This window comes from Rhodococcus sp. A14 (assembly GCF_011603105.1).
GTDB classification, from domain to species: Bacteria; Actinomycetota; Actinomycetes; order Mycobacteriales; family Mycobacteriaceae; genus Rhodococcus_F; species Rhodococcus_F opacus.
Genome location: NZ_JAAOQS010000034.1, coordinates 1 through 55290, shown reverse-complemented (window position 1 = coordinate 55290; position 55290 = coordinate 1). Strand labels below are relative to the sequence as shown.

Here is a 55290-nt window from a genome sequence, read left to right as displayed (position 1 = left end):
CTGCAGTGCCGCCCGGGCCTCCGCGCGCTCGTCTGCGCTGCTCGATGGACGGCGGATGGTCTCTTTCAGCTCCGCGCGGCGCTCGGCCCAGCGTGCCACGACGATCTTGCGCTGCTCGTTCTTCGCGATCTTCGACTTCTTGGCCATGTGCGGTGTCTTCTACTTCTCTTCTCGGAAATCGACGTGCTTCCGCACGACCGGGTCGTACTTCTTCATCACCAGACGATCGGGGTCGTTGCGGCGGTTCTTGCGGGTCACGTACGTGTATCCGGTACCTGCCGTCGACTTCAGCTTCACGATCGGGCGGATCTCGTTGCGGGCGGCCATCAGATGTTGTCCCCGCGGGCGCGGATCCGGGCGACGACGGCCTCGATGCCGTCCCGGTCGATGGTCTTGATGCCCTTGGCGGAGAGCGTGAGGGTGACCCGTCTGCCCTCGCTGGGCAGGAGGTACGTCTTCTTCTGGATGTTCGGATCCCAGCGCCGGTTGGTGCGCTTGTGGGAGTGCGACACGGACTTGCCGAATCCTGGCTGGCGTCCGGTCACCTGGCAGTGCGCCGACATGGGCGTTCCTCTCTGTCCCCTCGCGGAACCGCCGCAAGGGTTATGACAATCATTTTCGACAACGACGAGATTCCAATGTAGCGTTCCGTCCACGTAATGACAATCGTTATCGAAAGGGTGCTCGTGAGTGAGATACTCGACGGCCGGACGCCGCTGATCCTGGTTTCCGGTTGGAACGGCCCCACCGAGGACGCGGCGCGGTCGCTGCTCCGCGAAGGCACCGTCGTCGTGCATCACGACCTCGACCTCGTGCACGAAGGCGTCGTGCGCCGCACCGTCACCACGCTGGAGTCGGGGGCGCCGCGCGAGCGCCTCGGCATCCTCGAACTGGCGCACGGCTGCATCTCCTGCACGCTGCGCGAGGACCTACTCCCGCTGCTCCGCCGCCTGCACACCCGCAGTTCGGTGCAGCGCATCGTGCTGCACCTCGACCGCCGGCTCGAACCCGAGGCGGTGTGCTGGGCGGTCGAGCACGTGGCGGTGTCCGGTGTGGTGGGCCAGATCGACGGCCCGGCATCGCGGGACGTGCGCGTCGACGGCGTCGTCACCTGCGTCGACGCGGGATCGTGGCTGGCCGACGCCACCGGCGACGAAGCACTCGACGACGACCGCACCGTCGCGCAGGTAGCGGTCGGGCAGGTGGACTTCGCCGACGCCCTGGTGGTGTCGGGCAGTGCCGGCGACGGCTGGCAGCAGGCCCGGCTCCACGCCGTCCTGGCCCGGCTTGCCCCCGGCGCGCCGATCATCTGGGACGGGGACGCGCCCGACGTCGAACGCCTGCTCCGCGACATCCCGGCCGCCGCGCGGCGCGGTGAGCCGTCCCACGCCCACTCACCGCTGCTGCGCGGGCAGCCGCCGCTGTCCCACGACTGCGGCGTCATGCTCGTCGAGTTCACCGCCACCCGGCCGTTCCATCCGGAACGACTGCACGAGGCCGTCGACGTCCTCCTCGACGGGGTCGTCACGTCTCGCGGACGCGTCTGGGTTGCGACGCAGCCGGACGAGGCACTGTGGCTCGAGTCGGCCGGTGGGGGACTGCGGGTGGCCAGTGCCGACCGCTGGCTGGCCGCGATGACCCCGGAGCAACAGGAACAGGTCGGGATCGCGCGCCGCGCGATGGCCGCGCTGTGCTGGGACGAGCGCTTCGGCGACCGGCACACCTCGATGGTGGTGCTGGTGCATGCGGCCGACCCCACCGAGATCGACCGCACGCTGCAGTGGGCGCTCGTCACCGACGACGAACTCGCGGACGAGGCGGCCTGGCAGTCGTGGCCCGACCCGTTCGGGCAGTTCCACGAAGACCCCTGCGAGAGCAGCGAATCACCCTACGTAGAACCCGAATCGAGAGAGGGACACGAATGAAGCCCCACATCCACCCCGACTACCACCCCGTGGTCTTCCAGGACGCGAGCACCGGAACCACGTTTCTCACGCGGTCGACGGTGACCAGCGACCGCACCGCCCTCTGGGCGGACGGCAACACCTATCCGCTGGTGGTCGTGGACGTGACCAGCGAGTCGCACCCGTTCTGGACCGGCGCGCAGCGCGTGATGGACACCGCGGGCCGCGTCGAGAAGTTCGAACGCCGCTACGGAGTGCGCAAGCGCCCGTGAGTACTTATTAACCGCGGGCGGTTAACAAGTACTCACGGGTCGACGACGAAGGAGGAGGCACACCATGGCAGTACCGAAACGCAGAATGTCGCGGTCCAATACACGCAGCCGGAGATCGCAGTGGAAGGCCCAGGCACCCGACCTCGTCGAGGTGACGGTGGGCGGCGCGACGCATCGCGTGCCCCGCCGGCTGGTGAAGGCCGTGAAGCTGGGATTGGTGGACCCGGCCGGAAAGTGACGCTCCCCGTGCGAACCTTGGCGGGTGCTGCTGTACATCCTGGAACTGGTGGGCATCGCGGTGTTCGCGGCCTCGGGCGCCCTGGTGGGGGTGACGAAGCGCCTCGACATCTTCGGTGTGTGCGTGGTCGGTGTCTTCACCGCTCTCGGTGGCGGCATCGTCCGCGACGTCCTGCTGGGCATCCAACCGCCGACGTCGCTGGGTAGCTGGCCGAACCTCGGCACGTCGTTCGGCATGTCGTTGCTGGTGTTCTTCCTGCACTCGACAGTCGGGCGACTCCGCCGGGAGATCCTGGTGCTCGACGCTCTGGGCATGGGCCTTTTCGCGAGCACGGGCGCGGTGATAGCGCTCGACCACGGGGCGAGCCCGCTCGCGTCGTGTCTGATCGGCGGGACGGCGGCGATCGGCGGCGGGATCCTGCGCGACGTGCTGGTGAACGAGGTCCCGTTGCTGCTGCAGCGGGACTTCTACGCGGTGCCGGCGCTGCTCGGTTCGGCGCTGGTGGTCGTGGTGAGCGAGTGGGGTTCGGGCACCGACGTGGCGCTGGTGGTGGGCACCGTGTTCGCGTCGGCGCTCCGGGTGCTGGCGCTGTGGCGGAACTGGGGTCTGCCGGGTCCGCGGGTCCTCGAGTGACCGCCGCCAGGGCACTTCGATGATCCCTTCTCAGACATATCTCAGTTGATCGGGCCAAACTGTCGGGTATGCGCATTTTGGTGGTCGACGACGATCGCGCCGTGAGGGAGTCCCTACGGCGGTCCCTCAGCTTCAACGGGTACTCGGTGGAACTGGCCGTCGACGGTATCGATGCTCTCGAGAAGGTGGCGAACGCGCGCCCCGACGCGCTCGTGCTCGATGTGATGATGCCGCGCCTGGACGGTCTCGAGGTGTGCCGACGGCTGCGGAGTACCGGCGACGACCTGCCGATTCTCGTCCTCACGGCGCGCGACTCCGTGTCGGAGCGGGTGTCGGGCCTGGACGCCGGAGCCGACGACTACCTGCCGAAACCCTTCGCCCTGGAGGAGTTACTGGCCCGGCTGCGCGCACTGCTGCGCCGCGCCGCGCCCGAGCCGGGCATCGACTCGGAGAAGATGACGTTCGAGGACCTCACGCTCGACCCGGTCACCCGCGAGGTGACGCGTGGCGAGCGGTCCATCAGCCTCACCCGCACCGAGTTCTCGCTCCTCGAGATGCTGATGGCCAACCCGCGCCGGGTGCTGACCCGCGGTCGCATCCTCGAGGAGGTGTGGGGTTACGACTTCCCGACGTCCGGCAACGCGCTGGAGGTCTACGTCGGGTATCTGCGCCGCAAGACGGAGGCGGACGGCGAGACCCGCCTGTTGCACACCGTCCGCGGAGTCGGCTACGTGCTGCGGGAGACTCCTCCGTGATGGCAGTTCCGTTCCACAAGACCGCCGACAAGTCGGGGTCGGCGAAGCACGACTCGCACCACATTTCCCGGCACCCCACAGGCCCGATCCCGTTACCGCCCGAGATGCGACCTCCGATGCCGTTGACGCGGTCGGTGTCGTTGCGGTGGCGGGTGACGCTGCTCGCCGCGTCCGTGGTGGCCATCGCGGTGGCAGTTATGGCGATCGCGGCGTACGCCGTGGTGTCGCGGGCTCTGTACGCGGATGTCGACAACCAGTTGCGCACCCGCGCGTCGGCGCTCATCGACAGCAATCTCGTGACGTTCGATCCGCGCTACATCGCGGGCGCGACGCTGTACACGACGGACATCAGTGTGGCGCTGATCTTCCCGGACCTCGACACGTACACGCCGCCGGGGTCGAGTGTCCCCATCGGTGAACCCGAACTGTCCGTGGCCCGCGGCGAGCGCGACACGTCGTTGCGTACGGCGGACAATCAGCGGGTGCTGGCCGAGCGCACCCAGGATGGCAGCACCCTGGTGATCGCGCAGCGCCTGGCGCCGACGGGCGCCGTCCTCGACCGGCTCGCCTGGGTGCTGTTCATCGTCGGCGGGTGCGGAGTGGTCCTCGCGGCCGCCGCCGGAACGACGGTGGGGCGCACCGGTCTGCGTCCGATCGCCCGGCTCACCGCCGCCACTGAACGGGTGGCCCGGACCGACGACCTGACGCCCATGCCGGTGACGGGCAACGACGAACTCGCCCGGCTCACCGAGAGTTTCAACACGATGCTGAGGGCGCTCGCGGAATCGCGGGAGCGGCAGAGCAGGCTCGTCGCCGACGCCGGACACGAACTGCGGACGCCGCTCACGTCGTTGCGTACCAACATGGAGTTGCTGATCGCGTCGAGTCGTCCTGGCGCACCGCATATTCCGGACGAGGACATGGCCGAATTGCGCACGGACGTGGTGGCGCAGATCGAGGAACTCTCGCAGCTGGTGGGCGACCTCGTGGATCTCGCCCGCGAGGACGCACCGGAAACCGTCTTCGAGAGAGTCGATCTCAGTGAAGTGGTGGATCGGAGCCTCGAGCGGGCACGCCGCCGGCGCAACGAGATCGACTTCACCGCCGTCACCGTTCCCTGGTTCGTCTACGGCGACCACGCGGGACTGTCGCGGGCGGTGCTCAACGTGCTCGACAACGCGGCAAAGTGGAGTCCCACCGGTGAGCAGGTGCGCGTGGCGATGAAGCCGGCAGGCGACGGACTTCTCGAGCTGACGGTCGACGACGCGGGCCCGGGCATTCCGGAGGAGGATCGGGAGCTGGTGTTCGACCGCTTCTACCGATCGACGGCGTCGCGCTCGATGCCCGGCTCCGGGCTGGGACTGGCGATCGTCAGGCAGGTGGTGGTCAAGCACGGCGGCACGATCGCCGTCGACGTCTCGGAACGGGGCGGTGCGCTCATCCGGATCGTCCTTCCGGGTGAACCCGGAGCGGAATAGTCTCAGGGTCACGGCTAACTCAAAGGCCGGTCTCAGGACCTTCTCAGTCCCACCGGGCACTCTCGTACACAGAGACGGTGCGACTGCCCCTGCGGGCGGTCGCGGGAGATGGAAGTGATGCGATGACCGACGATCGAAACAGTCACGACGGCAACAGCCGCGACATTGCGGGTGGCGACCAGGGCGCGCGCCCCGATCAGCCTGCCCACCCGCAGGCGGCGCCGGGTCACCACCCGACCGAACAGTTTCCGGCCACTCCGCAGAACCCCGCGGGCGGTCCGATGGGTCAGCAGGCCTACGGCGCCGGGTACCCCCAGAGCAATCCGTACGGTGTGCCGCACCAGCCCACACAGCAGTTCGGGCAGCCTCAGCACGGCGCTCCGGGGCACCCGGTCGGCCAGCACGCTGCCGGGCAGCACGGGGCGCCCCAGGGCCCGTTCCCAGGCCTTCAGGGCCCCGGACAGGCCGGCGAGGGATCGACGGCGACCGCGACCAAGCGTCCCGCCCGCACCGCCATCGTGGTGGGCGCTGTGGCGCTCGCTCTCGTGAGCGGCGGCATCGGTGGCGTTGTGGGCTCCCTGGCAACCGAACGGAACGGCAGCGGCGCCGCGGTGACCAACTCCCTCGACGCCCCCAAGAACAACACCGCGACCCCGGCCGCGAACGCACCGGCAGGTTCGGTGCAGGCGGTCGCGAACAAGGTGGTCCCGAGTGTCGTCCAGATCGAGGTGGCGACGGCCGGCGGTTCCGGTGGAGAAGGATCCGGCATCGTCATTTCGTCCGACGGCATGATCCTCACCAACAATCATGTGGCTGGCGCGGCCGCCAAGGGCGGCAAGCTGACCGTCGCCTTCTCGGACGGCAGCACGGCGGACGCCAAGCTGGTCGGCGCCGACCCGGTGTCCGATCTCGCGGTCATCAAGGTGGACGGCAAGACCGACCTCACTCCGATCGAGCTGGGAACGTCCGGCAACGTCCAGGTCGGGCAGCAGGTCGTCGCGATCGGGTCGCCCCTCGGCCTGGCCGGGACCGTCACCGAGGGCATCATCTCGGCGCTCGATCGCCCGGTGTCCACCAGCGGTGAGTCCGGCAACCAGAACACCGTCATCGACGCCCTCCAGACGGACGCGGCGATCAACCCGGGCAACTCGGGCGGCGCCCTCGTCAACATGGACGGCCAGCTGATCGGCATCAATACCGCCATCGCGAGCATCGGCGGTTCGGGTGCGGGCGAGCAGAGCGGATCCATCGGACTCGGCTTCGCGATCCCGGTCGACCAGGCCCGGCGCATCGCGGACGAGCTGGTCAAGACAGGCAAGGCCACTCAGGCCGTCATCGGGATCCAGGTCCCGTCGCAGGACGCCGCCAACGGTGCCACCGTCGTCGAGGTCACGTCGGGCAGCCCGGCGGAGAAGGCGGGAATTCCGAAGGGGTCGGTGATCACCAAGGTCGACGACCGCGTCATCACCAGTGGCGACGCGCTCATCGCCGCCATCCGTTCACACGCACCGGGAGACAATGTGTCCATCACCTACACCGACGGGAACGGATCCAATTCCAAGACCGTCGACGTCACGCTCGGAACCGCCGAACAGGGTGGCCGCTGATGAACGCCGGGATTCTCGGGCAGGTCGAGTCCGTTCTGAACGGGGCCACTACGGTGGGGACCATGGACATCGAAGCCTCGCTGGCCGGCCGCGCGCTGGTGGTAATCGTCGACGACCGCACCGCTCACGGTGACGGCAAGGACTCCATCGGGCCTCTGGTGACAGAACTGCTGAACGAGGCCGGCTTCATCGTCGACGCCATCGTGGCGGTGGCGGCCGACGAGGTGGAGATCCGCAACGCGCTCAACACCGCCGTCATCGGGGGCGTCGACCTCGTCGTCTCCGTCGGCGGCACCGGCGTGTCGCCGCGCGACGTCGCCCCCGACGTCACGGCCGAGGTCCTCGACCGCGAGATTCCGGGAATCTCGGAGGCCCTCCGGTCTTCGGGTCTCGCTGCCGGTTCGCTGGATGCGGGCCTCTCCCGCGGGCTCGCCGGAGTGTCCGGCAGCACACTCGTGGTAAACCTCGCCTCCTCCCGCGCCGCGGTCCGGGACGGCATGGCTACGCTGACGCCGCTCGCGGCGCACGTGATTTCCGAATTGTCCGGTCTGGAAGGCTGAGACGATTTCTCGTTCCGACGAGCCGGACTCGCCCAGCGAGACCGACGAGCAGGCAGTTCCGAGCCGGGCCCCGATCGACAGGGCCCGGCTCGAACGCATCTTCGGGGACGTATTCCCCGACACCACCGCGGACGAACGCGGACAGGACGAGGCGTCTCAGTATGTGGACAAACGCAACGAGTCCGAGGAGTGGATTCGGCGTCAGGTTCCCCCTCATCACGGGTAGACGCGTGATTGAAATCTGGATGAATCTAAGTGTTGTCGAAAGTAACGGAAAAAATCGCGCCCGGAAAACCACTGGTACGGCCGCTTTCGTTCACGCGACCCAAAAGCGGGGCTACCCGTAGGTAACGTTTCGTTTTCAACTTTGTGAGGCACATCACAATTGCGTCACGAGCTGATCACGTTGCCCAGGTTCTTAGCTCGGGTTAATGTCCCTGACGAGTCAGTACGAAGATGGAGGGCGGGGCGTGGTGCCACGTCGTCGCCCAGACGAGCCTCCTTGTGAGGTTTGTCTCTAGTGTCGAAATTCCGGCAACTGGTCGTCCGCAGTTAACGCTGCGGACACCTTTGCTGCGAATACTGCGCTGGGCCCGAAATGGACCACTCCTCAGCTTCGATCGTCGGGGCTGGGAACCTGCATGAATCCTGATGAGGGGAACGAATGAGCGAGAACCGCAAGTCCGGCCTGCGCCGTGGCGCCCGTATTGCAGGCCTGGGTGCTGCTGCGGCTGTTGCACTCGGTTTGATGTCCACTGGTGCGGCGAGCGCGGATACTTTCATCCCGCTGCCTGATGGTTCGAAGGCCGGTCCGAATGCGACGTTGACGCGTACTGCGGAGAGTGCTCTGTCGTCGCCGTCGTTGGCTGCCAATGGCGCCGGTCGTGTGGCGTGGGTGTCGGGAACTGTGACTGCTGATGTCAAGGGCATCAAGGAGGTCACCGAGGTTCCGGAGGCGAACAGCACGACGAACAATGCGGGTACTTACAACGGTACGAATGCGTCGACGACGCATGGTGTTTCGCGGGTGTCGACCGGGTACATCGTGGGTTGCCAGGTGGACATCACCGGTCTGTCGGCGAGCCCGTCGTTCTCCGCGGATCTGTCTTCGATGACGCCGAGCCTCGGGTTGTCGGTTCCGCTGAACTCGGGTGAGATCAAGTACGTCCCGATTGCTTCGAAGGACATCAAGAAGGACGGCGTGTACGCGCTGCAGTACCAGGACGCGGAGCTGCAGGTTCAGAAGTGCGGTGGATTCGCGCAGGCTCGGTCGTACTCGGTCGTGGAGATCGTGGGTAACGACTACTCGAAGACCGTCCTGTACGGTGCGCCGTTCAGCATCGGCTGATTTCGGTCTCTTTCGCAGTTCTTCCCACCCACTTTCTCGCGTGTGCGAGGTTTCTATCCCTGAGAGGGAACAATGATCATCAACCGTAAGAACGGTGTGCGTCTGGCCGCGGTCGGTGCCGCTGCTGCCGCGACCATGGGCTTCTTCTCCGTCGGTGCGGCGAACGCCGATACGTTCGTTCCGCTGCCCGGTGGTTCGATCACGCAGACGCTGGCCGACGGCACCGTGGTGACGGTGAACCTGACGGACGAGAGTGCGAACATTTCGCCGTCGATGGGTTCGACTCCGTTGCACCGCAACGTCTGGGTCAACGGCAAGGCTGCGGTCACGCTCGACGGCGCTGGAGCCAAGGGAGCCACCATCACCCCCGGTTACATCCTCGCCTGCCAGGTCGACTTCGGCGCCAAGGGCGACGCCGGCGCCAGCACCAAGATGACCATCGATGAGGAAAGCGGCAACCTGGTGTCCGGCCCGCTGGCCGGCAAGAGCAGTGGCGCCATCACCCTCGGCCCCGGCCAGGCCAAGAACGTCTCCATCCTCGACCTCGAGAAGGCCGACGCCTACGGCGGCGAATCGCACACCGGCGGCAACAAGTTCACCGGCAAGACCGGTTCGGTCACCTGGGCCGACTCCACCCTGGGCGTCAGCGGGTGCGCCGGCTACGCGCAGGCGCGTAGCTACGTCAAGGTTGCCGTCAGCACCGACAACGTGAGCAGCAATGTCACCCTGTGGGGACAGCCCTTCAGCATCGGCTGATTGCTCTTTCCATAAGTAAGTAGAAATACCCCGGAATCGGGGCGTGGGAATACCCCGCGCCCCGATTTTTGGCGTTCGAAATTGACTATTACGCGCAAATAACGCGCCTTTATGGCGGGTAACGCTTACGTAAATGTGCCTTTCCGGATATTACGTTTCAGACTCGAATGCTCTAACTTTGGACCTCGCTAGGTGGTAGGGCTGTCTCCGAAGGTCGGAGCAACCACGCCTGATGAGGGGAACGAATGAGCGAGAACCGCAAGTCCGGCCTGCGCCGTGGCGCCCGTATTGCAGGCCTGGGTGCTGCTGCGGCTGTTGCACTCGGTTTGATGTCCACTGGTGCGGCGAGCGCGGATACTTTCATCCCGCTGCCTGATGGTTCGAAGGCCGGTCCGAATGCGACGTTGACGCGTACTGCGGAGAGTGCTCTGTCGTCGCCGTCGTTGGCTGCCAATGGCGCCGGTCGTGTGGCGTGGGTGTCGGGAACTGTGACTGCTGATGTCAAGGGCATCAAGGAGGTCACCGAGGTTCCGGAGGCGAACAGCACGACGAACAATGCGGGTACTTACAACGGTACGAATGCGTCGACGACGCATGGTGTTTCGCGGGTGTCGACCGGGTACATCGTGGGTTGCCAGGTGGACATCACCGGTCTGTCGGCGAGCCCGTCGTTCTCCGCGGATCTGTCTTCGATGACGCCGAGCCTCGGGTTGTCGGTTCCGCTGAACTCGGGTGAGATCAAGTACGTCCCGATTGCTTCGAAGGACATCAAGAAGGACGGCGTGTACGCGCTGCAGTACCAGGACGCGGAGCTGCAGGTTCAGAAGTGCGGTGGATTCGCGCAGGCTCGGTCGTACTCGGTCGTGGAGATCGTGGGTAACGACTACTCGAAGACCGTCCTGTACGGTGCGCCGTTCAGCATCGGCTGATTTCGGTCTCTTTCGCAGTTCTTCCCACCCACTTTCTCGCGTGTGCGAGGTTTCTATCCCTGAGAGGGAACAATGATCATCAACCGTAAGAACGGTGTGCGTCTGGCCGCGGTCGGTGCCGCTGCTGCCGCGACCATGGGCTTCTTCTCCGTCGGTGCGGCGAACGCCGATACGTTCGTTCCGCTGCCCGGTGGTTCGATCACGCAGACGCTGGCCGACGGCACCGTGGTGACGGTGAACCTGACGGACGAGAGTGCGAACATTTCGCCGTCGATGGGTTCGACTCCGTTGCACCGCAACGTCTGGGTCAACGGCAAGGCTGCAGTTCATCTGGAAGGCGCCGGAGCGACCGGCGCGGACATTCAGCCCGGCTACGTGCTTGCGTGCCAGGTCGACTTCGGTGCAGAAGCCGGCGCGGGCGTCGAATCGGGGAACCTCGTTGATCTCGTGACCGGGGCCGCCACTTCCGTTCCCGTTACGCCCAGCGGCAGTGGTGCCGTAACCCTCGGCCCCGGCGAGGCTGTCAGCGTCGACATCCTCGACCTCGAGTCGGCCGACGCCTACGGCGGAGAGTCACACTCGGCATACAACAGCTTCGAGGGCACCGACGGTTCGGTCACCTGGGCCGACTCCACCCTGGGCGTCAGCGGGTGCGCCGGCTACGCGCAGGCGCGGTCGTACGTGAACGTGTCTGTCGAGACGGACAACGTGAGCAGCACCGTCACCCTGTGGGGACAGCCCTTCAGTCTCGGCTGATAATTCGTTCCACCCATGACTCCGGGCCCGTGCACGCAGCTGCTGCACGGGCCCGGAGTCGTCGGAAGCTATTCGCGGGTCTGCTCGAGGTTCGCGGCTTTGTCCGCGGTCATCGCGTGCGCTCCGTCGGGACTCGCTGTCGCGCCGTTGGTTTCGAGGCTCGATTCGAGGATGTCCCGGATCTGGATCAGTAGGTCGGCCTCGCTGGCCTTCTTGTCTGCGGGCTCGGTGATGAACCGCTTCTTCGCGGCGTTGGCCGGGACGATGAGAATGAAGTACACGACTGCGGCGATGATCACGAAGTTGATCACGGCCGTGATGACGGCGCCGATGTTGATGAAGGTGGCCGGGTTGTCGGAGAGGATCTGGTAACCCCAGCCCAGATCGTTGGCACCGCCCGCAACGGCGATCAACGGATTGATCACGTTGTTGGTAAACGCTGTGACGATGGCGGTGAACGCGGCTCCGACTACGACCGCGACGGCGAGGTCGAGGACGTTCCCCCGGAGCAGGAAGTCCTTGAATCCCTTGAGCATGTCGACGTCTCCTCGAGTGGGTGGCAGGTCATCCAGCACTATTCGCAGAAAAGCCTAGATCAGCGTGGCTCCGCGTGACGGGTCACTGGAAGGTCACGGTGATCGCGCTCGTGAGGGATGCCGCGGCCACCGTCGTGGCCTCGGATGCCGGAAGAGCGAGCATCACCACGCGTTCGCGCTGGTCGCGCCCGTTCTCGGACGGTGTCACCAACACCACGACGGCGCGGGACGCCAGCACGGTGGCGCCGGACCGCCGCTCCGGATTGGCTGGTGTGCCGGGATCGACCGTGAGCACGTCGACGCGATCGCCCTCACGCAGAAGTTCCGTGACAGCGGGGTCGGCGAGCCGGACGGGGACGATCCGGGCGTCGTCCATGCCCGCTGCTGCCGCGGCGAGACGGGGTCCCAGTACTCGGACGTCGGTGAGGGCTTCTCCGGCGCGGGTCGGTCCGGAGAGGGTGCGCCCGGCGACGTCCGCCAGTGCGGTGACGGCCCCGTCGGGGAGGGTCCCGGCCTCGAGTTCCACCAGTTCCACGTCGGCGTCCGTGAGAACGACGCCCGGTTGGAGATCCCGGGCGGCCACCACGACTGCGGAGCGGGCAGAGTCGGGGTCTCCGCGGGCGAGGAGGGCCAGTGCGAGGCAGACCAGCGCGGCGGCCAGGACGCGTCTGGCGACGAGGGTGCGGGCCCATCCGGGATGGGCGAGATCCGACAGCCGGTCGGCCCACGACGGGCTCAGGCTTCGGTGTGCTCGGTTCGACCGGCGGCGACTGGTCTGGACAGGGTCGAACGACATGGTTCGACGCTAGGAGACCGGCGGGCCCGTGGGTACGCCGAGAGGGCCCGCCTGTGGATGGACGAGAAGTTGTGGATAACTCGCGGAGACGCGAGAACTAGCTGGCAGCAGCCTTGGCAGGTGCGGCGGTCGCGGTGCTCGACGAGCTGGACGAGGCCGTCGACGAACTTTCCGACTTCGCGGCGGGAGCAGAATCGGTCTTGGCGGGCTCGCTTGCTGCGCCGGAGGTGCCGCGGCTGTCGGTGCGGTAGAAACCACTGCCCTTGAAGACGATGCCGACGGAGTTGAACAGTTTGCGAAGCTTGCCCGAGCACGCGGGGCAGACGGTCAGGGAGTCATCACTGAACGACTGGACGATGTCGAAACGGTTGTCGCATGCCGTGCACGCGTATGAATAAGTGGGCACCGGGGTTCCTCCGCACTGTGTAGTCAAACCGCAGGTGTTAGCACTCTACAGTCGACAGTGCCAACAACGCTAATCAGAGAACTATTCCGGGGTGGGAAACGTCCTCAGCGGTCGCCGAGCGGGACGAGGCCCGAGCCGGGGGTGAGTGCCCATCCCATACGTACGTCATGGAGATCCTCGGGCAGCTCGGACACCAGTTCCTCGTCGCGGACCACCGTGATCAGCCGCGCGTCGGAGGCGGCGAGGCCGAGAGTCCGGTCGTAGAAGCCCGCGCCGCGGCCGAGTCGCACCCCCCGCCGGTCGACGGCCAGGGCGGGAACGAAAATGGTCCCGGCCGAACGGATCTCGTCGGGTTCCCACACCGGCCCGGTCGGCTCGCGGAGGCCGTAACTCGCGTCGGCGAGACCGTCCGCACCCGTGAACTCGGACCAGTGGAGCGGGCCCGGATCGCGGGTGACGGGCACGAGGACGCGTCCGGCGACTCGTTGGAGGGCGTCGAGAAAGTCCAGCGACCCGGGCTCGAGCGCAGTGGGAACGTAGGCACAGACGGTTGATCCACCGGCGATTCCCTGTGTGGCGAGCGCGACAAGCGCCCGGTCCTCGGCGGTGCGGAGTTCGGGGGTCAGCGCGCGCCGCCCGGAGAGCACCAGTTGCCGCCACTCGTCCTTCGTTCGTGCGTGCATGCCCCAACCTTAGAGCCGGCCGGTGAGCGTCCCCGACGGGTTCCGGGAGGTTACTGACAGGAACTTGGTGACTGTCGAGTAGGTCCGCACAGTTATGGTGTGGTCATGACAGACGCCGCACCGCACACCGCCAGCGCCTTTCGCACGGCTGTAGTGCCCGCAGCGGGAATGGGTACGCGATTCCTCCCCGCGACCAAGACCGTGCCGAAAGAGCTGCTCCCGGTCGTGGATACCCCGGGTATCGAACTGGTGGCCGGAGAGGCCGCGGATTCGGGCGCCGGCCGGCTCGTGATCGTGACATCGCCGGGTAAGGACGGAGTGGTCGCCCACTTCGTCGAGGATCTCGTGCTCGAGAGCAAGCTCGAGGCCAGCGGCAAGTATCACCTGCTCGAGAAGGTGCGCAAGGCTCCCGGCCTGCTCGAGGTGGAATCCGTAATCCAGGACGAGCCTCTCGGCCTGGGCCACGCGGTCGGCTGCGCGGAATCGGTCCTCGACGACGACGAGGACGCTATCGCCGTGCTCCTCCCGGACGACCTGGTGATGCCGCGCGGAGTGCTCGAGACGATGTCGCGGGTCCGCCGCAAGCGTGGTGGCACCGTCCTCTGCGCCATCGACGTACCCAAGGACCAGGTGAGCGCGTACGGCGTCTTCGAGGTCGAGACGGTTCCCGACGCCACCAACCCGGACGTCCTCAAGGTCATCGGCATGGTCGAGAAACCGGCCATCGAGGATGCGCCGTCCACGTTCGCCGCCGCAGGTCGCTACCTCCTCGACCGGGCGATCTTCGATGCGCTGCGGCGAATCGAACCCGGCGCCGGCGGCGAGCTCCAGCTCACCGACGCCATCGCCCTCCTCATCAAGGAAGGCCATCCCGTTCACGTCGTCGTGCACCGAGGCACGAGACACGATCTCGGAAATCCCGGCGGCTACCTCCGTGCTGCGGTTGACTTTGCGTTGGACATGGAGGAGTACGGCCCATCGTTGCGCGAATGGCTGATCGACCGATTGAAGCGGACGGATTCCTAGAGAAGCTCGGGAGGCAAGAACTTGCGGTCGGTCGAGGAGCAACAGACGATCGTGACCGCGGCCGCGGTGGCGCCGCGGCCGGTCCGTGTGGCGATCTCCGAAGCCCAGGGGCTGCTGTGTGCCGAAGAGGTGGTCACCGAGCGTCCGCTTCCCGGTTTCGACCAGGCCGCGATCGACGGCTACGCCGTCCGTAGCGTCGACGTCCAGGCCGCCGGAACCGACATCCGGGACGACGACGGTGCGCCCGTCGAACTGTCGCTCCCCGTGGTCGGTGAGGTCACGGCAGGTTCGAGGCAGCCGATCCGGCTGCAACCGCGTCAGGCCGTCAAGGTCGATACGGGCGCTCCGCTCCCGACGCTCGCCGACGCCGTCCTTCCGCTCGACCGCACGGATGGCGGCCGGGCCCGCGTCAAGATCTACAAACCCGTCCGCTCCGGCGACTACGTGCGCCGGGCCGGCGACGACGTGCAGCCCGGAGACGTCGCGGTCCGGGCAGGCACCATCATCGGGGCCGCGCAGGTCGGGTTGCTGGCGGCGGTGGGCCGAGACAAGGTGCTCGTGCATCCGCGGCCGCGGCTGTCCGTCATCTCGGTCGGTGGCGAACTCGTCGACGTCGACCGGACCCCCGGTCCCGGCCAGGTCTACGACGTCAACTCCTACGCGCTGGCCGCCGCCGCCCGCGACGCCGGCGCCGACGTCAACCGGGTCGGTATCGCGAACGCCGATGCCCGTCGGCTGCGCGAGGTGGTGGAAGGTCAGCTGATCCGGTCCGAGATCGTCGTCATCGCGGGTGCGGTCGGCGGCGGCGCCTCCGAGGACGTGCGGGACGCACTCGCCGATCTCGGCAACCTCGAGGTCGACCGCGTCGCAATGCATCCGGGATCGGTCCAGGGTTTCGGCCAGCTGGGCCGGGACGAGGTCCCGACGTTCCTGCTCCCGTCCAATCCGGTGAGCGCCCTCGTCGTGTTCGAGGTGATGGTGCGCCCGTTGATCCGCATCGCGCTGGGGCGTAGGCAGCCGATGCGACGCGTCGTCACCGCCCGCACCGTCGCACCCATCACGTCCATCGAGCACCGCAAGGGTTTTCTCCGAGGTCAGCTCATGCGCGACGAGGCCACGGGGGAGTACCTCGTCCAAGCTCTCGGCGGGGCGCCGGGCGCGTCCTCACACCTGCTCGCCACGCTGGCCGAGGCCAACTGCCTCGTCCTCATCGACCCCGAGATCACCGAGGTCCGGACCGGTGATCAGGTGGACGTGGCTTTTCTGGCGCAGCGGGGCTGATGGCACCGCGACAGTGTGAGACGGGATGACACAGCATCCGGGTTGGCCGCCGCATCTCGGGCCCTTGCGGGTGAAGGGTGGCGTCGTCACCGTGCGCGCCATCAGGTTGCGTGACGCGTCGGCGTGGAGTCGTCTGCGCACCCGCGACCGCGCGCACCTCGAACCGTGGGAACCGACCGGGGAGGCACCCTGGGAAGCGCGCCACCATATTTCGGGATGGCCCGGACTGTGCAGCAGTTTGCGTTCGGAAGCCCGGAAGGGTCGCATGCTGCCGATGGCCATCGAACTCGACGGCCATTTCTGCGGCCAGATCACGATCGGCAACGTGGTGCGGGGTGCACTGCGCTCCGCCTGGATCGGTTACTGGGTGGCCAGCGACGTCAACGGGCTCGGGGTGGCCACGGGCGCACTCGCGCTGGGGCTCGATCATGCCTTCGGGCCCGTGGGGTTGCATCGCGTGGAGGCCACCGTGCGTCCGGAGAACCTGGCGAGCCAGGCGGTGCTCCGCAACGTCGGCTTCCGCGAGGAGGGTCTCCTCAAGCGCTACCTGGACGTCGACGGGCAGTGGCGCGACCACATTCTGGTCGGCATGACCGTCGAGGACGTGCCCGGCACGGTGGCGGATTCGCTCGTGCGGAGTGGCAAAGCCACCTGGGCGTGACCGCCGCAGCGGACATGGACAAGCGTCCAGCTACGCGGCAGTTATCTCACGGTATCAAAGCTTCCTGACCGGGGCTCCGCTTTCGGCGAGTCTTTGCCGGATCGTTCCCTCTGCCGTCTCGGGGCATGTCGAGCACCACATTTTCGCGTTACGCATGTGACACCTGAGTATGGTGAGATCGGCGCGTCTGCGAAGATGTGCGTGTTCATGCGGTTAGCCTGGGTGGGTCAACAGCGGTATCCATGCTGGTAGACGATTGGGAGGAGGTCGCCGTATGCCGAACTCGTTTCTCTGGATCGGGCTCGTCGTCGTGTGGCTCTTCGTCCTGGTTCCGATGCTGGTGAACAACCGCCCCCGGATTCGGCAAACCAGTGACGCAGCACTCGCGACGCGTGTGCTGCACCGCGGTGACGAACGTCCCGTGCAGCGTGGACCCGCGGCTGGACACCGCAGCGACCCGTACTGGCAACCGGAACCGGACCACTACGGCTACGACGCGGAGGACCTTGTGGACACTCACGCAGAGGAAGACGAGTTCGACGGCGAGCGGGCACCGGTGGGTGAGTACGTACCGGCGCGCCGGGGGCGTGGCGGCTTCGATCCCGAGGCCGACGCGATCGCGCGCGAGGCCCGGTACGCGTTCCGGCAGCGGTCGGTTCTCGGGCTGGTGTTCGCGACAATCATGTCGGCGGCGCTCGGGCTGATCATCTCGCCGCTGATGTGGTGGGTGTTCGCGGCCGGTGTGGTCGGTCTCTTCGGCTACTTGGCGTATCTGCGCCGGCAGGTTCAGATCGAGCAGGAGATCCGTCGTCGGCGGACCGCGCGTCTCAACCGTTCGCGGTTGGGTGTCGAGTCCCGCAGCGACGAGGAGCTCCGCCTCATCCCGGCCCGGTTGCGGCGTCCGGGCGCCGTCGTCCTCGAAGTGGACGACGAGGACCCCGAATTCGATCATCTCGAGCACTTCGACGACGCCCCGATGCAGCAGGCCACGATGCGCCGAGCTGCCGGTGAGTAGCCGGGCGAATCGGGCCGAAAGCCACGTCGGTGTAGGCGATTCGCTCCCGCCGCGGGTGGCCTGCTAGAGTTTGCCGAGCGGATCGCAGGATCCGCGCGGGGCTGTGGCGCAGTTGGTAGCGCGCTTCGTTCGCATCGAAGAGGTCAGGGGTTCGATTCCCCTCAGCTCCACCACAGAAAAGGCACTCACTCCACCCGGAGTGAGTGCCTTTTCTGCATTCCGGCGCATCTTCTGTCTTCCGGCCCAGGTGAGCGCCATCGTCGGGGTGTGTAGAGCGAGGCCGCCGCGGGAATGCCCGACCCTCCGATTTGCCAAAAGGTAACTGAATGCTGTGTACTGTCCGTAGGTCATCAAGGGGTCGATCGCACGGGGTGGAAATACATGCAGGCAATGGGCAAGATCTCGAAGTTCTTGGAGCCGGCGACGGTGGTCGCGACCATCACCGCGACGATGTTGCTGGTGAACGTCCTGTGAACTCCGGCCGACCACTCGAAATCGCGAGGGCCGCGTCGGAGACGCCGACCTTCCGCTGACCGATCAGCACCTCCAGGCGATACCGCCGAACCCGCAGGGGTTCTCGGAAGCTGCTCGAGTCCCACCTGGCTCGGGCACCGCTGGTGGTGCCGGTTCCCCGACACCGGCACCACCAGCACCTCCGCTCGGTTCGCTCGATACCATGACAGCGGCGACGTCGCCGTAGACGTGGTGTCGTGAATACGAGGGGGTGCACAGTGAGCGCGCGTCGTGTTGTTCGAAGGCTGACCATGGTCGGACTGGCGCTGGCCTTCTTGTCCGGGCTCGGCTGGGTCACCGTGTCGGTGTTCCCCTCCGACGCCTCCGCCGACCCCCAGTACCACGACTGCGCCAACAGTCGATGCGACGACGGTTCCTCGGAGTCTTCCGGCGGCGGCAAGCCCCGGCATCCTCATCCGCCGTGCGAGAGTCGCCGCGGCTGCGGTGGCGGAGAGCCCAGCGAGACACGGGAACCCAGCGAGACACGGGAGCCCAGCGAGACCGCGAAGCCAAGTGATACGGCCGAGCCCAGCGAGACGGCCGAGCCGTCCGAGACCACGGAACCGTCCGCCACCGCCGAACCCACGGAGACGTCGACTCCTTCGACGTCACGGGTCGTGGTCGTTCCGCCCCGTCCGATCAAGTTGCCGCCCGTGGCCGAACCGGATATCGGGCGCCCGGACACGTCCGGGGACGACGGTTCCGGAAACGACGCGGGTCCCGATGCTGCCGCCACGGGATCCGAGGGTCCTGCCGAAGCTCCGGCGTCCGGGGGAGCGCCGGCCGGAGGTTCCGGGTCCGGTTCCGGAGCCGCCGCGGCAGCCCCGGGTGCGGGTGGTCCCGCGGATTCCGCACCCCAGGATCGCCCTGCCGGCGAGACCCCGAGCAGCGACGGAGGGTCGCCCGCTGCGGGGACACCGGCCCAGGACGATCCGGCCGCTGCGCCGCCCGGAATGGTTCCGGTGGTCCACAGTGAGCCGTTGCCTGCGATCACCGTTCTCGGTGGGGTCGGCGTGCTGCTGTGCTGCGCCGGCGGGGCGGGTGCGCTGACCTTCAAGGGTGCTCGCGCACAGCAGGCGCGCATCGCGGCCGCGCGGGCGGAATTCTTCCCGTCCGCTTCGAGTGGAGGGATGTAGTCGTGGGGGCGAACAGATCTCATCGTCGGGTCGCGGCGGCCGTGGACGCGGTGTGTGACGCGGCGGCCCGGGCCGAAGCGGTGTCACTCCGGCACGTGGTGGACGCGGTGGCCCGCGAACGGCAGCGTCCCATCGAACTCGATTTCACGAAGCCGATGGCGCCCGGTGTGTGCGGCCAGAGGCGCGCGTACCCGGACCGGGACGTGATCGTGCTGGCGCCGGGCCTGCCGGACCTCGACCGCACGCTTGCGCATGAGCTGGGTCACATCGTGTTTCGGCACGAAGGAGCCGAGATCGTTGCCGCGACGCTCGAAGCCGGGGACGATCTGATCGCCTACATGCTCAGCCAGCGGTCGCGACGGCGGGAAGACGAGCAGCCGTCCGACAAGGTGGCCGAGTGGGAGGCCGAGACGTTCGCGTCGATGCTGCTCATCCGGTTGAACACGATGCAGGGGCGCGGAACTCCCGTGTCCGTGCTCCGCTACGACGAGGCGATCGGCTGATGGGCTGGCTGGTTGCGCTCGTGGTCTGGACGGCCGCGGGTGCCCGGATCGGCCGGGTCGCCGCGCGTCAGCCGACGCCGCTGCGCGTGGCGATGGTGGTGGCGGTGTCCAGCGCGGCCCTTGCGTCCACGTTGGCCGTTCCGGACGTCGCCGGGCGCCTCGACACCGTGGCCTCGGATGTCGGGCTGTCGGAGATCATCCTCGAACTGGCGTGGACGTTGTTCGCCGCCGCGAGCGCGGTCGGCGCGATCTCCGTGTGGCCGATACTCCCGCGTCCTGCGCTGCGTGCCGTCGCCGTGATCGTCTACACCGTGGCTATCGTGCTCGGAATCGGGCTTGCCGGTGGATATCCCGTTCCTGCGCTGGTGTTCATCGTGATCGCGCTGACCGCGGTGGTCGTGACCGGAGTCCGGCACGTCGCGTGGACACCGCTCGGCCGCGGAATCTCACTGATCGTGGTCGGATCGGCGATCGTCCTGGCTGCGGCGGTCGTCGGACTGGTGCGTGAGGTGTCGGGCGAGACGTGGGCCGTCGGCTCCTCGCCGGCGTACACCGTCGCGGCCGTGATCGTCTCGGTCGGCACCGTCTGGGTGCTCGTCGAAACCTGGTTCCGCGCACGCCAGGACCTGCGCCGCATGAACACACTGCATTCGGTGCTCGTTTCACGGTTCCCCGAAGTGGTCGAGGGCGACGGCAAGGGGAGCACGACCGTCCTCCGCGCCTCCGACGCTGTCGCACACGTCATGGATGCGCTGTACCTGCAGGCGGGCGCGGGCATGCTCGACACGGACGAACAGGACCTTCCGGAATCGACCGCCGAACGCGCCCGGATTCTCGCCGGCTGGATCGACGACCCGGTCGCCTCCGACGTCCTCGACACCGAGTGGATCGCGCCGCCCCAGGGCATGTCGCCGCGCCGATGGGTGCTCGATCTCGCGGACGCGTACGCCGACTTCCGGAAGTCGGCCCCGGTTCCTGTGAAGGCGGACACCGCCGAATCGTCTGCGGAATAGCCTTCAGCCGCCGGTCAGTCCGGTGAACCGGTGACGAGCCACCCGCAGGGCGAGGCGAGATCTTCGGCCTCCGGCGGTCCCATGGATCCCGCAGGGTACGGCTTGGCCGGGGGAGGGTCACGCAGCAGCGCGTCGGCGACGGTCCAGACGTGCGCCAAGCCGTCGGGGCGGGTGAACAGTGACCGGTCGCCGTGCAGGACGTCGAGGATGAGCCGCGAGTACGGTGCGAGGGCGTGGGCGAGCGGTACCGCGTCGAGCGGCAGGCCCAGGTGGCCCACCGACAGTGTGTCGTCGGGTCCGGGTTCCTTGACGACCATGGAGATGTCGATCTCGCCGTCCCCGGACAGATCGAACGTCAGGACGGCGCCGTCCGGCGGAATGTCCGAGAGCGGTCCTCGAGGACTGCGGAAGACGAGGCTGACCCGTTGTCGGCTGACGCCCAGCATCTTTCCGGTCCGGAGGAGGAACGGCACCCCACGCCAGCGGTCCGTGTCGACCCACAACCGTGCGGCGACGAACGTCTCCGTCGTCGAATCGTCTGCGACACCGTCGACGTCGCGGTACCCCTCGTACTGGCCGAGCACCACGTCGGCCGTGTCGAGCGGACGGAACGCCCCGATCACGGTTTCGCGGGCGGATTGGAGATCGTCGGCGCCCAACGTCTCCGGCGGCTCCATCGCGATCTCGGCGGCGACCTGGAACAGGTGCGTCACCAGCATGTCCAGGACGGCACCGGTGGCGTCGTAGAACCGGGCGCGGTCGTCGATGTCGAGTGTCTCGGGCACGTCGATCTGTACCTGCTCGACGTGTTCCCGGTTCCAGACGCCCTCGATCAGCCCGTTCGCGAAGCGCAGGATGTGCAGATTCTGGGTGCTCTCCTTGCCGAGGAAATGATCGATTCGATAGATCTGCTTCTCGTCGAGGACGTGGTGCACGGCTTCGTCGAGTTCGGTGAACGCCTCGTGCGACGTCCCGAACGGTTTCTCGTACACGACGCGTGCGCCACGGGCCAGGTCGTGAGCGCCGAGCGCGCGGGTGGTCTCGGCGAACGTGCTGGGTGGCAGGGCCAGGTAGTGAACCAACTGCGCATCTGCCGCGTCGAGGTCGTCCCGCGCCTGCCGAACGGCTGCGGGGAGCGTTCCCGGGTTGTCCGGGGTGAAACCGCCGCCCGCGAATCTCAGCCGCCGGGCGAACGTCTCCCAGTCTGTGTCGTCGTGCGGCACTCCGAATTGGTTCACGACGTCGCGCACGTGGTCGCGGAACTGATCGTCGGAGACGTTGCCCCGGCCGGTGCCGATCAGCATCCACTCGGAGTTCAGGAGCCCTGACCGAGCGAGCTGGAAGAACGCGGGGAGGACCATGCGTTTGGACAGGTCCCCGGTGGCACCGAAGAGCACGAAGATCGTGGGACCGAGCTGCGGTCTGTCAACCATTGCTCCATCATGCGCCACGTGGGCACACCGGGCAGGGCATTCCGGCGGTGTCGTCGGGTGCGTTAGGTGACTTCTACCCGGACGTCGGGAGGGACCTGCGGCGAACTCGTTGCTGCCCAACGACTCCGGTGATCAGCGGGACGCGTCCGGTGGGACCTCCGGCAACCCCTCGCTGGCGCGGAGTTTCTCGGCCATCGTGGTGAGCAGGTTCTGCGACTCTTCGGAGAGGTCGAACGCGCGGCTGGAGAGCTTGCGAAGTCCGTATCCCTGGAGTTGAGAGAGAAGCTCGAGATCGTGATCGATCTTCGCGGCGTAGATGTCGTTGAAGAAGTAGTCGGGCTTCACCTTGAAGAAGCGGGCGAACGCCGCGACCGTCTCGTCGGAGGGGTTGGTGCGTTGTCCCGACCGGAGCTGGGAGATGTAGGGCTTCGAGATCTGGTGTCCGTCTGCGATGAGTGCCGCCGCGACCTCGGCGTTGGTATGCGGTTTACGTCCCGGAGGGTGGACCGTGTCGAAGAGCTTGTTCAACCGCGCAGCAAAATCTGCCATTGTGAGCCGCCGGGTCCTCTCTCGTGCGGGCGTCAGTCGTGTGAACGACACCGTACCACGATGATAACCGATTGATAACTCACGGACATAGAGGCAAAACGTCGTCCGCCGACTCCGTGCTTATCTCATATATGTTTCAACGATCGCCTGTTCGTCGCTCGCGGATCGCCGACATTTCGGGAGCCCTCTGTGCTCGTCACGCACGCGCTACCGTTGAAAGTTCAAGAGAGGCGCGGAGGTGGGGTGACTGGAGCCCGCTGGGCCGGTTGTGGTTGCCGGGCCGATTGTGTGGTTGCTCTTTCAATCACTGAGAGTTAGCTGGCAACGTCGCAGGGGTGTGCGCCGTGAGGCTGCCCGGTTAATATCCCCAGTTCAGGGGCACCGTGTTGCGTTGCGCATCGCAACGTGGAGAGGTCGCTCGCGGCCCGCGGGGCCTCGTGAACACTACTGTGAAGTTGTGGCATCCGCGCGGGCGCCAGGCCGCGCGCCCCCGATCCGCGTCACGGCCGCCGCGTGCTCTTCGCGGGTTCGCGCCGCCTGGTTGGACGAGTGTCCAGCTCAGCCGGGGTTTTGCCGCTCCGGTGCGCCCCCGAGTCTGGTCAAATCTGAAGCCGTCGGGGATGATTGTGATATGGAACACAGAATGAGTGACGCCGAGCTTCGGAAGGCGATTCGAGTTCTGCGCGAGCGCGCCGACGACGCCCGGCACCGAGGAAACGACGACGACGCCAACGGAATCGAGAGGACGATTCGTACCTATCAGGAAGAAATGACCCAGCGGTTGTGAACCGTCACGAACCGGCCCGGAGAGGGCCGGTTCGCGTTTTCCTCGGGAAAGGCACCGCTGCGGTTGCGTGCGCGCAATCAGATTGCGTGCGTAGACTTCCAGCCGACACGGATCGGTGACGACGGGGGCGCGCACGGCTATGGCGATCAAAACGCTGGACGGCAAGAAGTGCCTGATCACGGGTGCAGGTAGCGGGATCGGACAGGCGACCGCCCTGGCGGCCGCGGCGGAGGGCGCCGAACTCTTCCTCACCGACATCAACGAGGTCGGCCTGGCGCAGACGGTCGAACAGGTCGGCAGCCGCGGGGGCACCGTCAGTTTCTCGCGTGCCCTCGACGTGTCCGACTACGATGCCGTCGCCGCATTCGCCGCCGATGTCCACGATCAGTTCGGCAGCCTCGACGTCGTCATGAACGTCGCCGGTATCTCCGCGTGGGGGACCGTCGAGAATCTCGAACACCGCCACTGGAAGTCCATGGTGGACGTCAACCTGATGGGTCCGATCCACATCATCGAGAGCTTCCTGCCCCCGATGGTGCGGGCGGGACGCGGCGGTCACCTGGTCAACGTCTCTTCTGCCGCCGGCTTGCTGGCGCTGCCGTGGCATGCCGCCTACAGCGCAAGCAAATTCGGGCTCCGCGGAGTGTCCGAGGTTCTGCGGTTCGATCTCAAACGGCACGGCATCGGTGTGAGCCTCGTTGTTCCCGGCGCGGTCAAGACGCCGCTGGTGGGCACGGTCGAGATCGCCGGGGTCGATCGCGACGACCCGCGCATCCAGAAGGCGATCCATCGCTTCGAGAAGCGGGCCGTCACGCCCGAGAAGGTCGCGTCCTGCATCATCGCCGGCATCAAGAAGGACCGGTACCTGGTGTACACGTCGCCGGACATCCGGTTCGGCTACTGGTGGGCGCGCAAGTTCTCGCCGCCGTACGACTTCGTGATGCAGCGGGCGAACGACCAGTTCAGCAAGTTCCTGTAGGAGCTAGAACTCTCCGCCTGGGACCGGGGCGCTCGGGGCCAGTACCGTCCCGTCGGTGAATCGGACGCCGTCGGTGCACCGGCACTCGACCTGTCCGCCACCGAACTGCTCGGCGTGCAGTCGCGCGTACAACCCTTGTCGTGCAAGGAGTTCGGTGTGCGTGCCGCGCTCGATGAGCGTTCCCTCGTCGATCACGAAGATCACGTCGGCGTGCTGAATGGTCGACAGCCGGTGGGCGATCGCAAGGGTGGTGCGTCCGCGCATCACCTCGCCGAGAGCGCGCTGGACGAGGCGCTCGGAGACCGTGTCGAGCGCGGACGTCGCCTCGTCGAGGATCAGTACGCGGGGGTTCTTCAGCAGCACCCGCGCGATGGCCAATCGCTGCTTCTCGCCACCGGACAGGCGAAATCCTCTTTCGCCCACCAGGGTGTCGTATCCGTCGTCGAATCCGAGGATGCGGTCGTGAATGTTGGCGGCCGCGGCGGCGGCCTCCAGTTCGGCATCGGTCGCGTCCGGTTTGGCATATCGAAGGTTGTCGGCGATCGAGGCGTGGAACAGATACGGGTCCTGGGTGACCATTCCGACCGCCTCGGAGAGCGAGCTCATGGTCAGGTCGCGCACGTCGTAGCCGTCGACCCGGACGGCGCCACTGTCGACCTCGTACAGGCGCGGCACGAGGTAGCAGAGCGTGGTCTTGCCTGCGCCGGACGGACCGACGAAGGCGGCGAGCTGACCCGGCTCGATCTCCAGGGACGTGCCCGCGACCGCCCAGCGCCGGCTGCGACGTTCCGCCGGTTCGGTTTCGGGCGCCGCGGCCGGGAACCGCGGCGCGACGGTCGCGACGCCGCGCATGCCGCCCCCGCCGCCGCGACCCAGACTGCGCAGCGCCACCGGGTCGGGATCTGCGGTGGCCAGCCGGACGGGCGCGGGATACGCGAAGTACACGTCGTCCAACTCCACCCGGCCGGGGGAGTCCGCAGGCAACTCGACGGCGTCCGGGCGGTTCACGATCGCGGGCTGCAGGTCGAGGTACTCGAAGATGCGGCGGAACAACGCCATCGACGTCTGGACGTCGAGGGTCACCCGCATGAGCGAGACCAACGGTTGCAGCAATCTGGCCTGCAGGGTCGAGAACGCGACGAGTGTGCCCGCCGAGAGAGCCGCGGAACCGCCGCTGACGAGATACCCCGCCAGCAGGTAGACGAGAGCGGGCGTGATCGCCATGAACGAAGAGACGACGGCGAAGAAGCCCTGACCCGTCATGGCCTGCCGCACCTGAAGCTCGGTCTGCCGCGCGTTCTCGGTCCGATACCGGTCGAGTTCGGTGTCGGCCTGGTTGAACACCTTCGTCAGCAGCACACCCGAGACGCTCAGCGCTTCCTCGGTAATGGCGGTCATGTCCGACAACGACTCCTGCGTCTTGCGCGCCAGAACGCGTCGCCGGGCGCCGACCCGCCGCTGCAGGTAGACGAAGCCGGGAAGCAGTGCGACGGCGAGAAGCGTCAGCTGCCACGACAGCAGCAGCATCGCGATGAGGGACGCCGTGACGGTGACGACGTTCGACAGGATGCTCGACGCCGTGGACGTGAGAACCGACCGCACCCCACCGACGTCGTTGGCCAGCCGCGATTGGATCGAGCCCGTTTTGGTGGACGTGAAGAACGCCAGTTCCATCGTCTCGAGGTGGGCGAACAGACGCTCCCGGAGATCCGCCATCGACAGGTTGCCGACCTTGGTGGTGAGGTAACTCTGGCCGACGCCGATCAACGAACCCGCGAGCGTCACCGCGATCATGGTCACGACCAGCCACAGCAGCAGTGTCAGATGGACACCGCTGTCGTCGGTGGGGAACAGTGCGCGGTCGAACACCGCCTTCGTGAGGAAGGGATTCACGATGCCGAGCAGTGATGAGACGACGATGGCGGCCGCGACGAGCACCAGCCACCCGCGGTACGGACGCAGGAGCACCCAGATGCGGGGGAGCAGCGAAGGCTCGGCGGGTGCCTCCGAAGCCTGCTGTGTGGATGTGGGATCGGTCGCGGGCATCTCCCCATCGTGCCCATCCCCCGCAGTCCTGGCGAGCCGATTCGACGCGGCCCGTCCTGATGCTCCGGTCCGGTGGTTACGGTAGGTCCCCCTGCTCGGGGATGCAGAGTTCGTCTCGCACCGCGGAGAGGAAGTCGTCCTGGGCGCTCATCCCGGCCTGGAAGTGGTCGGCGAACTGTTGTTGGCGGGTGGACAGGGTGTCCGCCGAAACGACGTCATCCGTCGCGAAGTCGGTGCTCAGCCAGCCGATGGTCTCGGATCCAGCCAGATACTCGACCACCATTCGCCGTGCCGATTCCACGACCGGTTCGGATCCGATCAACTCCACCGCCGTGAACTTCGAGACGAGGACGATGTTCTGTTGCGGTAGCGGACGGAGGACATCGGCGATCATGGTCAGGAGATCGGTTCCGTCGAAATGGTCGAAGGCCACCGAGACGGAACCCGAGGTGATACGCACCTCGTTGGCGGCGGTCAGGAGTTCCGAGTAGATCTGCTGCCGCTGCGTTCGCAGGAACTCGTTCGACGATTGGTTCACCGTCGCCTCCACCTGATTCGACGTGTTCAGCAAGGTGAACACGCCTCCGCACACGGAACCGATCAGGGTGCCGACGACGGCCATCGAGGCCACGAGCATGCTGATCCGAAACTCGTTGCGCCGCCCGTCCATTCGATCGACGGGTTTCACGCCCTCACGCTCGTTCATCGTCCTGCTCCTTCGGCCCACCACGGGTTTCCTCCGACTTTCCCGTACGGTCGGCGTCTCGTCGCGCGTAGTCGACTACTCAGGTTGTGACACCCCGTCGAGGAGCAGGGTGTCGTCGCTGTCGGGCACGTCCGTCGACGGCGGTTCCTGCCGGGCAGCCACCTCTTCCTGCCTGCGGCGGGCGATCTCACTGCGGATCTGATCGGTCATCTTGCGAGTGGCGGTCTGGATCAGCCGGCCCCGCGGATTGTCCGGCAACCCCTCCCGCGGCCAGTGCCGGGCCGCCGCGAGCAGCGCCTCCTGCACCGCGTCCTCGGATCCCTCGAAATCACCGGACCTCCGCACGAGCGCACCGAGGACCTGCGGCGCGAGTTCGCGCAGCAGGCCCTCGATTTCGGCGTCGGTTCTCACAGATCGGTGTCGGGTGCGCCCATCACCTGACGCACCTCGATCGGATGCTGGATCGGCACCCCGTCCGGACCCGGTGCCGCCGACGTCTGAGCGGCGATCTCCAGCGCCCGCTCCTCCGATTCGACGTCGACCATGCGGTACCCGGCGAGCAGTTCCTTCGATTCGGGGAACGGTCCGTCGGTCACCACCGGAGCGCCCTTGCCGTCGAACGTGACACGTTTCGCGACGTCCGGTCCGGCGATCCCCTGAGCGTCGACGAGTTCCCCCCTGGCGACGAGCTCCGCGTTGAGATCCTGCTGGAACCGGATGTGCGCCTGCGCGTCCTCGGGGTCTCGACATACTTCGGGAACCTTTCGAGGAAATCTCTCTCAGCGGTGCCCGGCGTGCAGACAGTCCTCGAACAAAGTGCGCACCTCGTCGACGTGCCGGTCGAGATCCGCCAGGTCCCAGCCGACGGTCGGCACGGGTGCGAGGACGTCGACGTCGACCGTGCCGGGGTGCGCGACCAGCGAGTTCCGCCACATCCGTTCGCCCGCGTTGTGGATGACGATCGGCACGATCGGCACGCCCGCCTGCATCGCCAGGTGGAATCCGCCCTTCTTGAACCTGCCGAGGCGCGGAGTCGGCGAGCGGGTGCCCTCGGGGGCGATCGCGATGGAGATGCCGGACTGCAGTTTCTCCACCGCCGGGCGGAGGGCCGCCCTCGCCTTCGTGCTGTCCGCCCTGTCGATGTACGCGACGTCGAGCAGAGCCCCCACGGGAATGAACCGGGGATCCCGCGCGGCCTCCTTCTTCGCGACGCCGGTGACATCGCGCCGGATGACGCTGCCGATCACCAGCATGTCGAGCGAACTCTGGTGATTGAACATGAAGACCGCGGGCCTGGCCGACCACGCGTTCTCCTTGCCCTTGATGCGCACGTTGATCCCACAGATAGCGAGCGCGAGATCCGGGCCGAAGCTGCCGACCAGGTTGGCGCCCGTCTGCCGGTTCTGGGTGAGCAGGCCGGCGGAGACACCGAACGCGGCCGCCCCCATCAGAGCGCCGATCGCGGTGGTGGTGCGGGCGATGGACATCGGGTCGGCGCCGCTCTCCGGAGGTCGCAGATTCACCGACGGCCACCCGTTCTGCCGCGCGGTCGCTGCCAGCTTGCGGTCGGGATTCAGTGCCACGGGATGTCCCACCGACTTCAGCATCGGAACATCTTCTGCGCCGTTGGAGTACGCGAAGCTGTCACCCAGATCCGCTCCGTGCTGGTCGGCGTACTCGCGCAGTGCCTCGGCCTTGGCGGGACCCCACAGCGGCGGCGATTCGAGCTTCCCGGTGAGCATTCCGTCCAGAACCGCGGGCCGGGTACACAGCACGTCCTCGGCGTCGATGTCGAGGTCCGCGGCCACCGACAGTGCCTGATAGGGGGTGGCGGAGGTGGCCATCACCACCCGGTGACCGGCGTGCCGGTGCGCGGCGAGCAGTCCGCGGACCTCCGAGAAGATCATCCTCGCGATCTCCTGGCGGAACAGCCGCTGCCCCCACTCCTGCATCTCGTCCTCCATGCGCCCGGCCAGGCTCTGCACACCGATGCGCATCAGGTTGCCGACATCGGCACCCCGGAAGCGGGTCTCCACCGCGGCGCCCGTGGTACGCAGAAGCTCGGCCACGCTGATGTCGAAGCGACGCAGGCGATCCCGATAGACGACGCTCGCGGAGTACCCGCTGATCAAGGTGCCGTCCAGATCGAACGCGGCGAGGGTGCCCGGGCCGGGAACGGCGGCCGCGATGTCGTCGTGGAGACTGCGGAGATCGCTCATCTACTCACCTACCACCCATCTGGTCGAGATTCTCGTGCGCGATGGCCCGGATGCGCAGCACCCGATCGATCAGGGTCTGGAGTTCGGCCTCGAACTCGACCCGCCGGGCCGCCATGTTCTCGGCATTCGGTTCGACCAGGCCCCGGTTTCGTGCCAGCTTGAGCGCGGTCGTGAAGAGCTCGGCCGAAATCGACTCGCTGCTCCCGATCTGCTGCCGGAGACGTCGCTGCTCGGCGAGCGCGAGGCACGACGTCATGAAGGCCTTCTCGTCGAACTTCCGATCCACCGGAGTCCGGAGCAACTGGCCCGCGACCACGGCGTACGCCTCCAGGAACGGCTGCAGAACCCGATGTGCCAGATGAATACGCATCCCGGACAACAGGTTCGCGGCGTGCTGCGGGTCACCCAGATTCGACTCCCACGCCGGGTCGATGAGATCCAGTTCGGCCCGCAGTTCCTTCCGGAAGCTGTCTTTCTCGCTGAAGAAGAATTCGAACTTGAGGAGATCGCGAATGCGCAGTGCCGCATCCCATCCGTCGTTCAGCGGATCGGTGAACTGCTGATCGGCGGCCGCTCGCAGCACCATCTCCGCGATCGCCCGCATCACCAGGAAGTGAATCGTGTTGTTGCGGTAGAATGCTGCCACGAGATGCTGATCCCGGCCGAGGTAGAACACCCGCTCGCTGCCCTGATCGAAACTCCGCAGCACCCCGGAATCGAGGTGGGTCCGCACCGCCTTGCGGATCACCTCGGGGTGGGTCAGGTCCACATCGCCCGCGGTCGGCAACGAGCGCGCGGTGATGTAGTCGACGAGCGGCCCGAGGATCCCGCCGACCTCGGCGACGGTGAGCGCGCGGTCCTCGATGCCGAGAAACGCGAGCATCACGAGCGACGACGCGGTGACGGGTGTGACCTCGTTGATGCGGTGACACACCTCGAACGCCGTCTTCTGCACCGCCAGCCGCAGGTCGTCCTCCTGGCCGAGGTAGTCCGCCAGCGACATCGGCCTGCCGACGTTGACGTGCGCGACACCGTGCCGTTGACCCTGCGCCCGAACGTATCCGAAGAGCCAGCGCAGGCTCTCCTTGCTCTTCGCCTGGCCGTGCGCCTCCGCCGCCATCGCTCCGACTTCGTACAGCTGGTCGTAGGTCAATGACACAGGCACCAGGTACACGTCCGACATCCCGCTGTCCTGGAAGGCCTTCGCGAGGTAGTTGAGCAGACCGAACCGCGGCGGCCGCAACTTCCCGGTGCGGCTGCGCCCGCCCTCGATGTACCACTCGAGGTTGAACCGCTTGGTGAGCAGGTAACGCATGTACTCGCGGAGCGTCCACTTGTAGATCTCGTCGCCGTCGAACTTCCGGCGAATGAACACGGTGCCGCTGCGCTTGCCGATCGGTCCGATCGGCCAGAAATTGATGTTCAGACCGCCCATCACATGGTTGAGCGGAAGGTCGTTCGCGAGCAGCGCCGGGCGCAACACCAGCGGGTCGAGGTACGAGCGGTGGCTGGGCAGGAACACCAGGGAATGTTCCTTGTTCAGCTCCCGCAGCTCGTCGAGCCGGGTGGTGTCGACGTCGAGGCGGTAGGCGCGGGAGAAGTAGCGGCCCAACTGGTCCCACAGCGCGATGGCGCGCCTGCTCTGCGCGGCGACCATCTCGTCCAGTGCCCCACGGGCCCGGCGATCCACCTCGGCGACGGGGACGTTCAACTTCGCGGACAGCTCCCGGGTGCCGTCGTGGTATCGGCTGGCGTCGGTGATCTCGTCGACGACGAACCTCGACACCTTGTACTGCGTACCCAGCAGGGTGCGCTCGGCCCGCTCGAGGGTCAGCGCGGCCTGGCGGCGGATGAAATCCGGAAGCGACCCACCGCCGTTCTCGGCGAGCCGCCGTTCGAGGTCGCTGAGCGGAGCCGGATCGCCTTCCAGAACCTGGCACCGGGCCGGGTCGTCGCGCATCACCCGGCGCTGCATGTTCTGGCCGGGGTGCAGCGGATCACGCAGCGACAACGTCTCCCGGAATCGTTGCGCGCCGTCCGGATGGGTCTCCTTCGGCAGCCACACCACCCGGAGCGGGGTGAGCAGCGGATCATCCTTCCGGCGCACGAGATCGGCGAGGGCCTGGTCGGTGACGCGGACGGTCGGAGGCGGCTGACCGGAGTCGTTCGCCTGTCGCTCCAGCCACGTGCGCAGAACGTCGTCCTCCATGTCGCTCATCGTCTCGATGAGGTAGACCCGCGGCCGTGTCCTCTGCTCGTCCATCACGCCAGCCTTTCCTTTCACCCGCGGCCCAGTTCGACGATCTCGTCGAGACTCTCCTGCAGGCACGACATGAACCGCGCCGGCTCGGTGACGGCGGCGGTGTCGAGATTGACGCCGATGCAACACGTGCCGACGTGGGAGACGAGGGTGGCCATGACCGCGCAGCCGGGGGCCGGGCCGAACGGGAACATCCGCTCGATCCGGGCACCCGCGAGGTACACGGGCACGGGGACACCGGCGACGTTGCTGGCCTGTAGATCGAGTCCCGTCGACTGCGAGAGGTACCAGTTCGCCAGCACCACCGTCGGAAGCCGGACCAGGAGCGGGGCGGCCGAATCCAGCAGTCCGAGTGCGGGTTCCTGGCGCAGCCCCAGGATGATCGCGCGCACCTTCTCGATCCGCGCGACGGGGTCGCGCTCACCGACCGGTCCGGCGAATCGGGCCGCGGCGAACCGGTTGCCACCCGTGGGATCCGACGCCGAACGCATGCTCACCGGCATGCCCACCGGAATCGTCTCGAGGTCGTGGCCGAACGATTCGTGGTAGCGGCGGAACCCGCCCAACAGGGCCGCCACGTACGCGTCGTTCAACGACCCGCCGGCGACGTGAGCGGCGGAACGCAGTTCGTCGACACTCACCTCGAGCACCCCGAACCAGCGTCCCAGTCCGCGGTCGCGGAGCAGGTCCGAACCCGTGGTCGGGGGAGGGGTCACCACCCTGCGGATGGAGTTCGCGTAACCGGCAACCTCCGTGACACTGCCCACCGGATCGCCGACGACGGTCATCGCCGTCCGCACCGCGCCCCGGATCAGGCCGCCGAGACGACCGGGGGCGCTGCGCACGTTGTCGAGTGCCTGCTCGAACAGGGCGCCGCCGCCCGACATCTGCTCCGGTAACGGCGCAGGGCGATCCGGTTTGTCCGGCGACGGTTCGGGGCGCCTGCTGTGCAGCAGCGTCATCAACTGGATGCCGCCGAGACCGTCCGTGATGCTGTGGTGCGTCTTCACCACGTAGACGGCGCGGCCGTCGTCGAGTCCCTCGATGAGCATCGCGCTCCACGGCGGCCGGGCGCGGTCGAACGGCTCGGTCGCCATGTGCCTGCACATCCGCAGCGCGTGGTCGAACGTCGCCGGCTCCGGCAGGCGCACCCGCGACAGGTGATAGTCGAGATCGAACTCGGGGTCGACCGACCACATCGGGTTGCCCAGCCGCAACGTCGGCTCCACCACCCGCATCCGAATGCGCGGCACCATGTGCGACGCCCATTCGTGGGCGCGCACCAGCCGGTCCCAGTCCGGCGGCTTGTCGAGCACGTCGACCGCGACGATCGGTGAGCGCAGCTTCGGCTGCACCTCCTCCATCCGCCACATCCCGGTCTCGAAGTCGGACATCGTGCGGTCCGCTCCCCAGGCGACGTCGGAGAAATCCACGTCGACGGCACTCGGCGGTATCAGAGGTTCGCCGTCGGCCATGCCCACCCTCATTCGGTTGCTCGAGTTGCCCTCAGCTGCTGCTTTTCCAGTGTGGACCCGCCCCGCAGATCGCGTCCCTGGTTCCGGCGGATTACGCACCGGACTTTCTGTCCAAGGTGAGGACGTGCCGACTCTCCACCACGCGACGCTCGACAGGATCGACCCGGCCACGCTCTACCGGATCATGGTGCTGCGGACCGACGTGTTCGTCTTCGAACAGGGCATCGTGTCGGAACCCGAACTCGACGGACGCGACCTCGAACCGACACTGCATCTCGGACGGGTCGCCACCGCCGCCCCCGCCCCCGCCCGGGGGCGGGGGCTCGCGGGACAACTGCTCGAAGCCGTGTTCGAGGCGTTCCCGGCACCCATCGAGATCTCCGCCCAGGCCTACCTCGAAAACTGGTACGGCCGTTACGGTTTTCGCAGAACCGGTGAGAACTACCTCGAGGCGGGTATCGACCACCTGCCGATGAGGCGCTCCGCGCCCGTGCGTGGTTGACGAGTCTCCGGACTCCTTCATCACTCACGGAGTTGTCGTAGGCTGCCGACATGGCGAAAAGCTTCGAATACTCCGAACAGATCGCGTACCCCCTCGACCGGGTGCACGCGACGGTGACGGATCGGGCGTTCTGGCAGCATCGGTTCGAAGAGGCGCCGGGGAAACTCACCCTCGACGACAGCCGCGGCCCCGGCACCCTGACGGCGACGATGCGCGACACCATCGGCGCGTCGTCCCTCCCCGGGCTGGTCCGCAAAGTCGTCTCGGGTGAACTGAGGGTCGAGCGTGCCGACGAATGGGGTGCACTCGACGGTGACCGCGCCGACGGCCGGATCAGTGGCAGCTCCACCGGGATCCCGGTGAAGATCGAGTGCACGTCGGTGCTCCGCGCGTCGGTCGACGTCACCGTCCTGGATGTCGCCGGATCGGTGCATGTCAAGATTCCGCTCGTCGGCGGACAGATCGAGTCCCTCGTCAGGAAGCTGGTCGGCGACATGGTCGGGCAGGACCGCGACGCGATCGAGAAGTGGCTCGGCGACAGCTGACGCTCACACCCCGGACGCCGGGTCGTCGAGTTCGACGTCCAGCGTGCGGGCACCCGGTCCCGCCGTGCCCAGCCGGTCGTGGGTGTTGACGATCGCGCAACTCCCGAGCGACAGGCACCCGCAGCCGATGCAGCCGGTCAGGTTGTCGCGGAGCCGGATCAACTGCTCGATCCGCTGATCCAGATCCGCGTGCCACCGCGTCGAGAGCTTCTCCCAGTCCTTCCGGTTCGGCGTGCGGCCCTCGGGAAGGGTCCCGAGGGCGTCCCGGATCTCGGCCAGCGGAATCCCGACCCGCTGGGCGATGCGGATGAACGCGACCCGCCGCAGCGTGTCCCTGCGATAGCGACGCTGATTGCCGGACGTCCGCCTGCTGGTGATCAGCCCCTCGCGCTCGTAGAAGTGCAACGCCGACACCGCCACGCCACTGCGCTCCGACAGCTGTCCCGGCGTCAGTTCCTTGGCTCTCCACTCGGGCATCTCCACGACAGGCAACCTTTCACGCGGTTACCTGAACAATACTCGAGGTCAGTCGCGGCGGAGATGTCCGTGCAGGTGGTGCGTGAGCGGAGTCAGGTCGTGCGCCATCCACAGGTCGTACGTGAGGTCGCCGCCGCGCACCGACAACTGTCGCCGGATGCTGTGCACCGGTTTCGCGTCCGGCGACGCGCTCAGCGCCACCATCGACAACTCGATGGTCCCCTCCCGGATCTGACCACGGTGGATCTCGGTGAATCCGGTCGGCTGGGCCACGAGCAGTTCCGCCTCGTCCTCGGCGACGAGCCGCAGGAACCCGGACTCCGAGTGCAGCGGCCGCCCGCTGCCCGCCTCCCGTGTCCGAGACCGGTACGCCAGGAACGGTTTACCGGTGGGGGCGAATTCGATCTCCTCGGTGTACGCGAAGTTGTCGATCGTCGGGTACGCGCCCTCGCCCTCGCCGCGCCACAGACCGGCGAACGGTGCCAGGGCGGAGGGAACGGACGGAAGTGGGGGCGTGTTCGCAGACGAACTCGCCGCCGCATCCGAGTGCGCCGGCGAGAGAGTCGAGTTCTCGTCCATGAGATACCTCCGCCGTTTCACGGTACTCGCCTGCGGCGCCGAGGGACACGGTCGGCCGCGAAGTGTTTGAGCGTGCCTGCCGGGCCCGCCGGCATTACCGTCTAGACATGAACGCGTCCGGTTCTGCACCGCTGGGGGCCAACTCCGAAGTCGGGCAGCTGCGTGCCGTCCTCCTGCACCGGCCCGGGGACGAACTGAAGCGGCTCACGCCCCGCAACAACGACCAACTGCTCTTCGACGGACTGCCCTGGGTGGACCGCGCGCAGGAAGAGCACGACGCGTTCGCAGACCTCCTGCGCTGCCGCGGCGTCGAGGTCCTGCTGCTGTCCGACCTGCTCACCGAGACACTCGGCGCCAGCGGCGCCGCCCGCATACAGGGCATCGGCGCAGCCGTCGACCCGCGCAAACTCGGGCACACCCTGGCGCAGGAACTGGCCGCGCACCTCCGCGGTGTCCCGGCCCCCGAACTCTCCACCATCCTCACCGCGGGGATGACCTTCGACGAACTGCCCGTCGCGGCCAACACGGCGTCGCTGGTCCGGCGCATGCACCACGGCGGCGACTTCGTCATCGACCCGCTGCCCAACCTGCTGTTCACCCGGGACTCGTCGTTCTGGATCGGACCCCGCGTGGCGATCACGTCCCTCGCCCTGCCCGCCCGCGTCCGCGAGACGTCCCTCACCGACATCATCTACGCCCATCACCCGCGTTTCCGTGGCGCCCGGCGCGCCTACGAATCCCACACGGCTCCCGTCGAAGGCGGCGACGTCCTGCTCCTCGCACCGGGAGTCGTCGCCGTCGGAGTGGGGGAGCGCACCACGCCGGCAGGCGCCGAGGCGTTGGCGCGCAGCGTCTTCGAGGACGAACTGGCACACACCGTGCTGGTGGTCCCCATCGCGCAGGCCAGGGCGTCGATGCACCTCGACACCGTCTGCACGATGGTCGACCACGACGCCGTCGTGATGTACCCGATCATTCAGGACACGCTGTCGGCGTTCACCATTCACCGCGAGGACAAGGGCGTGTCGATCCGCGGAGCGGACCCGTTCCTGGCCGCCGCCGCCGAGGCCATGGGCATCGGCAAACTGCGCGTCATCGACACCGGACTCGACAACGTCACCGCCGAACGCGAGCAATGGGACGACGGAAACAACACGCTCGCACTCGCACCCGGCGTCGTCGTCGCGTACGAACGGAACGTCGAGACCAACGCCCGGCTCGAGGCGTCGGGAATCGAGGTACTGCGGATCGCCGGTTCCGAACTCGGGTCGGGCCGCGGCGGACCCCGCTGCATGTCCTGTCCGGTGGCCCGCGACCCGCTGTAGGCGGCTCCGCCGCCCGTGCGCCTTTCTGGTAGTCGGAGCAACCAGAAAGGCGCACGGGCGCGCAGCGCCTAGAGGACCTCGCGGACCTTCTCGGCCGGGCGGGCGAGGACGGTGCCCTTGTCCGTCACGACGATCGGTCGCTCGATGAGGATGGGGTTGTCCACCATCGCTTCCAGCAGTTCGTCCTCGGACGCCTCGGCGAGCGCGAGCTCCTTGAAGACGGCCTCCTTCTTACGGATCGCCTCGCTCGGCTTCAGCCCGGCGTCGTCGAGAAGTTTGCGCAGCCCGTCCCGCGAGGGCGGGGTCTCGAGGTACTTCACGACGGTCGGCTCGATGCCCGCGTCCCGGATCAGTCCGAGGACGGTGCGGGACGTGTTGCATCGCTGGTTGTGGTAGATGGTCGCGGTGTTCGCCATACCCGACATTCTGCACCGGGGAACAAACCCGCCCGCAGGGAGCGCTGAAGGAGAGGAGTAACTAGTGAATAGTCGACGAAAGAGGGAGATCGATCATGGCCGAGCACAGGGACGCGACTCCGCGGCGCATCGTCATTGCGGGTGGACACGGGAAAATCGCCCGTCACCTCATCAAGATTCTCACCGCGCGCGGTGACCGAGCGGTCGCGCTGATCCGCAACCCCGATCACGAGCACGAGGTGGCGGCGCTCGGCGCCGAACCGGTGGTGATCGATCTGGAGACGGCGAGCGCGGACGACGTGGCGAAGACGCTCGTCGGTGCGGACGCCGCTGTCTTCGCCGCAGGCGCAGGCCCGGGCAGCGGTATCGCCCGCAAGGACACCGTCGATCGCGGGGCCGCGGTTCTCCTCGCGGACGCCGCCGAGAAGGCGGGAACGCGGCGATTCGTCCAGATCAGTTCGTTCGGGGCGGGGGAGCCGATCCCCGAGGGCACCGACGACGTGTTCGCGGCCTACCTCGTCGCGAAGACGGCCGCCGAGGAAGACCTGCGCGCCCGGACCCACCTCGATTGGACGATTCTCCGCCCGGGCGGTCTGCTCGACGACGACCCGACGGGTCACGTCACGCTCACTGCGCCGCCCCTCGAGCGTGGCACCGTCCCGCGCGCCGACGTCGCCGCAGTGATCGCGGCGCTTCTGGATCACCCGGAGACTGCGAAGAAGACGCTCATGCTGACGTCCGGTCCGACGCCGATCGAGGAGGCCGTCGCCGCGGTGTGAGCATTGCGGCGCCGCAACCGCGCAACTACGGTCTGATACAACGTGTGGAACAACGGAGGTGGCGCCGGCCGTGGACATCGACATCGATCCGGATTCGTCGACCGCCCCGTTCGACCAGTTGCGATTGCAGATCATCGAGCAGGTGCGCAGTGGGCAGCTGATCGCGGGAACGAAGATCCCCACAGTCCGCGCGCTCGCCGTCGAGGTGGGTCTCGCACCGAACACGGTCGCCAAGGCGTACCGGGAACTCGGCGAGCAGGGTGTCATCGAAACCCGGGGCAAGCAGGGCACGTTCATCGCGAGCGGCGGTGACCCCATTCGCGCCCGGGCCGAGAAGGCCGCAACAGGGTATGTGCAGGAACTGCGGAAGCTGGGGGTGTCCGACGAGGAGATCCTCGGCTTCGTGCAGTCCGCTCTCCGCGGCGCCGAATGAGGTCGGTGCCGTCTCCAGAAGGTGTGACCCCAGAAAGGTAGACGCTCGGTATGGCTTCCGCACTCTTCCGCGACCTCGCACTACTGATTGCCCGGATCGGACTCGGCGTCGTCTTCGTCGCGCACGGCTGGCAGAAGTTCTTCGACTACGGAGTGAAGGCCACACAGGCGTCGTTCGCCGACATGGGCGTCCCACTGCCCGACATTTCGGCTGTTGCGGCCGCCACTATTGAACTCGCGGGTGGATTTGCTCTCATCGTGGGAGTGGCCACGCCGATCGCCGGAATCCTGCTGTTTCTCGACATGCTCGGAGCGCTGATTCTGGTGCACGCGGACAAGGGTGTCTTCGTCGCGAACGGCGGGTACGAACTCGTCGTCGCACTCGGCGTCGGGTCGCTACTTCTCGCCGTGATCGGTGCCGGACGCCTCAGCATCGACGGGCTTCTCGGAAGAGGCTCGGGATGGGGAAAAACCGCAGCGTAACGATGCCGTAGGCTGGGTCTCGATTCGGTGTGAAGCGATGGGCTAGCTTGCTTTTACCATCGAAAATGACCAACGTAGTTGTTCATGGCAATGAATACGGATCTGCCTGATCAAGGTTCCGAGACCGCCGACGCGAGCGTCGGCGGAGGGCTTAAACGGGTCGGTGTTCGCACCGACCGCGTCGTGTTCTCCGCCGCTGCCGCCGCGGTCTCGGCAATCGTCGTCTGGGGGCTCGTGGCCCCCGACAATCTCGACTCCACGACCGGCAAGGCACTCGACTGGCTGGTCACCGACATGGGCTGGTTGTTCGTCCTGTCGGCGAGCGGGTTCGTCCTCTTCTCACTGTGGCTCGCGTTCAGCAAGTTCGGTCACATCCCGCTCGGAAAGGACGGCGAGCAGCCCGAGTTCCGGACGGTCAGCTGGATCGCGATGATGTTCAGCGCCGGCATGGGCATCGGACTGATGTTCTTCGGTGTCGCCGAACCGCTCGCGCACTACGTGACACCCCCTCCGGGTTCCAACGGTGGCATCGGAACTGCGATGGCCACCACCATGTTCCACTGGAGCCTGCACCCCTGGGCGATGTACGCGGTTGTCGGACTGTCGATCGCGTACGGCTCGTACCGCAAGGGTCGCAAGCAGCTGTTCAGCTCCGCCTTCATCCCGCTGCTCGGCCGTCGCGCCGAGGGGCCGATCGGCAAGTTCATCGACGTTCTCGCGATCTTCGCGACGCTGTTCGGCACCGCCGCTTCGCTGGGCCTCGGCGCACTACAGATCGGGTCCGGTTTCCAGGTTGTCGGGTGGATGTCGGAGGTCAGCACGTTTCTGCTGGTCGCGATCGTCGCCCTGCTGACCCTCGCGTTCGTGGCATCCGCTGTGTCGGGTGTCGCGAAGGGAATTCAGTGGCTCTCCAACACCAACATGGTGCTCGCCGTCATCCTGGCCCTCTTCGTGTTCGTCGTGGGGCCGACGGTCCTGATCCTCAACCTGCTGCCCACCACGATCGGCGCCTACGCCGCGCAGCTCGCGCAGATGTCGGCCCGCACCGGAGCGTCGTCCGATCCGGCGACCGGCGAATGGTTGTCCTCGTGGACCATCTTCTACTGGGCGTGGTGGATCTCCTGGACCCCGTTCGTCGGCATGTTCCTGGCACGCATCAGCCGTGGCCGGACCATCCGCCAGTTCGTGGTCGGCGTGATCGTGGTGCCGAGCGCCGTGAGCCTCGTGTGGTTCGCGATCTTCGGTGGTGCCGGAATCAGCGAGCAGCGTGACGGAATCGACCTCGCCGGACAGGACACCCAGGAGGGTCAGCTGTTCGGCATGCTCAATCACCTGCCGCTCACCGGCATCACGACCGTCCTGGTGATGATCCTCGTGGGGATCTTCTTCGTCTCCGGCGCCGACGCCGCATCGATGGTGATGGGCACCCTGTCGCAGCGCGGTTCGCTGGAACCGCAGCGCTGGGTGGTCGTGTTCTGGGGTGTGCTCACCGGAGGCGTGGCCGCGCTCATCCTGTGGACCGGCGGCGACACCGCGCTGGACGGACTGCAGACGATGACGATCATCGCCGCGGCGCCGTTCGTCCTCGTGATGATCGGGTTGTGTTTCTCGCTCTACAAGGATCTGTCACGCGACCAGATGATCGTCGACGGCCGGGAGATGCGGAGAGAGATGCGGAGAGTGGCGGCCAAACGTCGTCGCGACCGGATCTCGTCCCGCTAGAGAAACAGTCTGCGAGCCGCTCGGTGTCCCACGGGACCCGGGCGGCTCGACTCATTCCGGGGTCAGCGCCAGCTGGGATAATTCCGGGGTCAGCGCCAGCTGGGAAGCCACAGTTGGTGCTGCCACGTGTCCGGGGTGATCGGGACGGCCGTGAGGATCGGCCACAACCAGATGAAGTTGGCGACCACGAGCCCCACATAGAGGCAGACGGCGAGCAGGCCGGTGGTCCGGCGTTCGAACGACGCCTTGGCGCTTCCCAGGATGTCGCCCAGGACCAGCGCGAGACCCATCACCATGAACGGCGCCAGCGCCACCGCATAGAAGTAGTACATCTGGCGGTCCAGGGTGGTCAGCCACGGCAGGAACGCGGCGCCGTAGGCGGTGAGGACGGTGGCGTACCGCCAGTCCTTCCGCACCACGGTCTGCCACAGCGCCCACGCGAGCATCGGCAGTGCCAGCCACCACATGGCGGGCGTCCCGATGAGCATGACGGCCTTGACGCAACTCGACGCTCCGCAGCCGGTGACGTGATCGCCCTCGGCGAAGTAGTACAGCATCGGGCGCAGACCCATCGGCCACGTCCACGGCTTCGACTCCCACGGGTGATGATTGCCCGCCGAATTGGTGAGGCCTTCGTGGAACTCGAGGACGTTGCCGCTGTAGTACCACAGCGAGCGGAGCGCGCCCGGCACGAACGACCAGGGGCCGCCCGTCCCGATCTCGTTGCCCACGGCATGCCGGTCCACGCCGGTCTCGCTGGCGAACCACGCCCAGTAGCTGGCGAGATACACGAACAGTGGCACGACGACGAGCGCGTACAGCGCCGGGCCCACGTCGCGGACGCCGGCACCGAACCACGGGCGCCGCACCCCGTAGGCGCGTCGGGCCGACACGTCGAATGCGACGCTGAGCAGCCCGAAGAACACGATGAAGTAGACGCCCGACCATTTGGTGCCGCACGCGAGACCCAGCATGATCCCGGCGCCGAATCGCCACCAGCGCACACCGAGGCGTGGGCCCCAGTCGCTGTCGCCGATCCGGCCCTCGTCGTATACGCGGGCCATCCGCTCGCGGACCTGGTCGCGGTCCACGATCAGGCAGCCCAGAGCGGCGACGGCGAACAGTGCCAGGAAGATGTCGAGCATGCCGAGCCGGGAGGACACGAACGTGACGCCGTCCGCGACCAGCAGGATCCCGGCGAGGCCGCCGATCAGAGTGGATCGGGTGAGCCGGCGGACGATGCGGATCACCAGGAGGACCATGATCGTGCCCGCCACCGCGGAGGCGAAACGCCAACCCCAGCCGTTGTAGCCGAAGATCGCCTCGCCCATCGCGATCAGCTGTTTGCCGATCGGCGGATGCACCACCAGCCCGTAACCGGGATTGTCCTCGAGCCAGCCGCCGGTGAGCACCTGCCAGCCCTGCGGCGCGTAGTGCTTCTCGTCGAACACGGGAGTGCCCGCGTCCGTCGGGTAACCGAGCATCGTGAACCGGGTGATCGCCGCGATCGCCGTGACGAACAGGGTGACCACCCAGCCGCGGGCACGGTCGACTGGACCGAAGTCGGGGGGCGGCACGAGCGGCGCCGGTCCGACCATGGACGGCTGTCGTGCGGAGGGCGTCGGTCGCTCGTCCGTCAGCATCGTCACGCCGCAATCGTAGGCTGTGGGTCATGACTGGTCGCCTAGTGCTCGCCGCAACACCGATGGGGGACGTGGGTGACGCCTCGCCGAGGCTGCGTACGGCGCTGGAGACGGCAGACGTCGTCGCCGCCGAGGACACCCGCCGCACCAAAGCCCTCGCCTCCGCTCTCGACGTGACGATCACCGGCAAGGTCGTCAGCTTCTACGACCAGGTCGAGACGGCCCGGCTGCCCGCGCTCGTCGCCGATGTCGCGTCCGGCAAGACCGTTCTCCTCGTCACCGACGCCGGCATGCCCTCGGTCAGCGACCCCGGGTACCGGCTGGTGTCGGCGTGCGTGGCCGAGGATCTGGCGGTGACGTGCCTGCCCGGACCGTCGGCCGTGACGACGGCGCTCGCGCTGTCCGGGCTGCCCGTCGAACGGTTCTGCTTCGACGGCTTCCCACCCCGGAAGCAGGGCCAGCGCAAGACGTGGTTGCAGGCACTGGTCGCCGAGCAACGCGCCTGCGTGTTCTTCGAGGCGCCGCACCGGCTCGCCGACTGCCTGGCCGACGCGGTCGAGGTGCTCGGTGGAACCCGCCGCGCCGCCGTCTGCCGGGAACTGACCAAGACGTACGAGGAGGTCCGCCGCGGCACCCTCGCCGAGCTCGCCGAGTGGGCCGCCGAGGGTGTCCGCGGCGAGATCACGGTGGTGGTGGAGGGTGCCACGCTCGTCGCGTCCGACCCCGCCGACCTCGTCGACGAGGTGGAGCGACTCGTCGCGGACGGCACCCGGCTCAAGGACGCGTGCGCGCTCGTCGCCACCACCGGTGTGTCGAAGCGGGAACTCTACGAAACGGTGCTGGCCTCCCGGAAGGACTAGGCGGCCTGCGAGAGTTACCGCCGGAGGGCACGCTCCCCGGGAGCCAGCGAGGCGTCGTCGGCGGCCGCCTGCCCGGCGTACCAGCCGTTGGCGTCGACGGCCCTGCCGCGCGCCTTCTTGGTACGCGGAAACAGACGGTCGAACTCGGCGTCGACGGCCTCGGACTTGGTGGCCAGAATCGGGAGCAGATCGTCGACGGGAATCGACGCCTCGTCGGCGGCTTCGGCCGTGGCCCGGCTGTCGGCGTCGCGTAACCGCTGCCCGATGCGACTGGCGAAGCCCGCGAGGAAACCCTTGCGGAACGACGTGGTGCGGGAACCACTGCGACTGTCGGCGTCCGCGAATTGCATTGCGCGCGTCGCCTGCACGAGCAGCGACGTGAACAGCATGTCGACCTGCTGGAGGTCGAGGGGGGTTCCGACCACGGTCGCGATGGCGAGGGAACTGAACCACACGGTGCGCACCCGGTTGGAGTCGCCGATCTCGGTGAGAAGGTGCACCTTCTCCTTGACGTACGGATTCTCCAGGTGGATGCGGCGACTGTGCACCGCCGTGTTGCCCACCCCGTTCTGGGTGTGGAGGAGAGCGGCGTTGATCGCGTAGCGCGTCATCAATTCCTGCGCCTTCGCGGTGAAGATCTCCGCCTCCTCCGCGAAATCGGTGGCCTCGGCCTTCGCGAGCAAACCGCGGATCCTGTTGAGCACCTTCGCGTCGGCCTCGGTCTCGCCCGGCACCGCCGCGGCCGTGTCGGCGACCCGCACGACCGGCCACGTCGACGGCGGGGGAGCGAGCACCGTCCAGCCGGGCAGATTCGTCCACGTCAGCGACAGGTCGGTGAGCTGGTAGACGGAGTGGTACGGGTCTTCGAACAACAGTCCGGCCGCGAGCGCCCGAACGTCGGGACCGTCGACCGGAACCCGCCCCGCCAGGTGCGACGCGCCTGGATACTGCTCGCCGATGGTGCGGAGTTGCTCCACCCAGTCCCGCGGCGCCCGGTGCACGGCGCGCGTGCGCTCCGCCTCGTGCAGCACCAGGGCCGCCGCCAGCGCCGCCTCGGACGGCTCCTTCGATCTCCGCGCCAGATGCACGACGTCGGCGGGCTGCCACCCACGCTCGTACGCGGCCGACAACTCACCCATCAGGGTGTGGACCGCCGCTGCGGCCTGAGGGCTCACTTCGTCGTCGAACACGCGCGCTCCGTTCCCGAATCCACCGTGAGGAGATCGAATGTATGTTCTATTCGGCGTCATGGGGGAGAGTGTGCATGCGGGGTCCGACACGAACGGACCCCGCGTGGATCAGTCCTCCACGTAACGCGGGAACACGCCCGACGGCGCGGGCAACGCGGTGCCCGCCACGATGCGCGTCGGAAGGTCGCTGAACTGCCGCGCATCGGCCTTCTGGCCGAGCAGGTCGAGGATCTTCTCCGCGGCGTCCGGCATCACCGGCTGCACGAGAATGCCGACGATCCGCACCACCTCGAGCGTCACGTACAGCACCGTCGCCATCCGCTCCGGATCCGTCTTCCGCAGAACCCAGGGCTCCTGCTTGGAGAAGTACCGGTTGGTCTCGCCCAGAACCGACCAGATCGTCTCCAGCGCGAGATGCAGTGCCTGCACGTCGTATTCGGCGCGAACCCGCTCGAGCAGCGCATCCGCCTGCGCGAGCATCGCCGTGTCGTCCTCGGTCAGCTCGCCGGGGGCCGGGACCTGGGCGTCGCAGTTCTTCGCGACCATCGACAGCGACCGCTGCGCGAGGTTGCCGAGTTCGTTCGCCAGGTCGGCGTTGATCCGGGTGACGATGGCCTCGTGGCTGTAGCTGCCGTCCTGACCGTAGGAGATCTCGCGGAGCAGGAAGAAGCGCACGGCGTCGAGGCCGTACTGCTCCACCATGGCGACGGGGTCGACGACGTTGCCGACCGACTTCGACATCTTCTCGCCCTTGTTGTAGAGGAATCCGTGCACGAAGACGCGCTTCGGCAACTCGATTCCCGCAGACATCAGGAAGGCCGGCCAGTACACCGTGTGAAACCGGGTGATGTCCTTGCCGATGATGTGCAGGTTCGCCGGCCAGAACTTGCCGAACTGCTCGGAGTCGGTGTCCGGGTAACCCGCGCCGGTCAGGTAGTTGGTGAGCGCGTCCACCCACACGTACATGACGTGCTCGGGATGGTCGGGGACCGGAACGCCCCAGTCGAACGTCGTGCGAGAGATCGACAGGTCCTTCAGCCCGCCCTTGACGAAGCTGACGATCTCGTTGCGCCGCGTCGCAGGTGCGATGAAGTCGGGGTTCTCCTCGTACAGCCGGAGCAGCTTGTCCTGATACTCGGACAGCTTGAAGAAGTACGTGGACTCCTCCGTCCACTCGACCGGGGTGCCCGTCTCGGTGGACAGGCGTGAACCGTCGTCCTGCAGCGTGGTCTCGGCCTCGGTGTAGAACGCCTCGTCGCGGACCGAGTACCAGCCCGAGTACGTGTCGAGGTAGATGTCGCCGTTCGCGAGCATCTTCTGCCAGATCGCTTTGCTGGCTTCTTCGTGATCGGCGTCCGTGGTGCGGATGAACCGGTCGAAGGAGATGTTCAACGTCTTGTCCATGGCCTCGAACACGTCCGAGTTCCGTGCGGCGAGCTCACGGACGTCGATGCCTTCCTTGGCCGCCGTCTGCTGCATCTTCAGGCCGTGCTCGTCGGTTCCCGTCATGAAGTAGACGTCGAACCCGTCCAGGCGCTTGAAGCGTGCGAGGGCGTCGGAGGAGATGTACTCGTAGGCGTGGCCGATGTGCGGGACGCCGTTGGGGTACGCGATCGCCGTCGTCAGATAGAAAGGTGGCCGCGAGGCGGTGGAATCAGCAGCATTCATGGTGCGACCACTCTATCTGCGCGCTGCCGTTTCGTGACGCGCAGATTCGGGTTCTAGGCCGGTCCGGTGTCGTCCTCGTCGGTGACGGCGCGTGACTCGTACGCCGCGCGGGCCGACTTGTTCGTGGACCTGACCTGGTCTGGAACCATCCGGCGGATCGCGAAGTCGCGGGCGAACTGCGGAAAGACGGTGACCAGCCGGGCCAGCGGACCGACGTACCGGGGGATGGTGACCTCGAACCGGGGCCGGTGGATCACCGCGACGACGGTCTTCGCGACGTCGGCCGGCGTGAGCAGTTTTGCCGCGCCCGTCGCGGTGCCGGCCGCGAGTTCGGTGTCGACGACGCCCGGCATGATCACCGAGATCTGCACACCCGACCCGCGCAGCTCCTCGCGGACGCCGGTCAGGTAGCCGAGGACGCCGTGTTTCGTCGCGGCGTACGTCGACTCGCCGGGTGGTGCGACCTTCGACGCCAGCGACGCCACCGTGACGATCTGGCCGCGGCCGCGCTCACGCATCGCCGGCGCCGCCAGTCTCACCCCACGAATCACCCCGTGCAGGTTGACGGCGAGCTGCCGATCCGTCGCGGAGTCGGGTTCCTCGTCGAACTTCCCGACCCACATCACGCCCGCGTTGTTGACGAGCACGTCGATCGGGCCCCAGTGATCCTCGACGGCTGTCAGGAATGCCGTGAACGACGCGGTGTCGGTGACGTCCAGTTCGAGACCCTCCACCGTCCGGCCCGTCCGGCCCGTCCGGCCGAGTTCGTCCGCCGTCCTGCGGGCGGCGGCGCCGTCGACGTCGCCGATCGCGACCCGGGCGCCGGCCAGCGCCAGCTGTCGGGCGATCTCCCGTCCGATTCCTCTGGCACCGCCGGTCACCGCGATCACGCGGCCGTTCATCGAGCTCGAAGTCATGGACACGGCTCCCTCCCCGTCGGGGAGAAAGTACCGCATGTGACACGTGCGGCGGCGGCGTCGACAATGTCCGCATGAGCAAAGATCGTCCCGCCCCGGAAGCCCCTGCGCCGCTGTTCCCGCTCGTCGATTCGCACACCCACCTCGATGCGTGTGGTGCCTCGGACGCCGCGAGCGTCACGGCGATCGTCGACCGGGCCGCCGCGGTCGGGGTGGAGCGGGTGGTCACGGTGGCCGACGACCTGGCGGCCGCGCAGTTCGCCGTCGACGCGGCGCACTGGGATCCCCGCGTCTACGCGGCCGTGGCCATCCACCCGACGAGGGCGAACGTGCTCGACGACGCCACCAGGGCGGAGATCGAGCGACTCGCCGGCGATCCCCGGGTGGTCGCGGTAGGGGAGACGGGACTCGACTTCTACTGGCCCGGGAAACTCGACGGCTGCGCCACGGTCCCCGAGCAGACCGAGGGCTTCCGCTGGCACATCGACCTCGCGAAGCGGCTCGGCAAGACGCTGATGATCCACAACCGGGAGGCCAACCGGGCGCTGCTGCAGGTGCTGCGCGAGGAGGGTGCGCCGGAGACGGTGATCTTCCACTGCTTCTCCTCGGACGCCGAGATGGCGCGCGAGTGCGTCGACGCCGGTTACGTCCTCAGCTTCTCCGGCACGGTCAGCTTCAAGAACGCGAAGGCCTTGCGGGAAGCGGCCCCGCTGGTGCCATCGGATCAGCTGATCGTCGAGACGGATGCGCCGTTCCTCACCCCGCACCCGTTCCGGGGCGCTCCCAACGAGCCGTACTGCCTGCCGTACACGGTCCGGGCGCTCGCCGAGATCCGCGGCGAGGATCCGGACGACCTGGCGAAGGCGTCCACCGCGACCGCCGAGCGCGTGTACGGCCTCCGGCCCGTGTGTGGTTAGTGAGTCCCTGGACTCGTCGAGCACGCACAGGGCCGAAGGGCCCTATGTTGAAGTTTCAAGTTAGAGAACTTAGGATCGTTGCCTGTTCAACTAACGGTCGTCCCGGTCGCGCGGGGACACCACGATGAAAGGCACATCCATGAACAACCCCGCAGTCCGAAGCCTGGGAATCCTCGTCGCCCGCGTGGGCATCGGCATCATCTTCCTCGCCCACGGCTGGCAGAAGGCCTTCACCAACGGCCTCGACGCCACGACCGCCGGCTTCGAGGCCATGGGAGTTCCGGTTCCCGGCATCTCGGCATTCCTCGCGACGTGGATCGAGCTGATCGGCGGAATCGCACTCATCATCGGAGCGGCCGTCCCGATCTTCGGCATCCTGCTCTTCCTCGACATGGTCGGCGCCTTCTTCCTCGTGCACGCCGACAAGGGAATCTTCGCGAGCGAGGGCGGCTACGAGCTGGTGCTGGCGCTGGGCGTCGGCGCACTGCTGCTCGCCGTCGTCGGATCGGGCCGATTCGGTGTCGACGGACTGCTCGGCGACAAGGTGCCGTGGGCGGCGAAGGAACGCGCCACCGTCTGACCCCCATGTGAGTGGCGAAGCGTCCCCCGGCACGCTTCGCCACTCACGTGTCAGAGGACCTTGTTCAGGAAGTCCTGGGTACGGGACTGCTGCGGGTCGCCGAAGATCTGCTCCGGAGTTCCCTCCTCCACCACGTAGCCGTCCGCCATGAAGATCACCCGGTCGGACACCTCGCGAGCGAAGCCCATCTCGTGCGTGACCACGACCATCGTCATGCCGCCCTTCGCGAGGTCGCGCAGAACCTGCAGCACCTCGCCCACCATCTCGGGGTCCAGCGCGCTGGTGGCCTCGTCGAACAGCATGATGTCCGGGTTCATCGCCAGGGCCCGCGCGATCGCGACGCGCTGTTTCTGCCCACCGGACAGGTTCGCCGGCTTCGCGTCCGCCTTCTCCGCCAACCCGACCTGCTCGAGCAGCCGAACCGCCGTCGCCCGCGCCTCGTCCTTGGAGGCGCGCTTGGTCTGCACGGGCGCGAGCATCACGTTCTCGATCGCCGTCATGTGCGGGAACAGGTTGAAGTGCTGGAAGACCATGCCGATGTGCTGACGCACCCGGTCGATGTCGATCTTCTTGTCGCTCACGTCGAACCCGTCGACCACGACCTTGCCGTCCGTGATGTCCTCGAGCCGGTTGAGGCAGCGCAGGAACGTGCTCTTGCCGGAGCCCGAGGGGCCGATCACGCAGACCACTTCACCGCTCGCGATGTCGACGTCGATGCCCTTGAGGACCTCGTTGTCGCCGAACGACTTCTTCAGGCCCTTCACCCGGATCTTCGGGTCGGCGGTCTCGGCCTTGTTCTCTGTCACCGGTGTCTCGGTCACTTGTTGATCCTCTTCTCGAGCCGGTTCGACAGCTTCGTCAACGCCATGATGATGATGAAATACATCACACCGATGATCAGCCACATGTTGAAGGACTGGAAGTTGCGGGCGATGATGATCCGTCCGGTCTGAGTGAGCTCGGCGAGCCCGATCACGGACAGGATCGACGTGTCCTTCAGCGTGATCACGAACTGGTTGATGTACGACGGGATCATCGTCCGCACGGCCTGCGGCATCACGACCTTCTGCATCGACTTCAGGTAGCTGATGCCGAGGCTCCGCGACGCTTCCATCTGGCCCTTGTCGACGGACAGGATGCCGCCGCGCACGATCTCGGCCATGTACGCGCCTGCGTTGAGGCTCAGCGTGATGATGCCCGCCGTGAACGCCGACATCTGGAAGTCCAGTGCCGCCGGGATGCCGAAGTAGATGAAGAACGCCTGCACCAGCAGCGGGGTGCCGCGGAACACGTCGACATAGGTGGTGCCGATGCCGCGCAGGACGATGTTGGTCGACACCCGGAACAGGCCGAAGATCGCGCCGAGGACGAGCGCGATGGCGATCGAGACCACGGTCAGGACGATCGTGAGCCACAGGCCCTCGAGCAGCAGCGGGTAGGTGCTCTTGATCAGGCCCAGGATCGAGTTGTCGTCGTCGGATGCGTCGGAGTTGAGGTAGGTGTCGAGGATCTCGTCGTACTGGCCGCTGGCCTTCAGGTTGGCGAGCCCGGTGTTGAACTCTTGCAGGAGCTGCGCGTTCTGGCCCTTCGCGACGGCGAACCCGTAGCTGGCGCCGGGGACCTTGTCGGTGACCGTCTTGAAGCCGTTGCCCTGCTTGATGCCGTAGGCGAGGACGGGGTAGTCCTCGAACACGGCCGCCGAGTTACCCGTGCGGACCTCGTCGAACATGCTCGACGAGTCGGCGAAGTACTTGGTGGTGAAGCCGTACTGGTCCTTGATGGACTCCGCGTACGTGGCGCCCTCGGTGCCGTTCTTGACCGCGACGGACTTGCCGCGCAGGTCCTCGTACGAGGTGATCGAGTCGTTGCTCTCGAGCACGCCCATCTGCACGCCCGACTCGAAGTACGGATCGGAGAAGTCGAACGTCGCCTTGCGGGCGTCGGTGATCGACATGCCGGCGATCATGCCGTTGGCCTGACCGCCCGTGACCGCCTGGAGCGCGGCGTCGAATCCGACGGGGTTGACCTGGTAGGTGAACCCCTGGTCCTCGGCGATGGCGGCGAGGAGGTCCATGTCGATTCCGACGAGCTTGCCGCTCTCGTCCTGGAACTCGAACGGGGCGAACGTGATGTCGGTGGCGATCGTGTAGTTGTTGCCCGGAGCGGGCTCTTGTGCGCCGGCGAGGCCGGGCGCGACGAGTGTGACGAGCAGCGTCAGCGCGGCGATCACCGCGGGCACTCTCGGACGTCTGACGAGTCTCAGAAGTCGATCGGATCTGCTGCGCACGGAACCCCAGCTTTCTCAGTCGGTAGTGCCCGGTCGCTTCCGGGCCTCTTGGTGCATGTCGCAAGATACTGCGTTTCGCACGTGGTCCGGACCAGAAGCGTTTCGCCGCGGTGAAGTGAAAACTGTCCCCGATCTCAACCTTTTCGTGATCTCGCACGCAGGTCGTAGCGGCAAAGTTGCCAGACCATCGCCGATTCGTTACCGTACCGTGATCAAACCTTCGCCAGCCTTGGGATTTCATGTGTCGCCTTTAGCCAGAATCAACAACGCCAAATCGCCCCTTCTCTACGTAGTCGTCGCGGCACTGCTCGCGACGCTCGTCGTGGGCGGTGCGCTGGCAGTGGCGCGGCACAAGACCGTCACGCTCGACGTCGACGGCGAGACCATCTCGCTCGGCACGATGGCCTCCGACGTCGGCGGCGCGCTCGACGACGCCGGATACACCGTCAGCGAGCGTGACGCGGTCGCCCCCGCTGCCGACGCGTCGCTCTCCGACGGCGACACCGTGGTGTTGCGGCGTGCCCGCGAGATCGACCTCACGGTCGACGGGCAGCCGAAGACCGTGTGGACCACCGCCCTCACCGTCGACGACGCGCTGAAGCAGTTCGAACTCGCCGACGACGTCCACGTCTCGGCGTCCCGCTCCGAGCGCCTGCCGCTGGAGGGCACCGCGCTCGAGGTCGTCAACGCCAAGCTCGTCAAGGTCGCCGACGGCGGCGCACCGCTCACGGACGTCCGACTGGCAGCCCCCACCGTCGGTGCGCTCCTCGCGGCCAACGGCGCGCCGCTCGAGCAGGCCGACACGGTCGTTCCACCCGCCGACGCCCCCGTCGTCGAAGGCGCCGAGATCCACGTGACCCGCGACCGCACCGAGACGCGCACCGAGACGCTGCCCATCGCACCGCCCGAGAATCGCGTCGAGGATCCCGCGCTCGACAAGGGCAAGACCGTCGTCGAGAACCCCGGAGTCCCCGGCGAGCGCACCGTCACCGCATCCGTGAAGACGGTCAACGGTGTCGAGGCCGGACGTCAGGAACTCAGCTCGCAGGTGCTCCGCGAGCCCGCGCCGGCACTGGTCAAGGTCGGCGTGAAGGAACTCGCCATCTCCAACGCCTCCACCTGGGATTCGATCGCGCACTGCGAGGCCACCGGCAACTGGGCCATCAACACCGGCAACGGATTCTTCGGCGGACTGCAGTTCACCCAGAGCACCTGGGAAGCGTTCGGCGGAAGCCAGTACGCCGCCCGCGCCGACCTCGCATCCCGCGAACAGCAGATCTCCGTCGCCGAGAAGGTCCAGGCGGCGCAGGGCTGGGGCGCATGGCCCGCGTGCACCAGCAAGCTCGGACTCCGCTGACGGTCTGAAGTAAAGGAACACGATGTCGCCCTTCGCGAAGATCAATTCGGCTCGCTCGCCGCTGCTCTACGCCGTGGTGGCCCTGCTTCTCGCCACACTGATCGCAGGCGGAGTGATGGCCGTGGTCCGGCACAAGAACGTCACACTCGACGTGGACGGCGAGAAGATCTCGCTGAGCACCATGACCACGAGCGTCGACGCCGCACTGTCCGACGCCGGGTACTCGATCAGCGACCGCGATGTCGTGGCGCCGGAGCGCGACGCGACCCTGTCCGACGGGGACACCGTGGTGCTGCGCCGCGCGCGTGAGGTGTCGTTGACGGTGGACGGTCAGCCCAAGACGGTGTGGACCACCGCGCTCACCGTCGAGGACGCACTGAAGCAGTTCGAACTCGGCGAGGACGTGCACGTGTCCGCGTCCCGTTCGCAGCGACTCCCGCTCGACGGTGCGGCCCTCGACGTGCTCAATCCGCTCGTCGTCAAGCTCGCCGACGGCGCGCTGCCGGTCACCGACGTGCGCATGGCCGCGCCGACGGTCGGGGACTTCCTCGCCGCGCACGGCGCGCCGCTGGAGCAGGCCGACACCGTCGTCCCGGCCGCGGACACGCCGCTGACCGACGGCATGGACGTGACCGTCACGCGCGACCGCACCGAGACGAAGGTCGAGACGTTGCCGCTGGCTCCGGAGGAGCAGCGCATCGAGGACCCGACGATGAACAAGAGCCGCACCGTGGTCGAGAATCCGGGACTGCCCGGTGTCCAGGATGTCACGTTCGCGGTCAACACCGTCAACGGCAAGGAAGTCGGACGCAGCCAGGTGTCCGCGACGGTCACGACGCCGGCACAGCCGAAGGTGATCCGTGTCGGCGCGAAGCCGGGCACCGAGGTGCCGCCCGTCGAGAACGGTTCGGTGTGGGATGCGCTCGCGCAGTGCGAGGCCACCGGCAACTGGGCTATCAACACCGGCAACGGATTCTTCGGCGGCGTCCAGTTCGACCAGAACACGTGGGAGCGTCAGGGCGGACTCAAGTACGCGCCGCGCGCCGACCTCGCCACCCGTGAGGAGCAGATCGCCGTCGCGTCGAAGACGCAGAAGACGCAGGGCTGGGGAGCGTGGCCGTCGTGCTCGGGCAGGCTCGGCGTGCGTTAAAGTTCGCCTGGTGTCCGAAGCCGAAGTACCCCCCGTCGCTCGCGGTCAGGCCGCACTCCTCGGCCCCGCCGAGGTGCGCGCGTTAGCCGAGGAGTTCGGCGTGCGCCCCACCAAGCAGCTGGGGCAGAACTTCGTGCACGACGCCAACACGGTGCGCCGCATCGTCGCGACCGCGGGCGTGGGACGCGAGGACACGGTGCTCGAGGTCGGTCCCGGGCTCGGTTCGCTGACGTTGGCCCTACTCGATGTCGTCGACAAGGTGATCGCCGTCGAGATCGACCCCAACCTCGCGGCACGGCTGCCGGTCACGGTCGCCGACCGTGCACCGGAACTCGCGGACCGGCTGACCGTGGTCGGCGCGGACGCGATGCGGGTCAAGCCGTCCGAGATCCCCGGTGAGCCCACGGCTCTCGTTGCGAACCTGCCGTACAACGTGGCGGTGCCCGTGCTGCTGCATCTGTTCTCCGAACTTCCCAGTCTCCGAACCGCTCTGGTGATGGTGCAGGCCGAGGTCGCCGACCGGCTGGCGGCGTCCCCGGGCAGCAAGATCTACGGTGTGCCGAGCGTGAAGGCCAATTTCTTCGGCGCCGTGCGACGCGCGGGCGCCGTCGGGCGCGCGGTGTTCTGGCCCGTCCCGAAGGTCGAGTCGGGTCTGGTGCGCATCGACCGGTACGCCGAACCGCCGTGGCCCGTCGACGACGAACACCGCCGCCGCGTGTTCGCCGTCATCGATGCGGCTTTCGCTCAGCGCCGCAAGACTTTACGAGCCGCGCTCGGTGGTTGGGCGGGTTCGCCCGCGGAGGCGGAGCGGCGACTGCTCGAGGCCGGCATCGCACCGTCCACCCGCGGCGAGACCCTCGACGCCGCGGCCTTCGTGCGTCTCGCCGCCACCCAGCCGTGAGTACTTGTTAACCGCGGGACGTTGATAAGTACTCACAGGGGGGGGCACCCCACGGTCATCGGCATTCCGCCGTTCTCGACGGTAGCGGGGTCAGGCGTGGCCGGTTCCGGGACGACCGGGGTCGGCGCTCGTCCGCTCGAATGCCTACGCGGGGCTGACCGGTGTGCACGGTGAACTCCTGGTCGGCTGGGTCGATATGAATACCGGGGCCTCGGGTTCGTACCGGGTGAGCAAGGACTTTCCGCAGTTCGCCGGCTTCTACGACGAGCGCGTCGTGCCCACCGGCAGCGGGACCGTCGTGGTGTCGGTGACGGGGAGCGTAACCGTCCTCCCCGGTCAGGGTGCGCCGTGGGCGCCGGACGGGATCGTGGCGCCCATCGCTCCCGGTGTGTACGCCAATTTCATCCCCTGACCTGCGCAAGTTCAGCCCGGGGGAGACAACCGACCGGATGTGTGGTTCACTATTGGAGGTCGTAAGTTTTGTGTTTGTGTTTCCCACGCTCGCAAATCGATGGTTGCGAGCGTTTGGACGTCCTCCACAGGAATTGTCATAGACGGTCGTGTTCAATGACCCAGGTAACCGAGCCGGTTGCTTGAAGAAGTTACTGTGTTAGAGGAGATTTACATGGCAGAGGGCATCGTGAAGTGGTTCAACTCCGAGAAGGGGTTCGGCTTCATCGCCCCCGAGGATGGCAGCGCTGACGTGTTCGTCCATTACTCGGAGATCCAGAGCGGCGGCTTCCGCACGCTCGAGGAGAATCAGCGCGTTTCGTTCGAGATCGGCCAGGGCAACAAGGGCCCGCAGGCCACCGGCGTCACCCTGATCTGAGAACGGCCATGACTTCCCGGTTCGCCGGGACATGACGTTCGAGCAAGGCCCCACTCGTCAGAGTGGGGCCTTGACTCGTTTCCGACCGACTACGCGGACCGCAGGTGAGCGGCCTGATACCCGAGATTCATCGCGCAGACGAGCCAGAGTTGCAGCGCGGAATTCTCCGACGGACCGAACAGCCCGATCACCGCAGCGGCTCCGAGTGCGGCGGCGACGAAGAACGTGGCCGTGCCGAGTGCCCGCCGGGGCCTCGACGAGAAGATCACCACACCCGTGACGAAGAGCGCCCACAGAGTGGTGGCGAGGATGGTCGTGGCGACGAACCAGGCCGTCGAATACCTGCTCGGCCACGTCCACGGCTGGGTTCCGTTGTCGAGGGTGCACACGAACGCCAACGAGAACGCCATGATCACCACCGTTGCGCCCCCGAGCGCCAGATGGCCCCCGACGAGCACCTTCCCGACTGTTC

General features: G+C 67.2%; 61 protein-coding genes, 1 tRNA gene and 1 pseudogene (1 of these 63 only partly in view). 37 read left to right on the top strand and 26 right to left on the bottom strand.

Annotated features, from left to right (window positions below):
* The 3 genes in view from rpsN to rpmB are tightly spaced (at most 12 nt apart) and all read right to left on the bottom strand, a layout consistent with a single transcriptional unit that may run on beyond the window.
* Positions 1-147, bottom strand: the 5' end (the start) of a protein-coding gene (rpsN, locus tag G9373_RS19515; RefSeq protein WP_167116260.1) for a 30S ribosomal protein S14. It extends 159 nt beyond the left edge of the window; the window shows 147 of its 306 coding nt (coding positions 1-147); it begins with the start codon at positions 145-147; its stop codon lies beyond the left edge, outside the window.
* A gap of 12 nt (positions 148-159) precedes the next feature.
* Positions 160-327, bottom strand: a complete 168-nt coding sequence (gene rpmG / locus G9373_RS19510) for a 50S ribosomal protein L33 (RefSeq protein WP_005238642.1) — start codon at positions 325-327, stop codon at positions 160-162.
* Positions 327-563: a 50S ribosomal protein L28 gene (gene rpmB / locus G9373_RS19505; protein ID WP_167116257.1), complete on the bottom strand. Its 237-nt coding sequence runs from the start codon at positions 561-563 to the stop codon at positions 327-329. Before rpmB ends, rpmG begins: the two co-directional genes overlap by 1 nt.
* Positions 564-659: 96 nt before the next feature.
* On the opposite strand from rpmB, the gene G9373_RS19500 reads away from it, so the two are divergent.
* The 12 genes from G9373_RS19500 (at position 660) to G9373_RS19445 (ending at position 11236) form a co-directional block, all read left to right on the top strand.
* Entirely contained in the window at positions 660-1925 is a 1266-nt protein-coding gene (locus G9373_RS19500; RefSeq protein ID WP_167116254.1) for a GTP-binding protein, read from the top strand.
* Positions 1922-2176 (top strand): type B 50S ribosomal protein L31, encoded by a 255-nt coding sequence (locus G9373_RS19495; RefSeq protein WP_167116251.1) that lies wholly within the window; start codon positions 1922-1924, stop codon positions 2174-2176. Before G9373_RS19500 ends, G9373_RS19495 begins: the two co-directional genes overlap by 4 nt.
* 64 nt (positions 2177-2240) lie before the next feature.
* Entirely contained in the window at positions 2241-2414 is a 174-nt protein-coding gene (rpmF, locus tag G9373_RS19490) for a 50S ribosomal protein L32 (protein ID WP_005259908.1), read from the top strand.
* Positions 2415-2438: 24 nt separating this feature from the next.
* Positions 2439-3047 carry a trimeric intracellular cation channel family protein gene (locus G9373_RS19485; protein WP_005259907.1) on the top strand — a complete coding sequence of 203 codons (609 nt, stop codon included), beginning with the start codon at positions 2439-2441 and terminating at the stop codon, positions 3045-3047.
* A 68-nt stretch (positions 3048-3115) separates the two neighbouring features.
* Positions 3116-3802 carry a response regulator transcription factor gene (locus G9373_RS19480; protein ID WP_005238656.1) on the top strand — a complete coding sequence of 229 codons (687 nt, stop codon included), beginning with the start codon at positions 3116-3118 and terminating at the stop codon, positions 3800-3802.
* Positions 3802-5280, top strand: coding sequence for a HAMP domain-containing sensor histidine kinase (locus tag G9373_RS19475; protein ID WP_005238658.1), 1479 nt, complete (start codon positions 3802-3804; stop codon positions 5278-5280). The genes G9373_RS19480 and G9373_RS19475 overlap by 1 nt, the downstream gene beginning before the upstream one ends.
* A 122-nt stretch (positions 5281-5402) precedes the next feature.
* Positions 5403-6887 carry a trypsin-like peptidase domain-containing protein gene (locus G9373_RS19470; protein WP_167116248.1) on the top strand — a complete coding sequence of 495 codons (1485 nt, stop codon included), beginning with the start codon at positions 5403-5405 and terminating at the stop codon, positions 6885-6887.
* Entirely contained in the window at positions 6887-7447 is a 561-nt protein-coding gene (locus G9373_RS19465; protein WP_005259905.1) for a MogA/MoaB family molybdenum cofactor biosynthesis protein, read from the top strand. Before G9373_RS19470 ends, G9373_RS19465 begins: the two co-directional genes overlap by 1 nt.
* 664 nt (positions 7448-8111) lie before the next feature.
* Positions 8112-8795, top strand: a complete 684-nt coding sequence (locus G9373_RS19460; protein ID WP_167116242.1) for an MspA family porin — start codon at positions 8112-8114, stop codon at positions 8793-8795.
* 72 nt (positions 8796-8867) lie between these two features.
* Positions 8868-9551: an MspA family porin gene (locus tag G9373_RS19455; RefSeq protein WP_167116245.1), complete on the top strand. Its 684-nt coding sequence runs from the start codon at positions 8868-8870 to the stop codon at positions 9549-9551.
* 245 nt (positions 9552-9796) lie between these two features.
* A complete protein-coding gene (locus tag G9373_RS19450) occupies positions 9797-10480 on the top strand; it encodes an MspA family porin (protein WP_167116242.1) in 684 nt (227 codons plus the stop codon).
* Positions 10481-10552: 72 nt separating this feature from the next.
* Complete coding sequence (locus G9373_RS19445; protein ID WP_167116238.1) at positions 10553-11236, top strand: MspA family porin; 684 nt, start codon at positions 10553-10555, stop codon at positions 11234-11236.
* A 68-nt stretch (positions 11237-11304) separates the two neighbouring features.
* Here the strand turns inward: G9373_RS19445 and mscL are convergent, their stop codons facing one another.
* From mscL to G9373_RS19425, 4 genes are all read right to left on the bottom strand, one after another.
* Positions 11305-11772, bottom strand: a complete 468-nt coding sequence (mscL, locus tag G9373_RS19440; protein WP_009478887.1) for a large conductance mechanosensitive channel protein MscL — start codon at positions 11770-11772, stop codon at positions 11305-11307.
* A gap of 82 nt (positions 11773-11854) precedes the next feature.
* On the bottom strand, positions 11855-12568 hold the full coding sequence (locus tag G9373_RS19435) for an SAF domain-containing protein (protein ID WP_167116234.1): 714 nt from the start codon (positions 12566-12568) through the stop codon (positions 11855-11857).
* Between the two features lie 97 nt (positions 12569-12665).
* Positions 12666-12974, bottom strand: coding sequence for an FmdB family zinc ribbon protein (locus tag G9373_RS19430; RefSeq protein ID WP_005238679.1), 309 nt, complete (start codon positions 12972-12974; stop codon positions 12666-12668).
* A 104-nt stretch (positions 12975-13078) separates the two neighbouring features.
* Positions 13079-13657, bottom strand: a complete 579-nt coding sequence (locus tag G9373_RS19425; protein ID WP_167116231.1) for a 5-formyltetrahydrofolate cyclo-ligase — start codon at positions 13655-13657, stop codon at positions 13079-13081.
* A 105-nt stretch (positions 13658-13762) separates the two neighbouring features.
* Between G9373_RS19425 and G9373_RS19420 the strand changes: the two genes are divergently transcribed.
* The 8 genes from G9373_RS19420 (at position 13763) to G9373_RS19380 (ending at position 20805) form a co-directional block, all read left to right on the top strand.
* A complete protein-coding gene (locus G9373_RS19420; protein WP_005567389.1) occupies positions 13763-14683 on the top strand; it encodes a UTP--glucose-1-phosphate uridylyltransferase in 921 nt (306 codons plus the stop codon).
* A 21-nt stretch (positions 14684-14704) separates the two neighbouring features.
* Positions 14705-15964 carry a gephyrin-like molybdotransferase Glp gene (glp, locus tag G9373_RS19415; protein WP_005238688.1) on the top strand — a complete coding sequence of 420 codons (1260 nt, stop codon included), beginning with the start codon at positions 14705-14707 and terminating at the stop codon, positions 15962-15964.
* 25 nt (positions 15965-15989) lie between these two features.
* The gene (locus tag G9373_RS19410) at positions 15990-16625 is read left to right on the top strand and encodes a GNAT family protein (protein WP_167116228.1); all 636 of its coding nucleotides are present in this window, start codon (positions 15990-15992) and stop codon (positions 16623-16625) included.
* Positions 16626-16899: 274 nt separating this feature from the next.
* Entirely contained in the window at positions 16900-17640 is a 741-nt protein-coding gene (gene glpR / locus G9373_RS19405) for a gephyrin-like molybdotransferase receptor GlpR (RefSeq protein WP_005255377.1), read from the top strand.
* A gap of 97 nt (positions 17641-17737) precedes the next feature.
* A tRNA-Ala gene (locus G9373_RS19400) sits at positions 17738-17813 on the top strand.
* A 558-nt stretch (positions 17814-18371) separates the two neighbouring features.
* On the top strand, positions 18372-19289 hold the full coding sequence (locus G9373_RS19390) for a cell surface protein (protein ID WP_346842837.1): 918 nt from the start codon (positions 18372-18374) through the stop codon (positions 19287-19289).
* A 2-nt stretch (positions 19290-19291) separates the two neighbouring features.
* A complete protein-coding gene (locus G9373_RS19385) occupies positions 19292-19792 on the top strand; it encodes an ImmA/IrrE family metallo-endopeptidase (RefSeq protein ID WP_065489994.1) in 501 nt (166 codons plus the stop codon).
* A complete protein-coding gene (locus tag G9373_RS19380) occupies positions 19792-20805 on the top strand; it encodes a hypothetical protein (RefSeq protein ID WP_005561366.1) in 1014 nt (337 codons plus the stop codon). The genes G9373_RS19385 and G9373_RS19380 overlap by 1 nt, the downstream gene beginning before the upstream one ends.
* A gap of 14 nt (positions 20806-20819) precedes the next feature.
* Here the strand turns inward: G9373_RS19380 and G9373_RS19375 are convergent, their stop codons facing one another.
* Entirely contained in the window at positions 20820-22238 is a 1419-nt protein-coding gene (locus G9373_RS19375) for a glucose-6-phosphate dehydrogenase (NADP(+)) (protein WP_120659463.1), read from the bottom strand.
* Between the two features lie 132 nt (positions 22239-22370).
* On the bottom strand, positions 22371-22787 hold the full coding sequence (locus G9373_RS19370) for a helix-turn-helix domain-containing protein (RefSeq protein ID WP_005238699.1): 417 nt from the start codon (positions 22785-22787) through the stop codon (positions 22371-22373).
* A gap of 643 nt (positions 22788-23430) precedes the next feature.
* Between G9373_RS19370 and G9373_RS19365 the strand changes: the two genes are divergently transcribed.
* Together G9373_RS19365 and G9373_RS19360 are read left to right on the top strand one after the other, a co-directional pair.
* Positions 23431-23574 (top strand): hypothetical protein, encoded by a 144-nt coding sequence (locus tag G9373_RS19365; RefSeq protein WP_005561362.1) that lies wholly within the window; start codon positions 23431-23433, stop codon positions 23572-23574.
* A gap of 139 nt (positions 23575-23713) precedes the next feature.
* Entirely contained in the window at positions 23714-24553 is an 840-nt protein-coding gene (locus G9373_RS19360) for an SDR family oxidoreductase (protein WP_005255390.1), read from the top strand.
* A gap of 3 nt (positions 24554-24556) precedes the next feature.
* Here the strand turns inward: G9373_RS19360 and G9373_RS19355 are convergent, their stop codons facing one another.
* From G9373_RS19355 to G9373_RS19325, 7 genes and pseudogenes are all read right to left on the bottom strand, one after another.
* Positions 24557-26599 (bottom strand): ABC transporter ATP-binding protein, encoded by a 2043-nt coding sequence (locus G9373_RS19355; protein WP_167116225.1) that lies wholly within the window; start codon positions 26597-26599, stop codon positions 24557-24559.
* A gap of 76 nt (positions 26600-26675) precedes the next feature.
* Entirely contained in the window at positions 26676-27305 is a 630-nt protein-coding gene (locus G9373_RS19350; RefSeq protein WP_167116222.1) for a hypothetical protein, read from the bottom strand.
* A gap of 75 nt (positions 27306-27380) precedes the next feature.
* Positions 27381-27716 carry a sigma factor gene (locus tag G9373_RS19345; protein ID WP_346842836.1) on the bottom strand — a complete coding sequence of 112 codons (336 nt, stop codon included), beginning with the start codon at positions 27714-27716 and terminating at the stop codon, positions 27381-27383.
* A pseudogene (locus G9373_RS19340) lies at positions 27713-28045 on the bottom strand (YciI family protein); the annotation flags it as partial. The gene G9373_RS19345 and the pseudogene G9373_RS19340, both read right to left, overlap by 4 nt.
* Positions 28046-28084: 39 nt before the next feature.
* The gene (locus G9373_RS19335; RefSeq protein WP_054248090.1) at positions 28085-29524 is read right to left on the bottom strand and encodes an HAD-IB family hydrolase; all 1440 of its coding nucleotides are present in this window, start codon (positions 29522-29524) and stop codon (positions 28085-28087) included.
* 4 nt (positions 29525-29528) lie between these two features.
* Positions 29529-31787 carry a glycerol-3-phosphate 1-O-acyltransferase gene (locus G9373_RS19330; protein ID WP_167116283.1) on the bottom strand — a complete coding sequence of 753 codons (2259 nt, stop codon included), beginning with the start codon at positions 31785-31787 and terminating at the stop codon, positions 29529-29531.
* A gap of 17 nt (positions 31788-31804) precedes the next feature.
* Positions 31805-33259, bottom strand: a complete 1455-nt coding sequence (locus G9373_RS19325; RefSeq protein WP_054248092.1) for a wax ester/triacylglycerol synthase domain-containing protein — start codon at positions 33257-33259, stop codon at positions 31805-31807.
* A gap of 124 nt (positions 33260-33383) precedes the next feature.
* Between G9373_RS19325 and G9373_RS19320 the strand changes: the two genes are divergently transcribed.
* Together G9373_RS19320 and G9373_RS19315 are read left to right on the top strand one after the other, a co-directional pair.
* Positions 33384-33761: a GNAT family N-acetyltransferase gene (locus G9373_RS19320; RefSeq protein ID WP_167116219.1), complete on the top strand. Its 378-nt coding sequence runs from the start codon at positions 33384-33386 to the stop codon at positions 33759-33761.
* Positions 33762-33811: 50 nt separating this feature from the next.
* Positions 33812-34306: a DUF2505 domain-containing protein gene (locus tag G9373_RS19315; RefSeq protein WP_167116216.1), complete on the top strand. Its 495-nt coding sequence runs from the start codon at positions 33812-33814 to the stop codon at positions 34304-34306.
* A gap of 3 nt (positions 34307-34309) precedes the next feature.
* Here the strand turns inward: G9373_RS19315 and soxR are convergent, their stop codons facing one another.
* Entirely contained in the window at positions 34310-34789 is a 480-nt protein-coding gene (soxR, locus tag G9373_RS19310) for a redox-sensitive transcriptional activator SoxR (RefSeq protein ID WP_005563077.1), read from the bottom strand.
* Between the two features lie 42 nt (positions 34790-34831).
* A complete protein-coding gene (locus G9373_RS19305) occupies positions 34832-35362 on the bottom strand; it encodes an FABP family protein (RefSeq protein WP_065490011.1) in 531 nt (176 codons plus the stop codon).
* A 107-nt stretch (positions 35363-35469) separates the two neighbouring features.
* Between G9373_RS19305 and G9373_RS19300 the strand changes: the two genes are divergently transcribed.
* Positions 35470-36687 (top strand): arginine deiminase, encoded by a 1218-nt coding sequence (locus tag G9373_RS19300; protein WP_005563072.1) that lies wholly within the window; start codon positions 35470-35472, stop codon positions 36685-36687.
* Positions 36688-36755: 68 nt separating this feature from the next.
* Here G9373_RS19300 and arsC read toward each other — a convergent pair whose 3' ends face one another.
* On the bottom strand, positions 36756-37112 hold the full coding sequence (gene arsC / locus G9373_RS19295; RefSeq protein WP_005238721.1) for an arsenate reductase (glutaredoxin): 357 nt from the start codon (positions 37110-37112) through the stop codon (positions 36756-36758).
* 86 nt (positions 37113-37198) lie between these two features.
* On the opposite strand from arsC, the gene G9373_RS19290 reads away from it, so the two are divergent.
* From G9373_RS19290 to G9373_RS19275, 4 genes are all read left to right on the top strand, one after another.
* A complete protein-coding gene (locus G9373_RS19290) occupies positions 37199-37882 on the top strand; it encodes an SDR family oxidoreductase (RefSeq protein WP_167116213.1) in 684 nt (227 codons plus the stop codon).
* Positions 37883-37940: 58 nt separating this feature from the next.
* Positions 37941-38315: a GntR family transcriptional regulator gene (locus G9373_RS19285; protein ID WP_005563062.1), complete on the top strand. Its 375-nt coding sequence runs from the start codon at positions 37941-37943 to the stop codon at positions 38313-38315.
* A gap of 50 nt (positions 38316-38365) precedes the next feature.
* A complete protein-coding gene (locus tag G9373_RS19280) occupies positions 38366-38797 on the top strand; it encodes a DoxX family protein (RefSeq protein WP_011597793.1) in 432 nt (143 codons plus the stop codon).
* Between the two features lie 84 nt (positions 38798-38881).
* Complete coding sequence (locus tag G9373_RS19275; RefSeq protein WP_164059226.1) at positions 38882-40519, top strand: BCCT family transporter; 1638 nt, start codon at positions 38882-38884, stop codon at positions 40517-40519.
* 89 nt (positions 40520-40608) lie between these two features.
* Here the strand turns inward: G9373_RS19275 and G9373_RS19270 are convergent, their stop codons facing one another.
* Positions 40609-42117 (bottom strand): phospholipid carrier-dependent glycosyltransferase, encoded by a 1509-nt coding sequence (locus tag G9373_RS19270; protein ID WP_005255423.1) that lies wholly within the window; start codon positions 42115-42117, stop codon positions 40609-40611.
* Positions 42118-42191: 74 nt separating this feature from the next.
* On the opposite strand from G9373_RS19270, the gene rsmI reads away from it, so the two are divergent.
* Positions 42192-43022 (top strand): 16S rRNA (cytidine(1402)-2'-O)-methyltransferase, encoded by an 831-nt coding sequence (gene rsmI, locus G9373_RS19265; RefSeq protein WP_054248094.1) that lies wholly within the window; start codon positions 42192-42194, stop codon positions 43020-43022.
* 14 nt (positions 43023-43036) lie between these two features.
* On the opposite strand, the gene G9373_RS19260 is transcribed toward rsmI, so the two are convergent.
* From G9373_RS19260 to G9373_RS19250, 3 genes are all read right to left on the bottom strand, one after another.
* The gene (locus G9373_RS19260; protein ID WP_081315296.1) at positions 43037-44212 is read right to left on the bottom strand and encodes a DUF2786 domain-containing protein; all 1176 of its coding nucleotides are present in this window, start codon (positions 44210-44212) and stop codon (positions 43037-43039) included.
* A gap of 108 nt (positions 44213-44320) precedes the next feature.
* Entirely contained in the window at positions 44321-45880 is a 1560-nt protein-coding gene (gene metG / locus G9373_RS19255) for a methionine--tRNA ligase (RefSeq protein WP_167116210.1), read from the bottom strand.
* A gap of 53 nt (positions 45881-45933) precedes the next feature.
* On the bottom strand, positions 45934-46836 hold the full coding sequence (locus G9373_RS19250) for an SDR family oxidoreductase (protein WP_167116207.1): 903 nt from the start codon (positions 46834-46836) through the stop codon (positions 45934-45936).
* A 35-nt stretch (positions 46837-46871) separates the two neighbouring features.
* Between G9373_RS19250 and G9373_RS19245 the strand changes: the two genes are divergently transcribed.
* Together G9373_RS19245 and G9373_RS19240 are read left to right on the top strand one after the other, a co-directional pair.
* Complete coding sequence (locus G9373_RS19245) at positions 46872-47714, top strand: TatD family hydrolase (RefSeq protein ID WP_167116204.1); 843 nt, start codon at positions 46872-46874, stop codon at positions 47712-47714.
* Between the two features lie 139 nt (positions 47715-47853).
* Positions 47854-48294: a DoxX family protein gene (locus tag G9373_RS19240; RefSeq protein WP_005561737.1), complete on the top strand. Its 441-nt coding sequence runs from the start codon at positions 47854-47856 to the stop codon at positions 48292-48294.
* A 50-nt stretch (positions 48295-48344) separates the two neighbouring features.
* Here G9373_RS19240 and G9373_RS19235 read toward each other — a convergent pair whose 3' ends face one another.
* Positions 48345-49115, bottom strand: coding sequence for an amino acid ABC transporter ATP-binding protein (locus G9373_RS19235; RefSeq protein ID WP_005255433.1), 771 nt, complete (start codon positions 49113-49115; stop codon positions 48345-48347).
* Positions 49112-50533, bottom strand: a complete 1422-nt coding sequence (locus tag G9373_RS19230; RefSeq protein WP_005255435.1) for an amino acid ABC transporter substrate-binding protein/permease — start codon at positions 50531-50533, stop codon at positions 49112-49114. The genes G9373_RS19235 and G9373_RS19230 overlap by 4 nt, the downstream gene beginning before the upstream one ends.
* 289 nt (positions 50534-50822) lie before the next feature.
* Between G9373_RS19230 and G9373_RS47695 the strand changes: the two genes are divergently transcribed.
* The 5 genes from G9373_RS47695 to G9373_RS19205 all read left to right on the top strand — a co-directional run bounded on the left by G9373_RS47695 (position 50823) and on the right by G9373_RS19205 (position 54818).
* Entirely contained in the window at positions 50823-51938 is a 1116-nt protein-coding gene (locus tag G9373_RS47695) for a resuscitation-promoting factor (protein ID WP_005255438.1), read from the top strand.
* Positions 51939-51960: 22 nt separating this feature from the next.
* Entirely contained in the window at positions 51961-53088 is a 1128-nt protein-coding gene (locus G9373_RS19220) for a resuscitation-promoting factor (RefSeq protein WP_005561739.1), read from the top strand.
* Between the two features lie 10 nt (positions 53089-53098).
* Positions 53099-53989, top strand: coding sequence for a 16S rRNA (adenine(1518)-N(6)/adenine(1519)-N(6))-dimethyltransferase RsmA (rsmA, locus tag G9373_RS19215; RefSeq protein WP_005255442.1), 891 nt, complete (start codon positions 53099-53101; stop codon positions 53987-53989).
* Positions 53990-54185: 196 nt separating this feature from the next.
* Complete coding sequence (locus G9373_RS19210; protein WP_167116201.1) at positions 54186-54401, top strand: hypothetical protein; 216 nt, start codon at positions 54186-54188, stop codon at positions 54399-54401.
* Positions 54402-54614: 213 nt separating this feature from the next.
* A complete protein-coding gene (locus G9373_RS19205; protein ID WP_005255446.1) occupies positions 54615-54818 on the top strand; it encodes a cold-shock protein in 204 nt (67 codons plus the stop codon).
* A gap of 89 nt (positions 54819-54907) precedes the next feature.
* On the opposite strand, the gene G9373_RS19200 is transcribed toward G9373_RS19205, so the two are convergent.
* Positions 54908-55290 (bottom strand): hypothetical protein (locus tag G9373_RS19200; protein WP_167116198.1); only part of this gene is annotated, 383 nt, incomplete at its 5' end.

Coding starts and splice junctions, on each gene's coding strand:
- metG (WP_167116210.1), bottom strand. CDS start 45,880: ATGAATGCTGCTGATTCCACCGCCTCGCGGCCACCTTTCTATCTGACG.
- glpR (WP_005255377.1), top strand. CDS start 16,900: ATGCCGAACTCGTTTCTCTGGATCGGGCTCGTCGTCGTGTGGCTCTTC.
- G9373_RS19350 (WP_167116222.1), bottom strand. CDS start 27,305: ATGAACGAGCGTGAGGGCGTGAAACCCGTCGATCGAATGGACGGGCGG.
- G9373_RS19425 (WP_167116231.1), bottom strand. CDS start 13,657: ATGCACGCACGAACGAAGGACGAGTGGCGGCAACTGGTGCTCTCCGGG.
- rsmI (WP_054248094.1), top strand. CDS start 42,192: ATGACTGGTCGCCTAGTGCTCGCCGCAACACCGATGGGGGACGTGGGT.
- G9373_RS19300 (WP_005563072.1), top strand. CDS start 35,470: ATGAACGCGTCCGGTTCTGCACCGCTGGGGGCCAACTCCGAAGTCGGG.
- G9373_RS19210 (WP_167116201.1), top strand. CDS start 54,186: ATGAATACCGGGGCCTCGGGTTCGTACCGGGTGAGCAAGGACTTTCCG.
- G9373_RS19495 (WP_167116251.1), top strand. CDS start 1,922: ATGAAGCCCCACATCCACCCCGACTACCACCCCGTGGTCTTCCAGGAC.
- G9373_RS19305 (WP_065490011.1), bottom strand. CDS start 35,362: ATGGACGAGAACTCGACTCTCTCGCCGGCGCACTCGGATGCGGCGGCG.
- G9373_RS19240 (WP_005561737.1), top strand. CDS start 47,854: ATGAACAACCCCGCAGTCCGAAGCCTGGGAATCCTCGTCGCCCGCGTG.
- G9373_RS19480 (WP_005238656.1), top strand. CDS start 3,116: ATGCGCATTTTGGTGGTCGACGACGATCGCGCCGTGAGGGAGTCCCTA.
- G9373_RS19500 (WP_167116254.1), top strand. CDS start 660: ATGACAATCGTTATCGAAAGGGTGCTCGTGAGTGAGATACTCGACGGC.
- G9373_RS19335 (WP_054248090.1), bottom strand. CDS start 29,524: ATGAGCGATCTCCGCAGTCTCCACGACGACATCGCGGCCGCCGTTCCC.
- G9373_RS19445 (WP_167116238.1), top strand. CDS start 10,553: ATGATCATCAACCGTAAGAACGGTGTGCGTCTGGCCGCGGTCGGTGCC.
- rpmF (WP_005259908.1), top strand. CDS start 2,241: ATGGCAGTACCGAAACGCAGAATGTCGCGGTCCAATACACGCAGCCGG.
- G9373_RS19330 (WP_167116283.1), bottom strand. CDS start 31,787: ATGGACGAGCAGAGGACACGGCCGCGGGTCTACCTCATCGAGACGATG.
- G9373_RS19370 (WP_005238699.1), bottom strand. CDS start 22,787: ATGGCAGATTTTGCTGCGCGGTTGAACAAGCTCTTCGACACGGTCCAC.
- G9373_RS19435 (WP_167116234.1), bottom strand. CDS start 12,568: ATGTCGTTCGACCCTGTCCAGACCAGTCGCCGCCGGTCGAACCGAGCA.
- G9373_RS19205 (WP_005255446.1), top strand. CDS start 54,615: ATGGCAGAGGGCATCGTGAAGTGGTTCAACTCCGAGAAGGGGTTCGGC.
- G9373_RS19475 (WP_005238658.1), top strand. CDS start 3,802: ATGGCAGTTCCGTTCCACAAGACCGCCGACAAGTCGGGGTCGGCGAAG.
- G9373_RS19245 (WP_167116204.1), top strand. CDS start 46,872: ATGAGCAAAGATCGTCCCGCCCCGGAAGCCCCTGCGCCGCTGTTCCCG.
- G9373_RS19450 (WP_167116242.1), top strand. CDS start 9,797: ATGAGCGAGAACCGCAAGTCCGGCCTGCGCCGTGGCGCCCGTATTGCA.
- rpmB (WP_167116257.1), bottom strand. CDS start 563: ATGTCGGCGCACTGCCAGGTGACCGGACGCCAGCCAGGATTCGGCAAG.
- G9373_RS19275 (WP_164059226.1), top strand. CDS start 38,882: ATGGCAATGAATACGGATCTGCCTGATCAAGGTTCCGAGACCGCCGAC.
- G9373_RS19280 (WP_011597793.1), top strand. CDS start 38,366: ATGGCTTCCGCACTCTTCCGCGACCTCGCACTACTGATTGCCCGGATC.
- G9373_RS19325 (WP_054248092.1), bottom strand. CDS start 33,259: ATGGCCGACGGCGAACCTCTGATACCGCCGAGTGCCGTCGACGTGGAT.
- G9373_RS19375 (WP_120659463.1), bottom strand. CDS start 22,238: ATGGTTGACAGACCGCAGCTCGGTCCCACGATCTTCGTGCTCTTCGGT.
- G9373_RS19355 (WP_167116225.1), bottom strand. CDS start 26,599: ATGCCCGCGACCGATCCCACATCCACACAGCAGGCTTCGGAGGCACCC.
- G9373_RS19220 (WP_005561739.1), top strand. CDS start 51,961: ATGTCGCCCTTCGCGAAGATCAATTCGGCTCGCTCGCCGCTGCTCTAC.
- G9373_RS19365 (WP_005561362.1), top strand. CDS start 23,431: ATGAGTGACGCCGAGCTTCGGAAGGCGATTCGAGTTCTGCGCGAGCGC.
- G9373_RS19360 (WP_005255390.1), top strand. CDS start 23,714: ATGGCGATCAAAACGCTGGACGGCAAGAAGTGCCTGATCACGGGTGCA.
- mscL (WP_009478887.1), bottom strand. CDS start 11,772: ATGCTCAAGGGATTCAAGGACTTCCTGCTCCGGGGGAACGTCCTCGAC.
- G9373_RS19380 (WP_005561366.1), top strand. CDS start 19,792: ATGGGCTGGCTGGTTGCGCTCGTGGTCTGGACGGCCGCGGGTGCCCGG.
- G9373_RS19455 (WP_167116245.1), top strand. CDS start 8,868: ATGATCATCAACCGTAAGAACGGTGTGCGTCTGGCCGCGGTCGGTGCC.
- G9373_RS19290 (WP_167116213.1), top strand. CDS start 37,199: ATGGCCGAGCACAGGGACGCGACTCCGCGGCGCATCGTCATTGCGGGT.
- rpmG (WP_005238642.1), bottom strand. CDS start 327: ATGGCCGCCCGCAACGAGATCCGCCCGATCGTGAAGCTGAAGTCGACG.
- G9373_RS19465 (WP_005259905.1), top strand. CDS start 6,887: ATGAACGCCGGGATTCTCGGGCAGGTCGAGTCCGTTCTGAACGGGGCC.
- G9373_RS19460 (WP_167116242.1), top strand. CDS start 8,112: ATGAGCGAGAACCGCAAGTCCGGCCTGCGCCGTGGCGCCCGTATTGCA.
- G9373_RS19315 (WP_167116216.1), top strand. CDS start 33,812: ATGGCGAAAAGCTTCGAATACTCCGAACAGATCGCGTACCCCCTCGAC.
- G9373_RS19250 (WP_167116207.1), bottom strand. CDS start 46,836: ATGCGGTACTTTCTCCCCGACGGGGAGGGAGCCGTGTCCATGACTTCG.
- G9373_RS19410 (WP_167116228.1), top strand. CDS start 15,990: ATGACACAGCATCCGGGTTGGCCGCCGCATCTCGGGCCCTTGCGGGTG.
- arsC (WP_005238721.1), bottom strand. CDS start 37,112: ATGTCGGGTATGGCGAACACCGCGACCATCTACCACAACCAGCGATGC.
- G9373_RS19420 (WP_005567389.1), top strand. CDS start 13,763: ATGACAGACGCCGCACCGCACACCGCCAGCGCCTTTCGCACGGCTGTA.
- G9373_RS19270 (WP_005255423.1), bottom strand. CDS start 42,117: ATGGTCGGACCGGCGCCGCTCGTGCCGCCCCCCGACTTCGGTCCAGTC.
- G9373_RS19470 (WP_167116248.1), top strand. CDS start 5,403: ATGACCGACGATCGAAACAGTCACGACGGCAACAGCCGCGACATTGCG.